This is a genomic window from Enterobacter cloacae complex sp. SHL001, assembly GCF_049236825.1.
Taxonomy (GTDB): Bacteria; Pseudomonadota; Gammaproteobacteria; order Enterobacterales; family Enterobacteriaceae; genus Enterobacter; species Enterobacter hormaechei_C.
Genome location: NZ_JBMKIP010000008.1, coordinates 57672 through 115021, shown reverse-complemented (window position 1 = coordinate 115021; position 57350 = coordinate 57672). Strand labels below are relative to the sequence as shown.

General features: G+C 55.2%; 53 protein-coding genes and 2 tRNA genes (2 of these 55 cut by a window edge). 25 read left to right on the top strand and 30 right to left on the bottom strand.

From position 1 onward, the window contains the following. From rbfA to ACOTYH_RS19055, 5 genes are all read right to left on the bottom strand, one after another. Positions 1 to 374, bottom strand: the 5' portion of a protein-coding gene (gene rbfA / locus ACOTYH_RS19075; protein ID WP_003861793.1) for a 30S ribosome-binding factor RbfA. It extends 31 nt beyond the left edge of the window; the window shows 374 of its 405 coding nt (coding positions 1-374); it begins with the start codon at positions 372 to 374; the stop codon falls past the left edge of the window. Positions 375 to 480: 106 nt separating this feature from the next. Continuing rightward, positions 481 to 3168 (bottom strand): translation initiation factor IF-2, encoded by a 2688-nt coding sequence (gene infB, locus ACOTYH_RS19070; protein ID WP_006812117.1) that lies wholly within the window; start codon positions 3166 to 3168, stop codon positions 481 to 483. A gap of 24 nt (positions 3169 to 3192) precedes the next feature. Then, positions 3193 to 4695, bottom strand: a complete 1503-nt coding sequence (nusA, locus tag ACOTYH_RS19065) for a transcription termination factor NusA (protein ID WP_003861798.1) — start codon at positions 4693 to 4695, stop codon at positions 3193 to 3195. A 28-nt stretch (positions 4696 to 4723) separates the two neighbouring features. Further along, on the bottom strand, positions 4724 to 5176 hold the full coding sequence (gene rimP, locus ACOTYH_RS19060) for a ribosome maturation factor RimP (protein WP_014833432.1): 453 nt from the start codon (positions 5174 to 5176) through the stop codon (positions 4724 to 4726). A 207-nt stretch (positions 5177 to 5383) separates the two neighbouring features. Beyond that, positions 5384 to 5460, bottom strand: a tRNA-Met gene (locus ACOTYH_RS19055). Positions 5461 to 5746: 286 nt separating this feature from the next. Between ACOTYH_RS19055 and argG the strand changes: the two genes are divergently transcribed. Then, on the top strand, positions 5747 to 7093 hold the full coding sequence (gene argG, locus ACOTYH_RS19050; RefSeq protein WP_015571974.1) for an argininosuccinate synthase: 1347 nt from the start codon (positions 5747 to 5749) through the stop codon (positions 7091 to 7093). Positions 7094 to 7280: 187 nt separating this feature from the next. Here argG and ACOTYH_RS19045 read toward each other — a convergent pair. The 6 genes from ACOTYH_RS19045 to rlmE all read right to left on the bottom strand — a co-directional run bounded on the left by ACOTYH_RS19045 (position 7281) and on the right by rlmE (position 12872). Continuing rightward, positions 7281 to 7367: transfer RNA gene (locus tag ACOTYH_RS19045), tRNA-Leu, on the bottom strand. A gap of 9 nt (positions 7368 to 7376) precedes the next feature. Continuing rightward, on the bottom strand, positions 7377 to 7709 hold the full coding sequence (secG, locus tag ACOTYH_RS19040) for a preprotein translocase subunit SecG (RefSeq protein WP_003861803.1): 333 nt from the start codon (positions 7707 to 7709) through the stop codon (positions 7377 to 7379). A gap of 222 nt (positions 7710 to 7931) precedes the next feature. Then, entirely contained in the window at positions 7932 to 9269 is a 1338-nt protein-coding gene (gene glmM / locus ACOTYH_RS19035; protein WP_017693917.1) for a phosphoglucosamine mutase, read from the bottom strand. Then, positions 9262 to 10110 carry a dihydropteroate synthase gene (gene folP / locus ACOTYH_RS19030; RefSeq protein ID WP_003861807.1) on the bottom strand — a complete coding sequence of 283 codons (849 nt, stop codon included), beginning with the start codon at positions 10108 to 10110 and terminating at the stop codon, positions 9262 to 9264. Before folP ends, glmM begins: the two co-directional genes overlap by 8 nt. A gap of 98 nt (positions 10111 to 10208) precedes the next feature. Continuing rightward, the gene (ftsH, locus tag ACOTYH_RS19025) at positions 10209 to 12143 is read right to left on the bottom strand and encodes an ATP-dependent zinc metalloprotease FtsH (RefSeq protein WP_003861810.1); all 1935 of its coding nucleotides are present in this window, start codon (positions 12141 to 12143) and stop codon (positions 10209 to 10211) included. A gap of 102 nt (positions 12144 to 12245) precedes the next feature. Continuing rightward, entirely contained in the window at positions 12246 to 12872 is a 627-nt protein-coding gene (gene rlmE, locus ACOTYH_RS19020) for a 23S rRNA (uridine(2552)-2'-O)-methyltransferase RlmE (protein WP_003861812.1), read from the bottom strand. Between the two features lie 127 nt (positions 12873 to 12999). On the opposite strand from rlmE, the gene yhbY reads away from it, so the two are divergent. Beyond that, positions 13000 to 13293: a ribosome assembly RNA-binding protein YhbY gene (yhbY, locus tag ACOTYH_RS19015; RefSeq protein WP_003861814.1), complete on the top strand. Its 294-nt coding sequence runs from the start codon at positions 13000 to 13002 to the stop codon at positions 13291 to 13293. Between the two features lie 151 nt (positions 13294 to 13444). On the opposite strand, the gene greA is transcribed toward yhbY, so the two are convergent. Further along, a complete protein-coding gene (greA, locus tag ACOTYH_RS19010) occupies positions 13445 to 13921 on the bottom strand; it encodes a transcription elongation factor GreA (RefSeq protein ID WP_006812122.1) in 477 nt (158 codons plus the stop codon). A gap of 228 nt (positions 13922 to 14149) precedes the next feature. Between greA and dacB the strand changes: the two genes are divergently transcribed. From dacB to pmrB, 3 genes are read left to right on the top strand one after another with little or no spacing between them, the layout of a single operon-like run. Then, entirely contained in the window at positions 14150 to 15583 is a 1434-nt protein-coding gene (gene dacB, locus ACOTYH_RS19005; RefSeq protein ID WP_003861817.1) for a serine-type D-Ala-D-Ala carboxypeptidase, read from the top strand. 2 nt (positions 15584 to 15585) lie between these two features. Continuing rightward, positions 15586 to 16248 (top strand): two-component system response regulator PmrA, encoded by a 663-nt coding sequence (pmrA, locus tag ACOTYH_RS19000; protein WP_015571977.1) that lies wholly within the window; start codon positions 15586 to 15588, stop codon positions 16246 to 16248. Then, entirely contained in the window at positions 16245 to 17288 is a 1044-nt protein-coding gene (gene pmrB, locus ACOTYH_RS18995) for a two-component system sensor histidine kinase PmrB (protein ID WP_045141577.1), read from the top strand. The genes pmrA and pmrB overlap by 4 nt, the downstream gene beginning before the upstream one ends. A gap of 33 nt (positions 17289 to 17321) precedes the next feature. Here pmrB and cgtA read toward each other — a convergent pair whose 3' ends face one another. The 4 genes from cgtA to rplU all read right to left on the bottom strand — a co-directional run bounded on the left by cgtA (position 17322) and on the right by rplU (position 20162). After that, a complete protein-coding gene (gene cgtA, locus ACOTYH_RS18990; RefSeq protein ID WP_006812124.1) occupies positions 17322 to 18497 on the bottom strand; it encodes an Obg family GTPase CgtA in 1176 nt (391 codons plus the stop codon). A gap of 15 nt (positions 18498 to 18512) precedes the next feature. Next, entirely contained in the window at positions 18513 to 19478 is a 966-nt protein-coding gene (locus ACOTYH_RS18985) for a DMT family transporter (protein ID WP_015571979.1), read from the bottom strand. A 95-nt stretch (positions 19479 to 19573) separates the two neighbouring features. Beyond that, positions 19574 to 19831: a 50S ribosomal protein L27 gene (gene rpmA, locus ACOTYH_RS18980; RefSeq protein WP_003861831.1), complete on the bottom strand. Its 258-nt coding sequence runs from the start codon at positions 19829 to 19831 to the stop codon at positions 19574 to 19576. Positions 19832 to 19850: 19 nt separating this feature from the next. Next, complete coding sequence (gene rplU / locus ACOTYH_RS18975) at positions 19851 to 20162, bottom strand: 50S ribosomal protein L21 (RefSeq protein ID WP_003025032.1); 312 nt, start codon at positions 20160 to 20162, stop codon at positions 19851 to 19853. Between the two features lie 257 nt (positions 20163 to 20419). Here rplU and ispB point away from each other — a divergent pair, with 257 nt between their 5' ends. Both ispB and sfsB read left to right on the top strand, forming a co-directional pair. Next, positions 20420 to 21391: an octaprenyl diphosphate synthase gene (ispB, locus tag ACOTYH_RS18970; RefSeq protein WP_006812126.1), complete on the top strand. Its 972-nt coding sequence runs from the start codon at positions 20420 to 20422 to the stop codon at positions 21389 to 21391. Between the two features lie 229 nt (positions 21392 to 21620). Beyond that, entirely contained in the window at positions 21621 to 21908 is a 288-nt protein-coding gene (sfsB, locus tag ACOTYH_RS18965) for a DNA-binding transcriptional regulator SfsB (protein ID WP_020480545.1), read from the top strand. A 63-nt stretch (positions 21909 to 21971) separates the two neighbouring features. Here sfsB and murA read toward each other — a convergent pair whose 3' ends face one another. The 7 genes from murA to mlaF all read right to left on the bottom strand — a co-directional run bounded on the left by murA (position 21972) and on the right by mlaF (position 26765). Beyond that, the gene (gene murA / locus ACOTYH_RS18960; protein WP_006812128.1) at positions 21972 to 23231 is read right to left on the bottom strand and encodes a UDP-N-acetylglucosamine 1-carboxyvinyltransferase; all 1260 of its coding nucleotides are present in this window, start codon (positions 23229 to 23231) and stop codon (positions 21972 to 21974) included. Between the two features lie 50 nt (positions 23232 to 23281). Then, the gene (gene ibaG / locus ACOTYH_RS18955) at positions 23282 to 23536 is read right to left on the bottom strand and encodes a BolA family iron metabolism protein IbaG (RefSeq protein WP_003861840.1); all 255 of its coding nucleotides are present in this window, start codon (positions 23534 to 23536) and stop codon (positions 23282 to 23284) included. Positions 23537 to 23662: 126 nt separating this feature from the next. Continuing rightward, a complete protein-coding gene (gene mlaB, locus ACOTYH_RS18950) occupies positions 23663 to 23956 on the bottom strand; it encodes a lipid asymmetry maintenance protein MlaB (protein WP_003861843.1) in 294 nt (97 codons plus the stop codon). Then, a complete protein-coding gene (gene mlaC, locus ACOTYH_RS18945) occupies positions 23956 to 24591 on the bottom strand; it encodes a phospholipid-binding protein MlaC (protein ID WP_006812130.1) in 636 nt (211 codons plus the stop codon). The genes mlaB and mlaC overlap by 1 nt, the downstream gene beginning before the upstream one ends. Before the next feature lie 18 nt (positions 24592 to 24609). Beyond that, positions 24610 to 25158 (bottom strand): outer membrane lipid asymmetry maintenance protein MlaD, encoded by a 549-nt coding sequence (gene mlaD / locus ACOTYH_RS18940; protein WP_006812131.1) that lies wholly within the window; start codon positions 25156 to 25158, stop codon positions 24610 to 24612. A 4-nt stretch (positions 25159 to 25162) separates the two neighbouring features. Continuing rightward, complete coding sequence (mlaE, locus tag ACOTYH_RS18935) at positions 25163 to 25945, bottom strand: lipid asymmetry maintenance ABC transporter permease subunit MlaE (protein ID WP_003861848.1); 783 nt, start codon at positions 25943 to 25945, stop codon at positions 25163 to 25165. A gap of 7 nt (positions 25946 to 25952) precedes the next feature. After that, a complete protein-coding gene (gene mlaF / locus ACOTYH_RS18930) occupies positions 25953 to 26765 on the bottom strand; it encodes a phospholipid ABC transporter ATP-binding protein MlaF (protein WP_017382730.1) in 813 nt (270 codons plus the stop codon). Between the two features lie 227 nt (positions 26766 to 26992). Between mlaF and ACOTYH_RS18925 the strand changes: the two genes are divergently transcribed. From ACOTYH_RS18925 to npr, 11 genes are all read left to right on the top strand, one after another. Beyond that, entirely contained in the window at positions 26993 to 27970 is a 978-nt protein-coding gene (locus tag ACOTYH_RS18925) for a calcium/sodium antiporter (protein WP_257438741.1), read from the top strand. A gap of 13 nt (positions 27971 to 27983) precedes the next feature. After that, positions 27984 to 28970 (top strand): arabinose-5-phosphate isomerase KdsD, encoded by a 987-nt coding sequence (kdsD, locus tag ACOTYH_RS18920; protein WP_003861853.1) that lies wholly within the window; start codon positions 27984 to 27986, stop codon positions 28968 to 28970. A gap of 14 nt (positions 28971 to 28984) precedes the next feature. Beyond that, complete coding sequence (kdsC, locus tag ACOTYH_RS18915; protein WP_017693909.1) at positions 28985 to 29551, top strand: 3-deoxy-manno-octulosonate-8-phosphatase KdsC; 567 nt, start codon at positions 28985 to 28987, stop codon at positions 29549 to 29551. Then, positions 29548 to 30123, top strand: a complete 576-nt coding sequence (lptC, locus tag ACOTYH_RS18910; protein WP_015571983.1) for an LPS export ABC transporter periplasmic protein LptC — start codon at positions 29548 to 29550, stop codon at positions 30121 to 30123. Before kdsC ends, lptC begins: the two co-directional genes overlap by 4 nt. Then, positions 30092 to 30646, top strand: coding sequence for a lipopolysaccharide ABC transporter substrate-binding protein LptA (lptA, locus tag ACOTYH_RS18905; RefSeq protein WP_006812136.1), 555 nt, complete (start codon positions 30092 to 30094; stop codon positions 30644 to 30646). Before lptC ends, lptA begins: the two co-directional genes overlap by 32 nt. Positions 30647 to 30652: 6 nt before the next feature. Beyond that, positions 30653 to 31378: an LPS export ABC transporter ATP-binding protein gene (gene lptB / locus ACOTYH_RS18900; RefSeq protein ID WP_003861862.1), complete on the top strand. Its 726-nt coding sequence runs from the start codon at positions 30653 to 30655 to the stop codon at positions 31376 to 31378. Positions 31379 to 31425: 47 nt separating this feature from the next. Continuing rightward, a complete protein-coding gene (rpoN, locus tag ACOTYH_RS18895) occupies positions 31426 to 32859 on the top strand; it encodes an RNA polymerase factor sigma-54 (protein WP_003861864.1) in 1434 nt (477 codons plus the stop codon). 22 nt (positions 32860 to 32881) lie between these two features. Then, positions 32882 to 33169: a ribosome hibernation promoting factor gene (gene hpf / locus ACOTYH_RS18890; RefSeq protein ID WP_003861866.1), complete on the top strand. Its 288-nt coding sequence runs from the start codon at positions 32882 to 32884 to the stop codon at positions 33167 to 33169. A gap of 82 nt (positions 33170 to 33251) precedes the next feature. After that, positions 33252 to 33731, top strand: a complete 480-nt coding sequence (ptsN, locus tag ACOTYH_RS18885) for a PTS IIA-like nitrogen regulatory protein PtsN (RefSeq protein WP_421637867.1) — start codon at positions 33252 to 33254, stop codon at positions 33729 to 33731. Positions 33732 to 33788: 57 nt separating this feature from the next. Beyond that, positions 33789 to 34643 (top strand): RNase adapter RapZ, encoded by an 855-nt coding sequence (gene rapZ, locus ACOTYH_RS18880; RefSeq protein WP_003861870.1) that lies wholly within the window; start codon positions 33789 to 33791, stop codon positions 34641 to 34643. Next, entirely contained in the window at positions 34640 to 34912 is a 273-nt protein-coding gene (gene npr / locus ACOTYH_RS18875) for a PTS phosphocarrier protein NPr (protein WP_003861872.1), read from the top strand. Before rapZ ends, npr begins: the two co-directional genes overlap by 4 nt. Positions 34913 to 34951: 39 nt before the next feature. On the opposite strand, the gene mtgA is transcribed toward npr, so the two are convergent. The 5 genes from mtgA to lptF all read right to left on the bottom strand — a co-directional run bounded on the left by mtgA (position 34952) and on the right by lptF (position 41213). Then, positions 34952 to 35677, bottom strand: coding sequence for a monofunctional biosynthetic peptidoglycan transglycosylase (mtgA, locus tag ACOTYH_RS18870; protein WP_015571986.1), 726 nt, complete (start codon positions 35675 to 35677; stop codon positions 34952 to 34954). Continuing rightward, the gene (gene elbB, locus ACOTYH_RS18865; RefSeq protein ID WP_015571987.1) at positions 35674 to 36327 is read right to left on the bottom strand and encodes an isoprenoid biosynthesis glyoxalase ElbB; all 654 of its coding nucleotides are present in this window, start codon (positions 36325 to 36327) and stop codon (positions 35674 to 35676) included. Before elbB ends, mtgA begins: the two co-directional genes overlap by 4 nt. 232 nt (positions 36328 to 36559) lie before the next feature. Next, a complete protein-coding gene (gene arcB, locus ACOTYH_RS18860; RefSeq protein WP_045897668.1) occupies positions 36560 to 38893 on the bottom strand; it encodes an aerobic respiration two-component sensor histidine kinase ArcB in 2334 nt (777 codons plus the stop codon). 137 nt (positions 38894 to 39030) lie between these two features. Continuing rightward, positions 39031 to 40113 (bottom strand): LPS export ABC transporter permease LptG, encoded by a 1083-nt coding sequence (lptG, locus tag ACOTYH_RS18855; RefSeq protein WP_001147540.1) that lies wholly within the window; start codon positions 40111 to 40113, stop codon positions 39031 to 39033. After that, complete coding sequence (lptF, locus tag ACOTYH_RS18850) at positions 40113 to 41213, bottom strand: LPS export ABC transporter permease LptF (RefSeq protein WP_003861881.1); 1101 nt, start codon at positions 41211 to 41213, stop codon at positions 40113 to 40115. Before lptF ends, lptG begins: the two co-directional genes overlap by 1 nt. Positions 41214 to 41478: 265 nt before the next feature. On the opposite strand from lptF, the gene pepA reads away from it, so the two are divergent. The 5 genes from pepA (at position 41479) to ahr (ending at position 48137) form a co-directional block, all read left to right on the top strand. After that, positions 41479 to 42990: a leucyl aminopeptidase gene (pepA, locus tag ACOTYH_RS18845; protein ID WP_003861882.1), complete on the top strand. Its 1512-nt coding sequence runs from the start codon at positions 41479 to 41481 to the stop codon at positions 42988 to 42990. 118 nt (positions 42991 to 43108) lie between these two features. Next, positions 43109 to 43552 carry a DNA polymerase III subunit chi gene (gene holC / locus ACOTYH_RS18840; RefSeq protein WP_063135410.1) on the top strand — a complete coding sequence of 148 codons (444 nt, stop codon included), beginning with the start codon at positions 43109 to 43111 and terminating at the stop codon, positions 43550 to 43552. Further along, complete coding sequence (locus ACOTYH_RS18835) at positions 43552 to 46407, top strand: valine--tRNA ligase (RefSeq protein WP_421637866.1); 2856 nt, start codon at positions 43552 to 43554, stop codon at positions 46405 to 46407. Before holC ends, ACOTYH_RS18835 begins: the two co-directional genes overlap by 1 nt. Before the next feature lie 123 nt (positions 46408 to 46530). After that, positions 46531 to 47034, top strand: a complete 504-nt coding sequence (locus tag ACOTYH_RS18830; protein WP_421637865.1) for a GNAT family N-acetyltransferase — start codon at positions 46531 to 46533, stop codon at positions 47032 to 47034. Between the two features lie 83 nt (positions 47035 to 47117). After that, positions 47118 to 48137 carry an NADPH-dependent aldehyde reductase Ahr gene (ahr, locus tag ACOTYH_RS18825; RefSeq protein WP_017382725.1) on the top strand — a complete coding sequence of 340 codons (1020 nt, stop codon included), beginning with the start codon at positions 47118 to 47120 and terminating at the stop codon, positions 48135 to 48137. Positions 48138 to 48229: 92 nt separating this feature from the next. Here ahr and ACOTYH_RS18820 read toward each other — a convergent pair whose 3' ends face one another. Continuing rightward, the gene (locus tag ACOTYH_RS18820) at positions 48230 to 49876 is read right to left on the bottom strand and encodes a dihydroxyacetone kinase subunit DhaK (protein WP_032655246.1); all 1647 of its coding nucleotides are present in this window, start codon (positions 49874 to 49876) and stop codon (positions 48230 to 48232) included. A 137-nt stretch (positions 49877 to 50013) separates the two neighbouring features. Between ACOTYH_RS18820 and ACOTYH_RS18815 the strand changes: the two genes are divergently transcribed. Then, positions 50014 to 51516: a helicase HerA-like C-terminal domain-containing protein gene (locus ACOTYH_RS18815; protein ID WP_023295502.1), complete on the top strand. Its 1503-nt coding sequence runs from the start codon at positions 50014 to 50016 to the stop codon at positions 51514 to 51516. Here the strand turns inward: ACOTYH_RS18815 and ACOTYH_RS18810 are convergent. Next, positions 51496 to 52437, bottom strand: coding sequence for a TIGR01212 family radical SAM protein (locus ACOTYH_RS18810; protein ID WP_109937898.1), 942 nt, complete (start codon positions 52435 to 52437; stop codon positions 51496 to 51498). The genes ACOTYH_RS18815 and ACOTYH_RS18810 overlap by 21 nt on opposite strands. A gap of 687 nt (positions 52438 to 53124) precedes the next feature. Between ACOTYH_RS18810 and gltB the strand changes: the two genes are divergently transcribed. Continuing rightward, a protein-coding gene (gltB, locus tag ACOTYH_RS18805) for a glutamate synthase large subunit (protein ID WP_017382722.1) crosses the window boundary here: on the top strand, positions 53125 to 57350 show its 5' portion. 235 nt of this gene lie beyond the right edge of the window; 4226 of the gene's 4461 nt are visible here — the first part of the coding sequence; the start codon lies at positions 53125 to 53127; its stop codon lies beyond the right edge, outside the window.

Here is a 57350-nt window from a genome sequence, read left to right as displayed (position 1 = left end):
ACACGACGCTCATCGTCATGTTTCACCACGCTGGTCACCAGGTTGGACATACGCATACCTTCAACCAGCGAGTTGTCGTAGAAGAAGGTCAGCTCTGGCACGATACGCAGGCGCATTGCTTTGCCAAGCAGAGAGCGGATGAAACCAGAGGCTTCCTGCAACGCTTTAATGCCGTTCTTCACGGCGTCTTCATCCTGGTCATTCAGGAAAGTAACAAACACTTTGGCGTACGCCAGGTCGCGGGACATTTCCACGCCAGACACGGTGGTCATCATACCCACGCGTGGATCTTTGATTTCACGTTGCAGAATGAGAGCGATCTCTTTCTGCATCTCCTGCGCGACGCGCTGTGGGCGACCAAATTCTTTCGCCATAATAAATTCTCCAGACAAAAAAGGGGCTTAAGCCCCTTTTTAAAATTACTGCCGGGTGGCGCTTCGCTTACCCGGCCTACGCTAATTAATCTTCAGTTGACGAAGATTACGCGATGGTACGCTGAATTTCGATGATCTCGAACACTTCGATCATATCGCCAACGCGAACGTCGTTGTAGTTCTTCACGCCGATACCACATTCCATGCCGTTACGGACTTCGTTAACGTCATCTTTGAAGCGGCGCAGGGATTCCAGCTCACCTTCGTAGATAACCACGTTGTCACGCAGTACGCGGATTGGGTTGTGACGCTTGATGGTCCCTTCGGTAACCATACAGCCCGCGATCGCACCGAATTTCGGTGATTTGAACACGTCACGTACTTCAGCCAGACCGATGATCTGCTGTTTCAGCTCAGGAGACAGCATGCCGCTCATCGCTGCTTTCACTTCGTCAATCAGGTTATAGATGACGGAGTAGTAACGCAGATCCAGGCTTTCAGCATCAATCACTTTACGCGCAGATGCGTCAGCACGAACGTTGAAGCCAACCAGGATCGCGTTGGACGCTGCTGCCAGGGTTGCGTCGGTTTCGGTGATACCACCTACGCCAGAACCGATGATCTTCACTTTCACTTCGTCGGTAGACAGTTTCAGCAAGGAGTCGGAGATCGCTTCCACAGAACCCTGAACGTCCGCTTTCAGAACGATGTTCACTTCGTGAACTTCGCCTTCGGTCATGTTGGCGAACATGTTCTCGAGTTTAGATTTCTGCTGACGAGCCAGCTTCACTTCACGGAATTTACCCTGACGATACAGAGCGACTTCACGCGCTTTCTTCTCGTCACGTACCACGGTGACTTCGTCACCGGCAGCCGGAACACCGGACAGGCCGAGAATTTCCACTGGAATGGACGGACCCGCTTCCAGCACTTCCTGACCCAGTTCGTTACGCATCGCACGAACGCGACCGTATTCGAAACCACACAGAACGATGTCGCCCTTGTGCAGAGTACCTTCGCGAACCAGAACGGTTGCAACCGGACCACGACCTTTATCCAGGAAGGATTCGATTACCGCGCCGCTCGCCATACCTTTACGAACCGCTTTCAGCTCCAGAACTTCAGCCTGAAGCAGGATAGCGTTCAGCAGGTCGTCGATACCGGTACCTGCTTTTGCTGATACAGGGATGAACTGCGCTTCACCGCCCCACTCTTCCGGCATAACGCCGTACTGGGACAGTTCGTTCTTCACGCGATCCATATCGGCTTCTGGCTTATCGATTTTGTTAACTGCGACAACCAGAGGCACCTGCGCCGCTTTCGCGTGCTGGATAGCTTCAATGGTCTGTGGCATCACGCCATCGTCGGCAGCAACAACCAGAACAACGATATCCGTTGCCTGAGCACCACGAGCACGCATTGAGGTAAACGCTGCGTGGCCTGGGGTATCCAGGAAGGTGATCATGCCGTTTTCGGTTTCTACGTGGTAAGCACCGATGTGCTGGGTAATACCACCCGCTTCGCCGGAGGCAACCTTAGTAGAACGAATGTAGTCAAGCAGAGAGGTTTTACCGTGGTCAACGTGACCCATGATGGTCACGACCGGTGCGCGCGGTTCAGCCGCTGCGCCCGTATCACGGTCGCTCATTACTGCTTCTTCCAGCTCGTTTTCACGACGCAGGATAACTTTGTGGCCCATCTCTTCGGCAACCAGCTGTGCGGTTTCCTGGTCGATGACCTGGTTGATGGTGGCCATTGCGCCCAGTTTCATCATCGCTTTGATGACCTGAGAGCCTTTCACCGCCATCTTGTTAGCCAGTTCGCCAACGGTGATGGTTTCGCCGATCACAACGTCACGGTTAACGGCCTGAGCAGGCTTCTGGAAGCCCTGCTGGAGAGCGGAACCTTTACGCTTGCCGCCTTTACCGCCGCGAACCGCTGCACGCGCTTCTTCACGGTCAGCTTTTGATTCAGCGTGTTTGTTACCTTTTTTCGCAGGACGCGCAGCTTTTGCACTGCGAGTACGGCCACGACCACCTTCAACTTCGCGGTCGTTGTCGTCTTCTGCCTGACGCGCATGCTGAGACGTGGTGACGTGATAATCGCTGGTATCTTCAGTTGGTTCAGCGGTATTCACACCGTTCTTCTCGTTTTCTTCTGCCATGCGACGCGCTTCTTCGGCGACGCGGCGAGCTTCTTCTTCAAGCTTGCGGCGGGCTTCTTCTTCCGCTTTACGCTTCAGCTCGGCAGCTTCATTTTCACGGCGGGCTTTTTCAGCCTGGGCAGTTTTGGTCATTTCGTCAGTCTGTTGATTGCTCACTTTGTCTTTTTCCGCAGCGTCACGCTTCGCTTTTTCACCGGCGTCGCGTTTCGCTTTTTCTGCGGCCTCACGTTCAGCTTTTAATTCTGCTTCACGTTTGGCAGTGGCTTCTGCCTCACGCTGAGCTTGTTCTTCCGCTTCACGCTGTGCCTGCTCTTCCGCGGCAAGGCGTTCTGCCTCTTGCGGATCACGTTTTACAAAGGTGCGCGTCTTGCGGACTTCAATTTGTACCGACTTGCTTTTGCCACCGGTACCAGGGATGTTCAACGTGCTACGCGTTTTACGCTGTAGCGTTAACTTGTCAGGCGTAGAGCCGTGTTCACGGTTCAGGTGCGCTAACAAGGTTTGTTTTTCTTGCGCGGTCACCGAGTCATCAGCGGACTTCGGGATCCCTGCATCAGCAAATTGCTGTACCAGGCGGTCCACGGAGGTCTGAATCTCAGCAGCCAGCGATTTTACAGTTACATCAGTCATGCTGTTCCTTCCTGCTACAGTTTATTACGCTTCGTCGCCGAACCAGCAAATATTACGTGCGGCCATGATGAGTTCGCCGGCTTTCTCGTCGGTTAAACCTTCGATATCGGCCAGGTCATCAACGCCTTGCTCAGCGAGATCTTCCAGCGTACAAACACCACGGGCAGCCAGCTTGAACGCAATCGCACGATCAAGACCTTCCAGATTCAGCAGGTCATCAGCCGGCTTCTTATCGCCAAGGCTTTCTTCCTGAGCCAGCGCCAGGGTGGTCAGTGCGTTTTTAGCGCGTTCACGCAGGGCTTCAACGGTTGGTTCATCCAGACCGTCAATTTCCAGCAGCTCTTTCATTGGCACGTAGGCCAGTTCTTCCAGCGTAGAGAAACCTTCTTCAACCAGCACAGTGGCGAAGTCTTCGTCAATGTCCAGGTATTTGGTGAAGGTATCGATCGCCGCGTGGGCTTCAGCCTGATGCTTGGCCTGAAGGTCATCAACGGTCATCACGTTGAGTTCCCAGCCGCTCAGCTGTGACGCCAGACGTACGTTCTGACCGTTACGGCCAATCGCCTGCGCCAGGTTGCCCGCTTCTACAGCGATATCCATGGTGTGTTTGTCTTCGTCAACAACGATAGACGCCACATCAGCCGGTGCCATTGCGTTGATCACGAACTGCGCCGGGTTATCGTCCCACAGAACGATATCAATGCGCTCGCCGCCCAGTTCGGTAGAAACCGCCTGAACACGTGCGCCACGCATACCGACGCAAGCACCGACCGGGTCGATACGCTTGTCGTTGGTTTTCACCGCGATTTTCGCACGGGAACCCGGATCGCGAGCCGCCGCTTTGATCTCGATAACTTCTTCGCCGATTTCCGGCACTTCGATACGGAACAGTTCAACCAGCATTTCTGGTTTAGAACGCGTCACAAACAGCTGTGCACCACGCGCTTCAGGACGTACGGCATACAGCACACCACGAATACGGTCGCCTGGGCGGAAGTTTTCACGCGGCAGCATGTCTTCACGCAGGATCACGGCTTCAGCGTTACCCGGCAGCCCTTCGGATTTGATCTCCAGAGAGATGTTGTCGCGGTTCACTTTCTTCACCACGCCAGTGATGATTTCGCCTTCCTGATCGCGGAACTGATCGACAACCAGCGCGCGCTCGGCTTCGCGCACTTTCTGCACGATAACCTGCTTCGCGGTCTGGGTGGTGATACGGTCGAAGGTAACAGATTCAATCTGATCTTCAACGTAGTCACCCACGTTCAGACTTTCGTCTTCAAAACGTGCCGCTTCCAGGGTGATCTCTTTGGTCGGTTGGGTCACTTCTTCAACGATTACCCAACGACGGAATGTATCGAAGTCACCGCTTTTACGATCGATTTCTACGCGAACATCGATCTCTTGTTCGTATTTTTTCTTGGTTGCTGTAGCCAGTGCACTTTCCAGCGCTTCGAAAATCTTCTCACGCGGCAGTGATTTCTCGTTGGAGACGGCTTCAACAACAGCCAAAATTTCTTTGTTCATCGCGGGCTTTTCACCTCAATCCAGACTGTTAAAAGTGGGGAACCAGGTTCGCCTTCTGGATATTACTCAGCGCGAACACTTCATCTTTGCCTTCGACTGTCACCGTGATCATTTCACCATCAACGGCTTTGATAATTCCCTGCCATTTACGGCGGTTCTGTACGGCCATACGCAGAACGAGAGCCACTTCTTCACCGGTAAAGCGCACGTAGTGCTCGGCCGTGAACATCGGACGATCGAGGCCAGGTGAGGAAACTTCCAGGTTGTACGCAACGGTAATCGGATCTTCAACATCAAGAACCGCACTCACCTGGTGGCTGACATCAGCACAATCATCAACATTGATGCCATCTTCACTATCAATATAGATGCGCAGTGTGGATGTACGGCCGCGAACGAATTCGATGCCGACCAGTTCGTAGCCCAGTGCTTCGACCGGCGCAGTAATCATCTCTGTTAATTTTTGCTCTAATGTGGACAAGCCCACCCCCAAGACATAAAAAAAGGGCGTAAAGCCCAGTTATTCTGTAGTCAGATAACAAAAAACCCCGATAAATCGGGGCTTTAGATAACTGAACCCTATAGCCACAACTGTGGCCTGGAGCACTCTCCGAAAGCATTTTTTCAAATCCAGCTACGAAGGCTCTAAGTCTTCACAGTATATTTGAAAAAGAACTTTATGGGAAAGTGGTTGCGGGGGCCGGATTTGAACCGACGACCTTCGGGTTATGAGCCCGACGAGCTACCAGGCTGCTCCACCCCGCGCCTGAAACGTGGCAAATTCTACGCGTTTTGGACAGAATTTGCAAATAATGCTGGGATTTGGTACCGAAGACGGGACGTAAAATCGGCGTTCAGTATATTGATAGTTGACCCCACCTGTCAACCCAACTTCAGCCAGGGCAATAAAAGGGAAATTTTTACAAAAAACGCACACGTCTCTTTCGGTCGTCGATAAAAGATGATTAAATGAATACTCACTTATTTTGCATAAACATGCATCGAGAGCGAAAGCGGTCTCTAATCAGTCAATCAAGCAGGGTTTTATTATATGACGACGATTCTCAAGCATCTCCCGGTAGGACAACGTATTGGCATCGCTTTTTCTGGCGGCCTGGATACCAGCGCTGCACTGCTGTGGATGCGCCAGAAGGGAGCGGTTCCTTATGCATATACTGCGAACCTGGGTCAGCCGGACGAGGAAGATTATGACGCGATCCCTCGTCGTGCCATGGAATATGGCGCAGAGAACGCACGTCTGATCGACTGCCGTAAGCAGCTGGTTGCCGAAGGGATTGCCGCAATCCAGTGCGGTGCTTTCCATAATACGACCGGCGGCCTGACCTATTTCAATACCACCCCGCTGGGTCGTGCCGTCACCGGCACTATGCTGGTTGCCGCCATGAAAGAAGATGGCGTGAACATCTGGGGGGACGGTAGCACCTATAAAGGCAACGATATTGAACGTTTCTATCGTTATGGCCTGCTGACCAACGCCGAGTTGCAGATCTACAAACCGTGGCTGGATACCGACTTCATCGACGAGCTGGGTGGCCGTCATGAAATGTCTGAGTTTATGATTGCCTGCGGCTTTGACTACAAGATGTCCGTTGAGAAAGCCTACTCAACCGACTCCAACATGCTGGGTGCGACGCACGAAGCGAAAGACCTGGAATTCCTGAACTCCAGCGTAAAAATTGTTAACCCGATCATGGGCGTGAAGTTCTGGGATGAGAACGTGAAGATCCCGGCGGAAGAAGTGACCGTGCGTTTCGAACGTGGTCATCCGGTTGCCCTGAACGGTAAAACCTTCTCCGACGATGTTGAACTGATGCTGGAAGCAAACCGCATCGGCGGTCGTCACGGTCTGGGTATGAGCGATCAGATCGAAAACCGTATCATCGAAGCGAAAAGCCGTGGCATTTACGAAGCGCCGGGGATGGCGCTGCTGCACATCGCTTACGAGCGTCTGCTGACCGGTATTCACAACGAAGACACCATCGAGCAGTATCACTCTCATGGCCGTCAGCTGGGCAAACTGCTGTATCAGGGTCGCTGGTTTGATCCACAGGCGCTGATGCTGCGTGACGCCCTGCAACGTTGGGTGGCAAGCGCAATCACCGGCGAAGTGACGCTGGAACTGCGTCGCGGCAATGATTACTCCATCCTCAATACCGTGTCTGACAACCTGACCTATAAAGCAGAGCGTCTGACCATGGAGAAAGGTGAGTCAGTGTTCTCTCCGGACGATCGTATTGGCCAGCTGACCATGCGTAACCTGGACATCACCGATACCCGTGAGAAGCTGTTCAACTATGTTGAGAATGGCCTGCTCTCCGCCAGTTCCGGTAATGGCCTCCCTCAGGTTGAGAACCTGGAACACAGCGATAAGAAATAATCGACAGCAAGTCATGCAAAAGGCGCCCATTGGGCGCCTTTTTTATGCTCTTCGTAGGCCCGGTAAGCGCAGCGCCACCGGGCAAAACGGCGGGTGGCGCTGCGCTTACCCGCCCTACAAAAGATCGGATACACAGAATGTACAGACGAAAAAAAAGACGTCTTGCGACGTCTTTCTTCTGGAATATTGGTACCGAGGATGGGACTCGAACCCACAAGCCCGTTAGGGCACTACCACCTCAAGGTAGCGTGTCTACCAATTCCACCACCTCGGTACGGAATACTTACTGCGGGATATCGCTGGTTGGCTTAGCCGGTGCAGCTGGCTGAGTTTGCTCAGTTTTTGCTGGCGCGCTCAGATTTTCCCACTCGCTTCCTTTACTGGTCTTGTTGCTGTTGATATTGCCCAGCACCAGACTGATGATGAAGAACAGCGTAGCCAGAATCGCCGTCGTACGGGTCATGAAGTTCGCAGAACCACTTGAACCGAACAGCGTACCGGAAGCGCCTGCTCCGAAGGAGGCTCCCATATCAGCGCCTTTACCTTGCTGTAGCATAATCAGCGCTACGAGAGCGATGGCTACAATAAGGAAAATAACTAAAAGAGCTTCGTACATAATCAACCTGTTCCTTGCGGATTTGCCGCATACCAATGCTTCGACCAATTAGCAGGATTTTGTTTCCCACTGAAGCGGGTGTGAATACTAACCAAAGCGAATCACCTTCGCAAGGGCATTTTCGAGGCATTGTATCAACTGCGGAAAAAAACAGCAAAAAGCCATTCATTGCTTAAAACAAAGGCGGCAAACGCCGCCTTTTTAAACACTTATTCTGAAAGATTATGCAGCTTTGACTGCATCCGCAATGCGGTGCGCAAATTCGGTTACCTGCGCTTCGTCTTCGCCTTCCACCATCACGCGGATCAGCGGCTCGGTACCCGACTTACGCAGCAGGACGCGCCCACGGCTGCCAAGAGTCGCTTCCACGTCTGCCATCACCGCTTTCACGTTATCATTTTCCAGCGGGTCGCCTTTACCCGCGGTGAAACGCACATTGACCAGAATCTGCGGGAACATTTTCATGCCGCTGCACAGATCGTGCAGGCTCATATGGTTACGCGCCATCGCGGCAACAACCTGAAGCGCCGCCACAATACCGTCACCGGTGGTGGTTTTATCAAGCAGGATCACGTGGCCGGAGTTTTCCGCGCCAATACGCCAGCCTTTCTCCTGAAGTTTTTCCAGCACGTAGCGGTCACCCACTTTCGCACGGACAAACGGGATGCCCAGCTGTTTCAGCGCCAGTTCGAGTCCCATGTTGCTCATAAGCGTACCGACCGCGCCACCGCGCAGCTGCCCCTGACGCAGGCCTTCACGCGCAATGATGTAGAGGATCTGATCGCCATCGACCTTGTTACCTTCGTGGTCAACCATGATCACACGGTCACCATCGCCATCCAGGGCAATACCCAGATCGGCCTTTTCAGCCAGGACACGCGCCTGCAAGGCACGCACGTCTGTCGCGCCAACTTCTTCGTTGATGTTCAGACCGTCCGGCTCGCAGCCGATAGTGATCACTTTCGCACCCAGCTCGCGGAACACATTCGGCGCAATGTGGTAAGTCGCACCGTTGGCACAGTCCACCACAATTTTGAGGTGTGCCAGGCTCAGCTCATTCGGGAAAGTGCCTTTGCAGAATTCAATGTAGCGGCCTGCGGCATCGACAATACGGTTTGCTTTACCCAGCTCAGCGGAGTCAACACAGGTGATCTCTTTTTCCATTTCCGCTTCAATCGCCTCTTCCACGTCATCCGGCAGTTTGGTGCCGTCGATGGAGAAGAATTTGATACCGTTGTCATAGAACGGATTATGGGAAGCTGAAATGACGATGCCCGCTTCCGCACGGAAGGTGCGGGTCAGATAGGCAACAGCAGGGGTCGGCATTGGCCCCGTAAAGGAAGCTGAAAGCCCCGCCGCCGCCAGCCCGGCTTCCAGCGCGGACTCCAGCATATAACCCGAAATACGGGTATCTTTCCCAATAATGATCTTACGGGAGCCATGACGCGCCAGCACTTTCCCCGCTGCCCAGCCCAGCTTCAGGACAAAGTCAGGGGTAATTGGCGCATCGCCTACGCGCCCACGGATGCCATCGGTACCAAAATATTTACGATTACTCATAGCGTTTGTTTTCCTTCGCTGCCAGTGTGGCTTCTACCACACGCATGGCTTCTACTGTTTCTTTTACGTCATGGACGCGAATGATGTGTGCACCTTGCATCGCGGCAATCACCGCGCAGGCCAGACTGCCGCTCAGACGTTCGCTCGGCCCGACATTCAACAACTGACCAATCATCGATTTTCTCGACATTCCCACCAGCAGTGGCAGGCCGAACTGATGAAACTCTGATAAGCGCGCAAGCAACGCGTAATTGTGTGAGAGATTTTTACCGAAACCGAAGCCCGGGTCGAGCAGCAATTTCTCTTTTGCGATACCCGCACGTTCACAGCGTTCGATATGCTCAATAAAGAAGCGGGTGACGTCGGCAAACACATCTTCATATTTTGGCGCCTCCTGCATTGTCTTAGGCTGACCCTGCATATGCATCAGACACACCGGTAGCCCGGTTTCTGCGGCGGCTTCAATCGCGCCCGGCTCGGTCAGCGAGCGGATATCATTGATAATGTGAGCGCCCACTCTCGCCACTTCACGGATCACTTCGGGTTTGGAGGTATCAACGGAGATCCACACTTCAAAGCGCCGGGCGATAGCCTCCACCACTGGCACCACGCGCGCCAGCTCTTCTTCCACCGAAACCTCCGCCGCGCCAGGCCGCGTTGACTCCCCTCCAACGTCAATGATGGTGGCACCCGCGTTAATCATTAAATTCGCGTGTTTAACCGCGTCGATAAGCGAATTATGCGTGCCGCCGTCAGAGAAGGAATCAGGCGTGACATTCAGGATCCCCATCACATGGGGATGTGAAAGGTCGAGATGCGAGTCCTGGGCGAATAGTTTCATGGTGAAGTCCCTGGGATTAATGTGGTTAAACAGATAAGAAAAACCCCGGAGCAAGCTCCAGGGTTTGAGATACAGACAAACGCTTCAACAGCAGTGACTTACTTGTCGCCCAACTGCTCTGACATGGTGTTGCCCGGGTTTGGCGTACGCGGTTCATCGACCGGACGCGGCGCACGCGGGGTGCCATTGTTGTCAGAATTGTTAGACGCGCCTGGGTCTTCCCAGCCTGCCGGCGGACGCACTTCGCGGCGCGCCATCAGGTCGTCAATCTGCGGTGCATCGATGGTCTCATATTTCATGAGCGCATCTTTCATCGAATGCAGGATGTCCATATTGTCGTTCAGGATCTGACGGGCGCGAGCGTAGTTACGTTCAATCAGCGCTTTCACTTCCTGGTCGATGATACGTGCCGTTTCATCGGACATATGTTTCGCTTTTGCCACAGAGCGGCCCAGGAATACTTCGCCCTCTTCCTCTGCATACAGCAGCGGACCGAGTTTGTCGGAGAAGCCCCACTGAGTCACCATGTTACGCGCCAGGTTTGTCGCCACTTTAATATCGTTCGACGCACCGGTGGAAACATGTTCCGCACCGTAGATAATCTCTTCAGCCAGACGACCGCCGTACAGGGTTGAAATCTGGCTTTCCAGCTTCTGACGGCTGGCGCTGATCGCGTCGCCTTCAGGCAGGAAGAAGGTCACACCCAGCGCACGACCGCGCGGAATAATCGTCACCTTGTGTACGGGATCGTGTTCCGGCACCAGACGACCGATAATCGCGTGGCCCGCTTCGTGATATGCCGTGGACTCTTTCTGCGCTTCCGTCATCACCATGGAGCGACGTTCCGCACCCATCATGATTTTGTCTTTCGCTTTCTCGAATTCCACCATGGACACCACGCGCTTGTTACCGCGAGCGGCAAACAGTGCTGCTTCGTTGACCAGGTTAGCCAGATCCGCACCGGAGAAGCCTGGAGTACCACGCGCGATGATTGCCGCGTCGATATCTGGCGCCAGCGGTACGCGTCGCATATGCACTTTCAGAATCTGTTCACGACCGCGAACATCCGGCAGACCGACCACAACCTGACGGTCAAAACGGCCTGGACGCAGCAGCGCAGGGTCGAGTACGTCCGGACGGTTAGTTGCCGCGATAACGATGATACCTTCGTTACCTTCGAAGCCGTCCATCTCAACCAGCATCTGGTTCAGCGTCTGCTCACGTTCATCGTGACCACCACCCAGGCCTGCGCCACGCTGGCGGCCTACGGCGTCGATTTCATCGATGAAGATGATGCACGGTGCTGCCTTCTTAGCCTGCTCGAACATGTCACGCACACGAGATGCACCGACACCCACGAACATTTCAACGAAGTCAGAACCTGAAATAGTAAAGAACGGCACCTTCGCTTCACCCGCGATGGCTTTTGCCAGCAGGGTTTTACCGGTACCCGGAGGGCCGACCATCAGGACGCCTTTCGGGATCTTACCGCCCAGTTTTTGGAAACGGCTCGGCTCGCGCAGGTATTCAACCAGTTCACCCACCTCTTCTTTTGCTTCGTCACAACCTGCTACGTCAGCAAACGTGGTCTTGATCTGGTCTTCCGTCAGCATACGCGCCTTGCTCTTACCGAACGACATGGCACCTTTGCCACCACCGCCCTGCATCTGGCGCATAAAGAAGATCCAGACGCCGATAAGAAGCAGCATCGGGAACCAGGAAATGAAGATAGAAGCCAGCAGGCTTGGTTCTTCCGGCGGCTCGCCTACCACTTTGACGTTTTTGGTCAGAAGGTTATCAAGCAGCTTAGGATCGTTCACCGGGATGTAAGTCGTGTAACGGTTACTATCTTTCTTGGTAACGTTGATCTCACGTCCGTTGATACGCGCTTCGCGAACCTGGTCCTGATTGACCTCTTGCAGGAAGGTAGAATAATCCACCTTGCGGCCATTCGACTCGCTGGGCCCAAAGCTCTGGAATACTGACATCAGCACAACGGCAATGACCAGCCAGAGTATTAGGTTTTTCGCCATGTCACTCAAGGGATTAACCTCATATTACAACTGTGTTAAAAACAGCGTCAGGATACTCTATATCCAGTTTCATTCAAACTTTCGCCTGAAATCTACCGGTTATCATTTTCGCCCGGTCGCTACAATATACACTTCACGGGAACGGGCCCGGGAAGAGTCCGGCTTACGAACTTTGACCTTCGCAAACAGGGAGCGAATTTCCTTAAGATACTCCTCGAAACCTTCGCCCTGAAACACCTTCACAACAAAACTACCACCAGGCGCTAGTACATCACGACACATTTCTAACGCTAGTTCCACCAGATACATGGCGCGGGGGATATCCACCGCCGGTGTTCCACACATATTTGGCGCCATATCCGACATGACAACCTGGACCTTACTGTCACCTACACGATCAAGTAGTGCTTTAAGCACTAATTCATCACGAAAGTCGCCCTGAAGGAAGTCGACACCGACGATGGGATCCATTGGTAAAAGATCGCATGCGATGATTCGGCCCGTTCCGCCGATCTGCGTAACCGCATACTGGGACCATCCGCCAGGTGCCGCACCGAGGTCGACCACCGTCATTCCCGGTTTAAAAAGTTTGTCACTTTGCTGTATTTCATCAAGTTTAAACCAGGCGCGGGAACGCAACCCCTTTTTCTGCGCCTGTTGAACATATTTATCGCTAAAGTGTTCCTGAAGCCAGCGGCTGGAGCTGGCAGAACGCTTTTTACCTGTCATTTAACATTTCCGTCCTGGTTCATCGTTGCTTGCCTGTGACGTAAATTTCTACGCAGCTATTTGGCGATATTAGGGAGATGGCGGTAGAATGAACCGTTTTCAATCCCAACGTAAGCAAAAATATACGATGAATCTGAGTACTAAACAAAAACAGCACCTTAAAGGTCTGGCACATCCGCTCAAGCCTGTAGTGATGCTTGGCAACAATGGTTTGACCGAAGGGGTGCTTGCCGAGATTGAACAAGCGCTGGAACACCACGAGCTGATCAAGGTGAAAATCGCCTCTGAAGACAGAGACACTAAAAACCTGATCGTGGAAGCCATCGTGCGCGAAACCGGCGCCTGTAATGTACAGGTCATCGGTAAAACGCTGGTGCTCTATCGCCCATCAAAAGAGCGCAAAATCTCGCTGCCACGTTAAGGATATCCTGAATCGAACACATTTTCTGTGTGAAACGAGGGATTTCTTTCAGCAGGCGAGCAAAATGCCATGCTCCTTGAGTTGATAAAAGGCCGCTATGCGGCCTTTTTCTTTTCTTTACAATGTATCAACATCTTAGTAGAGAAGCGAATTACAGGTATTCAACCTTAATAATTTCGTATTCCACTTCACCACCAGGGGTGCGGATGGTGACCACATCGTCCTGCTCTTTGCCAATCAGGCCACGAGCAATCGGCGAGTTCACCGAAATCAGGTTCTGTTTGAAGTCCGCTTCATCATCACCCACGATGCGATAGGTCTGCTCTTCGTCGTTGTCCAGATTCAGGACGCTGACGGTAGAGCCGAAGATCACACGGCCATTATTTGGCATTTTGGTGATATCGATAACCTGCGCGTTAGACAGTTTCGCCTCGATATCTTTAATGCGCCCCTCACAGAAACCCTGCTGCTCACGCGCCGCGTGGTATTCAGCATTCTCTTTCAGGTCGCCATGCTCACGCGCTTCCGCGATAGCGGCGATGATTTCAGGGCGACGCACGGATTTGAGAAAATCCAGCTCTTCGCGCAGTTTTTCGGCACCACGTAAGGTCATCGGAATAGCTTGCATTTGTTATACCTCTTAAACATTCCTGTTGGGAGCAGTGTTCCCTGCTCCAGCCCACCTGAACAGGCCAGAAGCAAAAAGAAAACCGACCCGGGAGCAACGCCCCAGGTCAGCAGCAATTTTTCAATTTGATACGCATTTTACCGCGAAGTTCACTATGGGTCATCGTTTACTTTACAGTGCCATGCACCGTAGTATGACGGTTTGTTTTCGGGTTGTTAGCGCGAGATTATGCGATTTTCCAGTTTTATCATCGGATTGACTACCAGTATAACGTTCACCGTTCAGGCCGCGAATGTTGATGAGTACATTAATCAACTGCCCGCCGGCGCGAACCTTGCCCTGATGGTGCAGAAGGTTGGCGCGCAGGCTCCCGAGATTGACTATCACAGTCAACAGATGGCGCTGCCTGCCAGTACCCAGAAGGTGATCACTGCCCTCGCCGCCCTGCTCCAGCTCGGGCCTGACTTCCGTTTTACTACCACCCTTGAAACCAGAGGTAACGTTGAGGGTGGCGAACTGAAAGGTGATCTTATCGCCCGTTTTGGTGGCGATCCCACCTTTAAGCGCCAGGATGTCCGCAATATGGTGGCGGTACTGAAAAAATCCGGCGTAACAAAAATTGATGGCAACGTGCTGATCGACACCTCCATTTTCGCCAGCCACGATAAAGCGCCTGGCTGGCCGTGGAACGACATGACGCAGTGCTTTAGCGCCCCGCCAGCCGCCGCCATCGTTGACCGTAACTGCTTCTCCGTATCGCTTTACAGCGCGCCAAAACCAAATGACTTAGCTTTTATCCGCGTGGCCTCATACTACCCGGTCACGATGTTCAGCCAGGTGCGGACGCTGGCGAAAGGCTCCCCGGAGGCGCAGTATTGCGAGCTGGACGTGGTACCGGGCGATCTCAATCGCTATACGCTCACCGGCTGCCTGACCCAGCGGGCCGATCCCCTCCCGCTGGCCTTCGCCATTCAGGATGGCGCGGGCTATGCCGGTGCCATTTTTAAAGATGAACTGAAGCAGGCGGGCATAACCTACACTGGAACGCTGCTGCGCCAGACGCAGGTAAATGAGCCAGGCACGGTGATTGCCAGCAAACAGTCCGCGCCACTGCATGATTTGCTTAAGATTATGCTGAAAAAGTCGGATAACATGATTGCCGATACGGTGTTCCGCATGATCGGGCACGCGCGCTTTGGTGTGCCGGGCACCTGGCGGGCCGGTTCTGATGCCGTACGTCAGATCCTGCGCCAGCAGGCAGGTATCGATCTGGGCAATACGATCGCCGTTGATGGTTCCGGTTTATCGCGTCATAACCTGATCTCCCCGGCCACCATGATGCAGGTGTTGCAGTATATTGCTCAGCATGACGCTGAGCTAAACTTTATTACGATGCTGCCGCTTGCCGGACATGACGGCTCTCTTCAGTACCGCGCGGGCCTTCACGCTGCGGGCGTGGATGGCAAAGTGTCAGCCAAAACGGGTTCCCTGCAAGGCGTTTACAACCTTGCCGGTTTTATCACTACCGCCAGCGGACAACGCATGGCATTTGTGCAGTATCTTTCCGGCTATGCCGTCGAACCGGCTGACCAGCGCAATCGCCGTATTCCACTGGTGCGTTTCGAAAGCAGGCTCTATAAGGACATCTACCAGAATAACTAGCGATGAAACTACTGATAGTTGAAGACGATCTGTTATTGCAGGAAGGGTTAGCGCTGGCGCTGGGGAATGAAGGCTACGCCCTGGATTGTGCCACCACGGCCGCTGAAGCAGATGCCCTGATCCAGAGCGGTGAATACAGCCTCGTGATCCTGGATTTAGGGCTGCCGGATAAAGACGGCGCGACGCTGCTCTGCCAGTGGCGTCGTCGCGGGGTTGAGAATCCCGTCTTGATTCTCACCGCCCGCGATGCCATTGAAGACAGAATTAACGGGCTGGATTCTGGCGCTGACGATTATCTGGTAAAACCCTTCGCCCTTGCCGAGCTACAGGCTCGCGTACGGGCGTTGATCCGCCGCTATCAGGGCCACAGCGACAACCTGCTGACGGACGGAGATATCACCCTCAATCTGCAAACTCAGCAGGTGTTGCGCCAGTCTCAGCCTGTGGAAGTGACGCCAAAAGAGTTCGCTCTGCTGACGCGCCTGATCATGCGCAGCGGGCAGACCGTGCACCGTGAAACGCTGCAACAGGACATCTACTCCTGGCAGGACGATCCGGGATCAAACACGCTTGAAGTTCACATTCATAATCTGCGGCGCAAGCTCGGTAAAGATCGCATCAAAACCGTACGCGGCGTGGGTTACCGTCTGGAGAGCCAGAAATGAACAGTATGCGCCGGCGATTAATGGTGTTGCTGGCGGTTATTCTGCTATTTTTTCAACTCATTAGCGTAGTCTGGCTGTGGCATGAGAGCCGCGAGCAGATCGGTTTTCTGGTGAACGAAACGTTGTCCGCCAAAGCGCGCAACAACCATGTCGAAAAAGAGATCCGCGAAGCCATTGCCTCCCTGCTGGTCCCTTCTCTGGTAATGGTCGGTTTTACCCTGCTCTTCTCATTCTGGGCAGTCACCTGGATCACCCGACCACTCAACAAACTTCGCGCCAGCCTTGCGAATCGTTCGGCGGATAATCTGACTCCCCTGCCGATGTATTCCGATATGGAAGAGATAGGCGCTGTGACCGCGTCGCTCAATCAACTCCTCGCCCGGCTGGACCACACTATTCAACAGGAACGCCTGTTTACCGCCGATGCGGCACACGAGTTACGTACGCCGCTTGCGGGGATCAGGCTCCATCTGGAACTGATGGCTCAGTCCGGTTCCCCGCAGGCCACGCCACTGATAAGCCGTATCGATCAGTTGATGCACACGGTAGAACAGCTGCTGATGCTGGCGCGTGCCGGGCAGGCGATGGCCAGCGGCCATTACGATACCGTGAACTGGACAGAGACGATCATTGCTCCGCTCAGCCTGGAGCATGAAGCCAAAGAGCATACGGTAATATGGCCGGCCCACAGCGCGCTGACGGTACAGGGGGACGCCGTCCTGTTACGTCTGATGCTAAGGAACCTTCTGGAGAATGCCGCCCGCTACAGCCCAGCAGGCACAACCATTGAAGTGGCATTAACAGCGACGGAGGGCGGTACCCGGGTGAGCGTTACCGATCAGGGGCCGGGTATTGATGAGGCGCACCGCCAGTCGATCACCGAACCTTTCCGACGTCTCGACCAGCGCTACGGCGGCAGCGGCCTTGGGCTGAGCATCGTACAGCGTATCGTACAGCTCCATCATGGCCATTTAACGCTGGAGAACGGCGCTGAGGGCGGCCTCATCGCCAGCTGTTGGTTACCGGCGAAAATAGGATAAAAAAAAGCCCCGTTAAGGGGCTTTATACAGGGGTTAGTGCTTGTAGATGAACTCGACGCCTTCTTCGTCGTCTTCATCCCAGTCATCGTCCCAGTCTTCATCATCTTCTTCCGCTTCCAGCTCTTCGAGCTGCTGGCGGTGGTAGTCATCCCACATGAATTCGACTTTTTCAGGCTGTTTCGCCTCTTCTGCCTGAACAACCGGATTCTCGATGATAAAGGTCATCACATCCCAGCAGAGATCTTTCACGCCAACCTGGCTGGCGGCAGAGATCAGATAGTACTTATCTTCCCAACCCATCGCGTCGGCAATCGCTTTAGCTTTCGCTTCAGCTTCCGCTTTATCCATCAGGTCGATCTTGTTAAATACCAGCCAGCGCGGTTTTTGCGCCAGTTTTTCACTGTATTTCTCCAGCTCGCCAATAATAATACGGGCGTTTTCAACCGGATCGGAACCGTCGATTGGATCGATGTCGATGAGGTGCAACAGTACGCGACAACGCTCAAGGTGCTTCAGGAAGCGAATACCCAGACCGGCGCCTTCTGCTGCCCCTTCAATCAGACCCGGGATGTCAGCGACCACAAAGCTCTTCTCGTTATCCATACGGACAACGCCCAGGCTCGGCACCAGCGTCGTAAACGGATAATCCGCTACTTTGGGTTTCGCCGCAGAGACCGCACGGATAAACGTCGATTTACCGGCGTTTGGCATACCCAGCATCCCCACATCCGCCAGCAGCATCAGTTCCAGTTGCAGGTCGCGCTTATCACCCGGGGTACCCATGGTTTTCTGACGCGGGGTACGGTTAACGGAAGATTTGAAACGGCTGTTACCCAGACCATGCCAGCCGCCTTTCGCCACCATCAGGCGCTGACCGTGTTTGGTCATATCACCCATGGTTTCGCCCGTGCCCTGATCGATGACACGCGTACCCACCGGCACTTTGATCGTCACGTCTTTACCGCGTTTACCGGTACAGTCGCGGCTCTGGCCGTTCTGGCCACGCTCGGCGCGGAAAGATTTTTCGAAACGGTAGTCGATCAGCGTGTTGAGGTTTTCATCCGCCTCCAGCCACACGTCGCCACCGTCCCCACCGTCACCGCCGTCAGGACCGCCACGAGGAATATATTTTTCACGGCGGAAGCTTACACAACCGTTACCGCCATCACCTGCCACGACCAGAATCGTCGCTTCATCAACAAACTTCATTTTACTCTCCGTAACTCATTCGCCTGAGCGGGGGACTATTACAACCGCTTCATTTTTGCGCCAACGCCCCCAAAGACGATGACCAATGGCGGAATACATCGCGCCCGCAACCACGACAAACGCACCGAGATAACCCAACAGGTTGAGCATCGGCTTGACGAAGACATCGGGCCAGGCCATTGATAACAAATCTGAAAATAACAGCGTAAACAGCGGGGTAAGCGTGATTAAGGCGCTCACCTGTGCTGCCTGCCAGCGCGCCATGGCTTCAGCCAGAGCGCCATAACCGACCAGCGTATTCAGCCCACAAAAAATGAGGCACGCCAGTTGCCAGTCGCTGAGCTGGGTAATTACACCCGGCTTCGCTAAAGGCAATAATGCCAGTGTACACAAAGTGTACAGCAAAAAGAGGATCTGCTGTGAGGCAAGACGGCGCAATAACACCTTTTGCGCGACGCCATAACTCACCCAGACCGTTGCTGCACCCACCCCAAAAATGACACCCCAGGTGTAATCCGTCAGGCGGGTAAAAATCTCAATCAGGCTGGTGTTAAAGAACATCACCAGCCCGCAAAGCAGCATGCTTGCCCCGATGATCTGCGTGCCGCGCATCTTCTCCTTGAGGATGAATACGCTGGCGACCATCATGCCGACCGGTGAAAGCTGACCAATCACCTGCGACGCTGTAGGGCTAAGATATTGCAGGGAAGAGCTGAACAGAATGAAGTTACCGAACAGACCGCCCGTCGCGATAGCCAGTAACACCAGCCAACGCGGTTTTCGGAAGATGCGCAGCGGTGGCAGCTTACCTTTGACGGCCAGAATGGCGCCCAGGCCTATGCTTGCCATCAGGAAGCGATAAAACACCACCGTCGGTGGCTCCATGACTTCCAGTACCTGCTTCATTGCAATTGGCAGCGCACCCCAGCACATTGCGGTAGTGAGCGCCAAAAGAATACCCATGCCGGCCTGCTGCTTCATGCCCGTTTTCCCTACAGAAAATTTTCCGGGTTTCCAATGTAAAAAGCCCCGCAACACGTTGCGGGGCTTTAATCCGTTACCGGACCGAGAAAACCTTACTCAGCAACGATGCTGATGTATTTACGGTTGTTCGGGCCTTTAACTTCAAATTTCACTTTACCGTCTGCTTTAGCAAACAGAGTGTGGTCACGACCGCAACCTACGTTGGTACCCGCGTGGAACTTGGTGCCACGCTGACGAACGATGATGCTACCCGCCAGAACGGATTCGCCACCAAAACGCTTAACGCCCAGGCGTTTAGCTTCTGAATCGCGACCGTTACGTGTGGAGCCGCCAGCCTTTTTATGTGCCATTTAAATCTCTCCTCAGGTCTTAGGCGCTGATGCCAGTAATTTTCACATCAGTGAACCACTGACGGTGGCCCTGCTGCTTACGATAGTGTTTACGACGACGAAACTTAACGATTTTAACTTTCTCGCCACGACCGTGAGCAACAACTTCAGCTTTGATAACGCCGCCATCAACGAAAGGAACGCCGATTTTGACTTCTTCACCGTTTGCGATCATCAGAACTTCAGCGAACTCAACAGATTCGCCAGTTGCGATGTCCAGCTTTTCCAGGCGAACGGTCTGACCTTCGCTTACTCGGTGTTGTTTACCACCACTTTGGAAAACCGCGTACATATAAACTCCGCTTCCGCGCACATCCTCGTATGATTCAGAGTGCGCTATAAATATTCACAATAGGGCGCGAATATTACGCAAAACGCGAGCCTTTGACAAGTGCTACCATCAATACATGAAGAAAAAAAACACAACACGTACGGTAACGTTTATCTGAGCCGTTTTTTCAGTACAATCAGCAATACTATTTATAAACCGAAACCCTTTGTGTACCCATCTCGTGTGGGATAAACAGGATAAAAAGCCCGGCTTTTGCGATGAATTTAGAAAAAATCAATGAGTTAACCGCGCAAGATATGGCGGGTGTGAATGCAGCAATCCTGGAGCAACTCAACTCTGACGTTCAGCTGATCAATCAGTTGGGCTATTACATCGTCAGCGGCGGCGGTAAACGTATTCGTCCGATGATTGCCATTCTGGCCGCACGCGCGGTTGGCTATCAGGGAAATGCCCACGTCACGATCGCGGCGCTGATCGAATTTATCCACACCGCCACCCTGCTTCACGACGATGTTGTGGATGAATCAGACATGCGTCGTGGTAAAGCCACCGCCAACGCCGCGTTTGGTAATGCGGCAAGCGTTCTGGTAGGCGATTTTATCTATACCCGAGCCTTCCAGATGATGACCAGCCTTGGCTCGCTGAAGGTGCTGGAAGTGATGTCAGAAGCCGTGAACGTTATCGCTGAAGGTGAAGTCCTACAGCTGATGAACGTCAACGACCCGGACATCACCGAAGAAAACTATATGCGGGTGATTTACAGCAAGACCGCACGTCTGTTCGAAGCCGCCGCGCAATGCTCCGGCATTCTGGCAGGCTGTAGCGAAGCTCAGGAAAAGGGCCTTCAGGACTATGGCCGTTACCTCGGCACCGCGTTCCAGCTGATTGATGATTTGCTGGACTACAGCGCGGATGGCGAAACGCTCGGTAAAAACGTCGGCGATGACCTGAACGAAGGCAAGCCAACGCTGCCGCTGCTCCACGCGATGCGCAATGGCACACCAGAGCAGGCGAAAATGATCCGGGAGGCTATCGAGCAGGGAAATGGACGCCATCTTCTGGAACCGGTACTGGAAACAATGGCTATCTGCGGCTCCCTGGAATGGACGCGTCAGCGCGCTGAAGAAGAAGCGGACAAAGCCATCGCCGCCATTCAGGTCATTCCCGACAGCCCATGGCGTGATGCGCTAATCGGCCTCGCGCACATCGCCGTCCAGCGCGACCGATAATCCCCTCCTCATCTCCCTGCTCCCACGCAGGGAGATTCCAGTACACACCAATAAATTACATTTCCGCGTAAGCCCATCGGGTTACAGGCCGCATGTATAAAGCCGTGCCTTATTCTGAATATTGCTTCTCGTAACATGAACTTTTTAGAACACATGTTCGAAGTGAGTATAGTAATGCTGTCTTTTCACACGAAACGACGTGGACGATAACGAACACAAGGACAGCATTATGGATACAAAATTCATCGACTGGCATTCTGCTGACATTATTGCGGCACTGCGTAAAAAAGGAACATCGCTGGCTGCCGAATCACGTCGTCATGGGCTAAGCTCGTCGACGCTGGCAAACGCCCTGACCCGCCCATGGCCGAAGGGGGAACTGATTATCGCGACGGCGCTGGATACGCATCCGTGGGTGATATGGCCGTCACGCTACCACGATCCTATTACCCATGAATTTATCGACAGAACGCGCATGATGCGCCAGGGCAAAACGAAGAAAGCACATCAGGACTGATGCACCAGGATTGACAGGAACAGCAATCCCCCGGCCTGTTATGGCAGGGGGGTGCCGGAACGATTACTCGCCCTTCACACGCTCGATATTTGCACCCAGCGCGCGCAGTTTGTCCTCAATACGCTCGTATCCACGATCGATGTGGTAGATACGATCGACAACGGTAGTCCCTTCCGCAATACAACCTGCCAATACGAGGCTCGCAGACGCGCGCAGATCGGTCGCCATCACCTGCGCACCGGACAGTTTTTCAACGCCGTGGCAAATTACCGTGTTGCTTTCAATCTCAGCATGCGCACCCATACGGATCAGTTCCGGTACGTGCATGAAACGGTTTTCGAAGATAGTTTCCGTGATGAAGCCCGTGCCTTCGGCCACCAGGTTCAACAGCGTGAACTGTGCCTGCATATCCGTCGGGAATGCCGGATGTGGCGCAGTACGCACGTTAACGGCTTTAGGACGCTGCCCGTGCATATCGAGGCTGATCCAGTCTTCACCGATTTCGATATCCGCACCCGCATCGCGCAGTTTCGCCAGCACCGCATCCAGGGTATCCGGCTGGGCGTTACGGCAGACAATCTTACCGCCAGAAATGGCCGCGGCCACCAGGAAAGTACCGGTTTCGATACGGTCTGGCAGTACGCGATACACACCACCACCCAGACGTTCAACGCCTTCGATGGTGATACGGTCTGTGCCCTGCCCGCTGATCTTCGCCCCCAGCGCGACCAGGAAGTTCGCGGTATCCACGATCTCCGGCTCACGGGCGGCGTTTTCGATGATGGTAGTGCCTTCTGCCAGCGTAGCAGCCGACATGATGGTGACCGTTGCGCCCACGCTCACTTTGTCCATGACAATGTGCGCGCCTTTCAGACGACCATTGACGGACGCTTTAACGTAACCCTCTTCCAGCTTGATCTCCGCGCCGAGTTTTTCCAGGCCGAAGATATGCAGGTCAACGGGACGCGCGCCGATAGCGCATCCGCCCGGCAGTGAAACCTGTCCCTGACCGAAACGCGCCACCAGCGGACCAAGCGCCCAGATGGAAGCACGCATGGTTTTCACCAGCTCATACGGCGCTGAGAAGTTGTTCACGTTGCTGGCATCGATCCAGACGGAACCGTTACGCTCCACTTTGGTGCCCAACTGGCCGAGCAACTTCATGGTCGTGTCGATATCTTTCAGCTTCGGTACGTTCTGGATCTCTACCGGCTCTTCTGCGAGCAGCGCAGCGAAAAGAATGGGCAGCGCGGCGTTTTTAGCGCCAGAAATTGTGACTTCGCCCTGGAGACGCGTGGGTCCCTGTACACGAAATTTATCCATCGTTTGCTCTCTTATAAATTCAACCGTGCTGCGGGCGTTTCGCCCTCAGCTCAAAAACCGTTTAGTTTGCGATCGCGTGCCCACTCCTGTGGGGTGAACGCTTTAATCGACAGGGCGTGGATGCGGTTATCCGCAATGTATTCCATCAGCGGCGCGTACACAGCCTGCTGTTTCTTCACGCGACTCATTCCGTCAAACATCTCACCCACAGCAATAACCTGGAAGTGACTGCCATCGCCAGAGACGTGGGCTTCCTGAAGGGAGAGTGCATTCATCAGCACAGTCTGGATTTCATTATTTTCCATGGGGTCTACATCATCTGATAGTGAAAACAAGCTCAACATCTTAGAGCAAAGTGGCGCGGTCTTAAACAAGCAAAAAGCCCCGACGCGTAAACTGTCGGGGCTTTAAGAAGTAACGTACTGAAAAAATTAGCGAGGTAATACGTCTTCGGGCAAATTGTAAAGCTGTGCAAGGGTAATCACGTTATCGCTTACCCCCGTCAGGGTAACGCTGCTCCCCTGCTTTTTGCCCGTGGCCACCAGGTGCGCCAGCAGGGCGATACCGGCGGTATCTACCCGCGTAACGCCATGGAGATCAATCAGCGTCACGCCCTGCATCGCGTTATGGCGAGCGTCCCACAGCGGGTTAAGCAGATCCTGATCCAGCTCTCCCGTCAGCGTCAACGTCTCGCCGTCACGCGCCCAGCTAAGCTGCTGTGACATTACTTCTTCTCGTCCAGGGTAATTTTCTGACGAGAGATGGACTGAAGCTGAGCCGTCAGGCCATCGATGCCTTTAGTGCGCAGCAGATCGCTCCACTCGTTCTGTTTAGTGGTGATCATGCTGACGCCTTCAGCGATCATGTCGTACGCCTGCCAGTTTCCGGTCTGGCTGTTTTTACGCCACTGGAAGTCCAGACGAACCGGTGGACGACCGTTTGGATCGATAATCGTCACGCGAATAGGAATGATAGTGGCATCGCCCAGCGGCTGTTCAGGGGCAATCTGATAGGTCTGCCCGTGGTACATCGCCAGCGCCTGGCCGTAAGCCTGTTTCAGGTATTCACGGAACGCCGCAAAGTAAGCCTCGCGCTGTGCAGGGGTCGCGTCTTTGTAGTAACGGCCCAGCACCAGTGCGCCCGCATACTTGATCTGCACATACGGCAGCAGTTCCTGATCCACCACATCACGCAGATAATCAGGGTTAGAACGGATTTTTGGCTGTTCGTTTTTAAGACGGTCGAAGGTTTTCTTCGCGGCCTCATCCATCAGTTTGTACGGGTTACTCTGATCCGCAGCGTGCGCCGCGGTAAGAGGGGCAATGACCAGCATGGCAACCATTAACAGTCGTTTAAACATGAATGACTTCTCCTGAAATTAATTCGTCGCGCCTGGCGTCGGTTCGACGTTGGTGTGGTCTTCACTCTGCGCAGGGGCATCGTCAGACTTTTTATCATCCCCTTTACTGTTGTAAAGGAACTGACCAATCATATCTTCCAGCACCATCGCTGACTTGGTATCCTGGATTACGCTACCGTCTTTAAGGATAGTCGTTCCCAGCTCAGGATCTTCAAAACCAACGTTAAGGGCCAGATATTGCTCCCCCAGCAGGCCAGAGGTGCGGATAGAAAGCGAGCTGGTGTCCGGAATGTGGTTATAGCGCTCTTCGATATCCATCGCGACGCGCGGCAGATAGGTTTTCTCATCAAGCGTAATGTCAGCGACACGTCCGATAACGACGCCACCAATACGCACCGGTGAGCGCGCTTTCAGGCCGCCGATGTTATCGAAAGTCGCGTAGACACGATACGTCGGCTCGGCGCGAACAGAGGTGATGTCCGCCGCTCGCAGGCAGATGAACAGCGCGGCCAGCAGCGCCAGAAGCAGAAACACGCCAACCCAAATTTCATTTTTTCTCGTTTGCATGAACTCAATTCCCAAACATCAGTGCGGTGAGCACAAAATCCAGACCTAAAACGGCCAGCGACGAATGTACGACAGTACGCGTCGTTGCACGGCTAATGCCCGCCGACGTCGGAATGGCATCGTAACCATTAAACAACGCAATCCAGGTAACCGTCACAGCGAAAACCACGCTCTTGATCAGACAGTTCACCAGATCCATCCGCAGATCGATGGCGTCCTGCATGGCAGACCAGAAGAATCCGGCATCAATGCCTTTCCAGTTAACGCCAACCAGCGCGCCTCCCCAGATACCTACCGCCACAAAGAGGATAGTCAGTAACGGCAAGGAGATAACCCCGGCCCAGAAGCGCGGCGAGATTACCCGGCGCAGCGGATCGACTGCCATCATCTCCATACTGGAGAGCTGCTCGGTGGCGCGCATCAGGCCAATTTCCGCCGTCAACGCTGACCCGGCACGCCCGGCGAACAGCAGCGCGGCAACCACCGGCCCGAGTTCACGCAGCAGCGAGAGCGCCACCAGCATGCCAAGGCTGGTTTCCGCGCTGTAGGTTGTCAGCACCAGATACCCCTGCAACCCCAGCACCATGCCAATAAACAGACCCGACACGATGATGATAAGCATCGACAGCACGCCGACGTTATAAAGCTGCCGTACCAGTAACGGCGCATGCTTGCGGAACTCCGGTTTGCCGACCAGCGCGTTGAACAACATTAATCCGGCACGCCCGAACGTACTGATGGTTTTTAGGCCACGGTGTCCAAGACCCGCCAACGCATTTAACAGCATGAGTGGCTTAACTCCCTATTCCGAGTAAATCGTCATGATAGTCGCCCGCCGGATAGCGGAAAGGCACCGGCCCATCTGCGATACCGTCCAGGAACTGCCGCACGCGCGGATCGCCATTCTCCTGCAACGCCTGCGCGCTGCCGTGGGCGACGATCTTTTTGTCAGCCACAATATAGGCGTAATCAGCGATACTCAGCACTTCCGGCACGTCGTGGGAAACCACCACGCAGGTGACGCCAAGGGCGCTGTTCAGCTCCGAAATTAACTTCACCAGCACGCCCATGGTGATGGGGTCCTGCCCGACGAACGGTTCATCGAACATGATTAAATCGGGTTCCAGGGCAATAGCACGCGCCAGCGCGGCGCGGCGCGCCATCCCACCCGAGAGTTCGGACGGCATGAGTTTCGCAGCCCCCCGCAGCCCCACGGCTTCAAGCTTCATCATCACCGTACTGTGCAACAGCTCAGGAGGAAGATGGGTGTGCTCACGCAACGGATAGGCCACGTTGTCAAAAACGTTCATATCCGTGAACAGCGCGCCCGACTGAAAGAGCATGCTCATCCGTTTGCGAACCGTGTAGAGGCGCGAGCGAGACATCGCCGGGACATTTTCGCCGTCGAAGAGAATTTCGCCGCTGTCAGGGGGGATTTGCCCGCCGATAAGACGCAGCAACGTGGTTTTACCGATCCCTGACGGCCCCATGATGGCGGTGATTTTACCGCGCGGCACGGTCAGCGAAATATCATCAAATATTAACCGGTTGCCGCGCGAAAAACTGACGCCCCGGACATCGACTATATTCGCCATCGTTTGGCTCATTTATGGTTCCTTACTTACCTTGCTTCACGGCTGGCATGAAGCGTAAATCAGCCCTAAACCCCGCATTTTTACAGAATATTCACTATTGGGGTTAGCGAAAGCTGGCATTTGTTTTACTTTTCCGGCGCATAAAGTCAAAATTAGGAATTCGTTACGTCTCAGACTTCATCTGGCGCCAACATTCGTGCGCAGTGGACCAGCGAGTATACCTGAAGAAAGGACTTTTGATGCTTTTAGCAACAGCACTGTTAATAATTGGTTTACTGTTGGTGGTCTACAGTGCTGACCGTTTGGTCTTTGCCGCATCCATTCTCTGTCGACTCATTGGCATGCCGCCCATCATTATCGGCATGACGGTGGTCAGTGTAGGCACATCGCTTCCTGAAATCATCGTTTCTGTTTCAGCCTCGCTGCATGGGCAGGTCGACCTCGCTATCGGCACCGCGATTGGCTCTAACATCGTCAATATCTTACTGATTTTAGGCTTAGCCGCATTACTGCATCCATTTCGCGTGCATTCTGATGTTTTGCGCCGGGAATTGCCGTTAATGTTAGTCGTCAGTCTGCTGGCAGGCTACGTACTTTATGACGGGGTGCTGAGCGTCGGTGACGGTATATTCCTGCTCGCCCTGGCCGTGATCTGGTTGCTTTACAGCGTGAAGATCGCACGTCTGGCGGAAAAACAGGGTAACGATAGCCTCACGCGTGAGCATCTCGCCGAGCTGCCCCGGGAAGGGACCTTACCCGTCGCCCTGCTGTGGTTGGGCGTCGCGCTAATCATCATGCCAATGGCCACGCGGATGGTGGTCGATAACGCGACGGTGCTGGCGAACGCGTTTGCGATGAGCGAACTGACAATCGGTCTGACGGTAATCGCCATCGGCACCAGCCTGCCAGAGCTGGCCACCGCCATCGCCGGAGCGCGTAAAGGGGAAGATGATATCGCCATCGGCAATATCATCGGCTCGAATATTTTCAATATCGCAATCGTGACAGGGCTGCCGGCGCTAATCTCGCCGGGGCCGTTTAACCCTATGGCTTTCACGCGCGATTACGGTGTGATGCTGCTGGTCAGCGTGATTTTCGCCCTGCTCTGCTGGCGGCGAAAAGAGCAGATCGGCAAAGGCGCAGGCGCGCTGCTGACGGGTGGATTTATCGTATGGCTGGCGATGCTGTACTGGCTTTCGCCTCTTCTCTCTGGGTAAACGGAAACGCATTATGTCGCAAATAGAATTGCAGCCGGGTTTTGACTTTCAGAAAGCAGGCAAAGACGTTCTGGAGATTGAACGTGAAGGTCTGGCGCAGTTAGATCAGTACATTAATCAGGATTTTAGTCTGGCCTGTGAGAAGATGTTCTACTGTGCCGGCAAAGTCGTGGTGATGGGGATGGGCAAATCCGGCCATATCGGACGCAAAATGGCGGCGACCTTTGCCAGTACCGGCACGTCGTCATTCTTCGTTCATCCCGGTGAAGCCGCGCACGGTGACCTCGGCATGGTTACGCCGCAGGACGTGGTTATTGCGCTGTCCAACTCCGGGGAATCGAATGAAATCCTGGCGTTGATCCCGGTGCTGAAGCGTCTGCACGTACCGCTGATTTGCATGACCAGCCGACCGGAAAGCAGCATGGCGCGTGCGGCGGATATTCACCTGTGCGTGAAAGTGCCTAAAGAAGCCTGTCCGCTGGGGCTGGCGCCGACCTCCAGCACAACCGCCGCGCTGGTCATGGGCGATGCCCTTGCCGTTGCGCTGCTGGAAGCCCGCGGTTTTACGCCTGAAGATTTTGCCCTGTCTCATCCCGGCGGCGCGCTCGGGCGCAAACTGCTGCTGCGGGTTAACGATATTATGCACACTGGAGATGAGATCCCGCACGTGAGCAAAGAGGCCTCTTTGCGCGACGCGTTACTGGAGATCACCCGTAAAAACCTGGGCATGACGGTTATCTGCGACGATCTGATGAAGATTCAGGGCATTTTCACCGACGGCGACCTGCGCCGGGTATTCGATATGGGTGTGGATGTCCGAACGCTGGGCATTGCTGATGTGATGACGCCAGGCGGGATCCGCGTCCGTCCGGGCACGCTGGCGGTAGATGTGCTGAACCTGATGCAGTCCCGTCATATTACCTCAGTGATGGTTGCCGATGGCGACCAACTGCTGGGTGTGGTACATATGCATGATCTGCTGCGCGCTGGCGTAGTGTAATGAAGGATAAGACAATGAGTAATGCGGGTGCATCCCTTGCAACCTGTTATGGCCCGGTGAGCGCCCACATGATGGCAAAGGCGGAAAATATCCGCCTGTTGATCCTCGATGTGGATGGTGTGCTCTCCGACGGTCTGATTTATATGGGCAATAACGGCGAAGAGCTGAAAGCCTTTAACGTTCGCGACGGTTACGGTATCCGCTGTGCGCTCACGTCCGGAATTGAAGTTGCAATCATCACCGGGCGGAAAGCTAAACTGGTAGAAGATCGGTGTGAAACGCTGGGCATTACCCATCTCTATCAGGGGCAGTCTGATAAGATGGTAGCTTTCCGGGATCTGCTGGGAAAACTGGCCATTGCACCAGAGAATGTGGCATACGTCGGGGATGATTTGATCGACTGGCCAGTGATGGCGGAGGTGGGTCTGAGCATCGCCGTGGCTGACGCGCACCCGCTGCTGATCCCGCGTGCTGATTACGTTACCCATATTCACGGTGGCCGCGGCGCCGTCCGTGAAGTCTGCGATCTGCTTCTGCTGTCGCAGGGCAAGCTTGATGAGGCGAAAGGGCAATCGATATGAGTAAAACCAGACGTTGGGTTATCATTCTGCTTGCGCTTGTCGCCCTGGTACTGATTGGCGTCAACCTCGCTGACCGCGATGATACGCAAGCGGAAGTGGTTAACACGAGCGACCCGACCTATAAAAGCGATCACAGCGACACCGTGGTCTATAGCCCGGAAGGCGCACTGAACTATCGCCTCGTTGCTCAGCATGTAGAATATTTTTCAGATGACGGTACCTCGTGGTTTACCCAACCGGTCATGACCACCTTTGATACGGACAAAGTGCCGACGTGGTCTATCAAGTCTGACCGGGCAAAACTGACAAATGACCGTATGCTTTACCTGTATGGTCACGTTGAAGTCAACGCCCTGACCGCTGACGCGCAACTGCGAAAAATTACGACGGATAACGCCCAGATCAACCTGGTCACCCAGGATGTCACGTCGCAGGATCTAGTCACCCTGTATGGCACAACATTTAATTCCAGCGGTTTAAGAATGCGCGGGAACTTACGCAGCAAAAACGCCGAGCTGATTGAAAAGGTTAGAACCTCCTATGAAATTCAAAACAAACAAACTCAGCCTTAAAGTTGTTATCGCCAGCGCGCTGCTGGCGGCCAGTCTTCCCGCGCTTGCTGTGACTGGCGATACCGAACAGCCGATTCATATTGAATCCGATACCCAGTCTCTGGATATGCAGGGTAACGTCGTCACCTTTACCGGCAACGTCGTCATGACCCAGGGCACAATTAAAATCAACGCCGACAAAGTGGTCGTTACCCGTCCGGGCGGCGAGCAGGGCAAAGAGATTATCGATGGTTATGGCAACCCGGCCACCTTCTACCAGATGCAGGACAACGGCAAGCCGGTGAAAGGCCATGCCTCGCATATGCATTATGAACTGGCGAAGGATCTGGTCATCCTGACCGGTAATGCTTACCTGGAACAGCTGGACAGCAATATCAAAGGCGACAAGATCACCTATCTGGTGAAAGAGCAGAAAATGCAGGCCTCCAGTGAAAAAGGCAAACGCGTCACGACCGTGCTTGTGCCTTCGCAGTTGCAGGACAAGAACAACGGTCAGGCTCCGGCACAGAAAAAGAGTAACTAATTCGTTATGGCAACTTTAACTGCAAAAAACCTCGCGAAAGCGTATAAGGGCCGCCGCGTCGTCGAAGATGTCAGTCTGACCGTCAACTCCGGCGAAATCGTGGGTTTGCTTGGCCCTAACGGGGCGGGTAAAACCACGACCTTCTACATGGTGGTGGGCATCGTCCCGCGTGACGCCGGCAACATCATCATCGATGATGAAGATATCAGCCTGCTGCCGCTTCATGCCCGCGCGCGTCGTGGCATCGGCTATCTGCCGCAGGAAGCGTCTATCTTCCGCCGCTTAAGCGTGTTCGACAACCTGATGGCCGTGCTCCAGATCCGTGACGATCTGACCAGCGAGCAGCGCACTGACCGTGCGAACGAGCTGATGGAAGAGTTTCATATCGAACATCTGCGTGACAGCCTCGGCCAGGCGCTGTCCGGTGGTGAACGCCGCCGCGTTGAGATTGCGCGCGCGCTGGCAGCAAACCCAAAATTCATCCTGCTGGATGAACCGTTTGCGGGCGTTGACCCCATCTCCGTTATCGATATCAAACGTATCATTGAGCACCTGCGCGACAGCGGGCTTGGCGTACTGATCACGGACCACAACGTTCGTGAAACGCTGGCCGTGTGTGAGCGCGCCTACATAGTGAGCCAGGGCCATCTGATTGCCCACGGTACGCCGCAGCAAATCCTCGAAGATGAGCATGTTAAGCGCGTGTACCTTGGGGAAGACTTCAGACTCTGATAGGGTAGAGGTTAAGTCACGCCGAACCGGAGAAAAACGCTCTGAACATGAAGCAAGGTTTGCAATTACGGCTCAGCCAGCAACTGGCCATGACGCCGCAGCTACAGCAGGCAATCCGTCTGTTGCAGCTGTCCACGTTAGAACTCCAGCAGGAGCTCCAGCAGGCGCTGGACAGCAATCCGCTGCTGGAGCAAACCGATCTTCATGACGAGGTAGACGCCCAGCAGACGCAGGACACAGAAACGCTCGACTCCGTAGATGCGCTTGAACAGAAAGAGATGCCGGACGAACTGCCGCTGGATGCCAGCTGGGATGAAATCTACACCGCGGGTACCCCTTCCGGGACGCGCGCAGACTACCAGGACGATGAACTCCCGGTCTACCAGGGCGAAACCACCCAGTCGCTTCAGGACTACCTGATGTGGCAGGTAGAGCTGACCCCTTTCTCCGATACCGATCGCGCCATTGCCACCTCGATTGTCGATGCCGTTGACGACACGGGCTATTTGACCGTGACGCTGGACGAGATTCTGGAAAGCATCGGCGATGACGAGATTGAACTGGAAGAGATCGAAGCCGTTCTGAAACGCGTTCAGCGTTTCGACCCGATAGGTGTCGCCGCGAAAGATCTGCGCGACTGCCTTCTGATCCAGCTTTCGCAGTTTGCCAAAGAGACACCGTGGATTGACGAAGCCCGGCTCATCATCAGCGATCATCTGGATCTGCTGGCGAATCACGACTTCCGCACCCTGATGCGCGTCACACGCCTGAAAGAAGAGGTGCTGAAGGAAGCGGTGAATCTGATCCAGTCGCTCGATCCGCGTCCGGGGCAGTCGATCCAGACCAGCGAACCGGAATATGTCATTCCTGATGTGCTGGTGAGAAAACACAATGGCCGGTGGGTCGTTGAACTGAACGCCGACAGCATTCCTCGCCTGCAAATCAACCAGCAATACGCCTCCATGTGCACCAGCGCCCGTAACGACGCTGATAATCAATACATTCGCAGCAACCTTCAGGAAGCACGCTGGTTGATCAAGAGCCTGGAGAGCCGTAATGACACGCTGCTGCGCGTCAGCCGCTGTATTGTCGAACAGCAGCAGGCGTTCTTTGAGCAGGGCGAAGAGTTTATGAAACCGATGGTGCTGGCAGACATCGCCCAGGCCGTCGAGATGCATGAATCAACCATTTCCCGCGTGACCACGCAGAAATATCTGCACAGCCCACGCGGTATTTTTGAGCTTAAGTATTTCTTCTCCAGCCACGTGAACACCGAAGGCGGCGGCGAAGCCTCGTCAACGGCTATTCGCGCACTGGTGAAGAAGTTGATCGCCGCGGAGAACCCCGCGAAGCCACTCAGTGACAGTAAGTTAACCACCATGCTGTCCGATCAGGGTATTATGGTGGCACGTCGTACTGTCGCGAAGTATCGAGAGTCTTTATCCATTCCGCCGTCTAACCAGCGTAAACAACTGGTTTGACACAACCGATAAGGAAGACACTATGCAGCTCAATATCACCGGACATAACGTCGAGATTACTGAGGCTTTACGCGATTTTGTAAACACTAAGTTTGCGAAACTCGAGCAGTATTTCGAGAGGATCAACCAGGTCTATGTTGTGTTGAAAGTGGAGAAAGTGACGCATATCTCGGATGCGACCCTACACGTCAACGGAGGGGAACTCCATGCCAGTGCGGAAGGGCAAGACATGTACGCGGCTATCGACGGCTTGATTGATAAGCTTGCGAGACAGCTCAATAAACATAAAGATAAACTGAAACAACACTAATTGTCCGGGCAGTTAACGGGTGCAGGACGGCCTGTTGTGAAACACAACAGGCCATTTGTACAGTTAGCGCTTAGGTGAAATTATGATAAACAACGATTCCGCTCTTCAACTGAGCAATGTCCTTAACCAGGATTGTACCCGCAGTGGCGTTCACTGCCAGAGCAAAAAACGTGCGCTGGAAATCATCAGTGAGCTGGCCGCAAAACAGCTGGGTCTGCCGCCGCAGATCGTGTTTGAAGCCATTCTGACCCGTGAAAAAATGGGCAGTACTGGCATCGGCAATGGCATTGCGATCCCGCATGGCAAGCTGGAAGAAGATACGCTGCGTGCCGTGGGGGTGTTTGTGCAACTGGAAACGCCTATCGCTTTTGACGCCATCGATAACCAGCCTGTGGATCTGCTTTTCGCGCTTCTGGTTCCTGCCGATCAGACCAAAACCCACCTGCACACGCTGTCGCTGGTTGCCAAACGTCTGGCGGATAAAACCATTTGTCGTCGACTGCGCTCAGCCCAAAGTGATGAAGAGCTTTATCAAATTATCACTGAAGCAGAAGGCAATTAGGATGAGGCATAATCGGGAAAGGGCCTTCAGAACGGCTGCCCTGAGGAGAAACGGAACATGGTGCTGATGATCGTCAGCGGTCGTTCGGGGTCCGGGAAGTCCGTGGCCCTGCGCGCGCTGGAAGACATGGGATTTTACTGTGTAGATAACCTGCCGGTAGTGTTGTTACCCGATCTGGCGCGGACGCTGGCGGACAGGCAAATCTCTGCCGCCGTCAGTATTGACGTGCGTAACATGCCGGAATCGCCGGAAATCTTCGAGCAGGCAATGAACAGCCTGCCGGAATGCTTCTCGCCTCAGCTCTTGTTCCTGGACGCTGACCGCAACACGCTGATCCGTCGCTACAGCGATACACGTCGTTTGCATCCGCTCTCCAGTAAAAATCTTTCGCTGGAAAGCGCCATCGATAAAGAGAGCGATCTGCTTGAGCCACTGCGTTCCCGGGCCGACCTGATTGTCGACACTTCCGAAATGTCCGTCCACGAGCTGGCGGAAATGCTGCGTACGCGCTTACTCGGCAAGCGCGAGCGCGAACTGACGATGGTGTTTGAATCCTTCGGCTTTAAGCACGGCATACCTATCGATGCGGATTACGTTTTTGATGTGCGTTTCCTGCCGAACCCACACTGGGATCCGAAACTGCGTCCGATGACCGGTCTGGATAAGCCGGTGGCGGCGTTCCTCGACCGACACACAGAAGTACACAATTTTATCTACCAGACGCGAAGCTACCTTGAGCTATGGTTACCTATGCTGGAAACAAACAATCGCAGCTACCTGACGGTGGCGATTGGCTGTACCGGCGGTAAACATCGTTCGGTCTACATTGCCGAACAGCTGGCCGATTACTTCCGCTCACGCGGGAAGAACGTTCAGTCCCGTCATCGCACGCTGGAAAAACGTAAAACATGACCGTAAAACAAACCGTTGAGATCACCAACAAGCTGGGCATGCATGCACGCCCGGCAATGAAATTGTTTGAACTGATGCAAGGTTTTGATGCGGAGGTGCTGCTGCGCAACGACGAGGGAACCGAGGCAGAAGCCAACAGCGTGATTGCGCTACTGATGCTGGATTCTGCCAAAGGCCGTCAGATTGAAGTTGAAGCCACCGGCCCGCAGGAAGAAGAAGCGCTGGCGGCAGTGATTGCCCTGTTCAACGCCGGGTTTGACGAAGACTAACGTTCGCCATGTCGGCGGGTAGCGCTGCGCTTACCCGCCCTACCTAAGATTATTTCGCTCCATAAACCCTTCCCCACCCAGCTGACGCATCTGGCGCATAATCCACGCCTGGCGGCTTCGCACATAGCCTGACGGGGCGCTGGCCTTAAAACGCAGCGGGTTCGGCAGCACGGCGGCAAGCAGTGCCGCTTCGGACATAGTCAGCCTGCTGGCGGGCTTGCCAAAATAGCGCTGCGATGCCGCTTCGACACCAAATACGCCGTCACCAAATTCCGCGATATTCAGGTAGACGGTTAAAATGCGTTTTTTGCTCCACACCGTCTCGACGCCCAGCGTCAGCCCGGCCTCCAGCCCTTTTCTCACCCAGCTGCGACCGTCCCATAAGAACAGGTTTTTTACCGTCTGCTGAGAAAGCGTCGATGCGCCGCGGACGCGGTTTTCATGACGTTCATTATGATCCAGCGCCTTCTCGATAGCCGCCACGTCAAAACCCCAGTGCTCCGGGAATTTCTGATCTTCTGCCGCAATGACCGCCAGCCCCATCCACGGCGAGATTGCATCCATGCTGACCCAGTCAGAATGGGCAACATAGCCAAAATCACCTGAGAGCCAGGCGCTAATCTGCCGCTCTGCCATCACGGCCGAGAACGGGACGGGCAGGATGCTGAACAGCGCAATACCGCCGCCCCAGAACACGGCCAGGACCAGCACAATACGCAGCAGGATCCGTTTTAACCACCCGCCGGGGGAGAATTTACGACTCATTCGGTCAGGACCAGCACTCTGTCCACCAGCTTTTCAATGCCTGCGGCAGCCTCGGCGATGTTCTGCGCCAGCATATACGCTGGCGTGGTGATGATCTTGTTGTCCTCGTCCACCACAATGTCGTCTACCGGACATGGCACGTGTTCGCCGCCCATATCCTCGACAATCTCAGCGGTATCAATGTCGGTTCCGATCGTGAGCCGCAGCGGGAAATCAAAAATTTTCGGCAGCATGGCCGGCGCAATGCAGATAAAGCCCTGCGGCTTACCTGCCGCATGCATCGCCAGCGATAGCGCTTTCAAATCGGGATCGACATGACACGCCGTGCCTTCCGTTGCAAACGTGCTCAGGTTTTTCGCCGCGCCAAAACCGCCCGGCACGATGAGCGCATCAAGCTCAGCGGCATCGGCCTGTGCCAGCGGGTGAATATCGCCGCGCACAATACGCGCCGCTTCAATCAGCACGTTACGGCTTTCCGCCATTGGCTCGCCGGTGAGATGATTAATCACGTCTGCCTGGGTTTTATCCGGGGCGAAGCAGATAACGTCTGCCCCCTGGCGCGATAATGCCAGCAGCGTTAATACGGTTTCATGTATCTCTGAACCATCGTAAACACCACATCCGCTCAGCACGACACCAATCTTTTTCATTCTGACGATCCTTCTATGCAACTCGCTGAAGCACATTAAAAATTCTGATTAAAACGCTATGCTTCACACATTTCACTGATTCATGTAACAAACTGTTTAAGATTTGCTATCTTATCTGCGTGCGGCCTCAATTTTCAGGCGGCGTCCATGCGAAAACAACCCATAAAAATCAGGCGCAGCCACGATTTCCCTGGTGTTGGCGCAGTATTCGCGCACCCCGGTATAGCCGGGGTCATTTTTTTCTGGCATCCACCCAGGCTTTCAGCACTGCCACATCGTTTTGCCACTCTTGTTTCATCTCTTCGACCCAATCACCTACGTTATCTTCCCAGGCAGGTAAATCAGGAGACTGAATCTGTTGGCCCAGCTGCTGGAGATGGCGTAACCCGACAGATCCTGCCGCGCCTTTGATTTTATGTCCCTCTTCGACGATGCCCTTCTGGTCACGCGCCGTCAGGTTGGATTCGAGCACGTTCAGATAGCCCGGCATCATTTTTTCGAACACGGCGAGGCCATCGGTGATCAGTTTTGGTCCCACCAGATCGATATACTGCTCCAGCATGGCGGTATCCAGTATCGTTTGGGCTTTAGCGCTATCAACAGACGTCATGGTGCTCTCCTCTTCATCACAGGTATCCCAGAACTTCTTGATCATCGCCGTCAGGGCGGGTACCGCCAGCGGCTTGCTGAGCACATCGTCCATACCGGCCTCGAGATACTCTTTTTTATCTTTCAACACGTTTGCGGTCAACGCCACCAGCGGCGGCAGCTCGTCAGGAGCATATTTGCGCGTCAGCTCGCGGGAGATATCCAGCCCGGTCATGTCCGGTAGCTGAATATCGAGCAGCACCAGGTCATACTCGCCCGGCGTGAACATCTCCAGCGCGGCTTTGCCGGTCATCGCCACATCCACGCTGTTACCGAGTTTTTCCAGTACCGACCGGGCGACAATGACGTTCAGCTCAATATCTTCCACCAGCAGGACGTGCAGGGCTGGCAGCGGCATATCGTCGTTCTCAAACGTATCTTCCACCTCTTCCGCCACGGCAGGCGCGTGGACGGTAAGCGTAAAGGTGGAGCCTTTACCCGGCTGGCTGGCAACGGTGATATCCCCGCCCATACTTTTCGCCAGACGTTTCGACACCGCCAGTCCAATGCCCGTACCGGTCGCCGGTTTACCGCCGTGGCTGTCTTTAACCTGATAATACATGGCGAAGATCTTATCCTGCTCCTCCTGAGGAATGCCGATACCCGAGTCCTCAACTTCAAAGTGCAGCATGTCGCCTTCGTCATAGCGAATGCTCACCGCAACCTGCCCCTTCTGGGTAAACTTCACGGCGTTGCTGATGAGGTTCCACAGGATCTGCCGCAGACGTGTGCCGTCCGTCACCACTTTATGCGGCAACGGCAGCGTTGGCTCCATCACAAAGCTCAACCCTTTTTGCTGAGCCTGTAAACCTGACAGGTTTTCCAGGTCCGCGAGGAAGCCGGTAAAATCAACCGGCTGGTTGTCGAGCTGAACTTTACGGCGTTCCATCTTATCCATGTCGATAATATCATTGAAGATATTGCCCAGCGTGACCGCCGAGACGTGGATCGTTTTCAGGTATTTTTCCTGCTCGCTGGTCAGCTCGGTATCCAGCAGAATGCGGCTCAGCCCCACAATGCCATTCAGCGGGGTGCGCAGTTCATGGCTGATGGTGGAGATGAAGGTGGTTTTATCCCGGCTGGCGCGTTCCAGCGCATCCTGATAGCGCTTACGCTCGGTGATATCACGGCCAAAGCCCATCAGACCATGACGTTTCCCCACCCGGTCGTAATAAGGCACTTTGCGGATCTCAAAGCAGGCTTTGCGCCCATCAGGATAGTCCAGCCACTGCTCATAGGTCAGCGAAACGTTATGGCGGAAGACCTTTTCATCCGTCTCCATCACTTTTGCTGCCGCCTCTTCGGAATAGACATCCTGAGGTTTCAGGTGGATCAGCTGCTTTTCGCTTTTCCCGGTCAACAGTTCCATGGCCCGGTTACAGCCGGAGAACTCTTTATCTTCATTACGGTAGAACACCAGATCCGGCGACGCATCGAGGAACGAGCGCAGGAAAGAGGATTGCTGTTCAAGCTGGATCTGCGTCACTTCACGCTCTTTCATCTCAACTTTTAGCTGCTCAAGCGTGGTCTGACGCTCGGCTTCCGCCTTCTCACGGTCTGAAATTTCCTGATTCAGCTGGGCAATGTTGTCCTTGAGCTGGACGTTGAGTTTGAGATCGCGCTCGCGCATCTCTTCCAGCTTATCCACCAGTTTCGATAAACGCTGTCGGGACTCTTCCAGTTGCTCAACCACCACGGAGAGAAAATAGACCGCCCATGGGGTAATCAGCAGGCCAAAGAAAATAGAGCGGATCACGTCGATGCTCTCGACCTGACCATGCAGAACCATGGTCACGGCCATTTGCACGACGATGGCCAGAACGACCAGCGCCAGCGCCAGCAGCATGGAAAAACGCACCAGCCCGAGCTTCATCATCAGGTCGACGTAGTACTGGGCCAGCATTCGAATTTGCTTCATAGAGGATCCCTTCACGACTTTATCGCTCAATAATACTCAAATTCACGGCGAGGCGTTGAAGGTTGTGAGAAAAAGTGCGGGGTGAAACAGGAGATTAGCCTCGCCCCCGGGCAACCGGGAGCGAGGAAGAAGGTTTATCAGGAGCGTTTTAGCAGCATCCAGAGGCTGATCAGGAAGAAACTGGCGCTCGGCAACAGTGCGCCGATAATTGGCGGAATGCCATACACCAGCGTCAGCGGACCGAAAATCTGATCGAGGACGTAGAACACAAAACCAAAGCTGATACCGGTTACCACGCGAACCCCCATCGGCACGCTACGCAGCGGTCCAAAGATGAACGATAGCGCCATCAGCATCATCACGGCCACGGACAGCGGCTGGAAGATTTTGCTCCACATGTTGAGCTGGTAACGCCCCGCATCCTGTCCGCTCGATTTCAGATACTTCACGTAATTATGCAGACCGCTGATGGAGAGCGCATCGGGATCGAGCGCTACCACCCCAAGCTTGTCCGGCGTCAGGTTGGTTTTCCAGGTACCGCTAACGGTCTGCGAACCGGTGATCTGTTTCGGGTTCGTCAGGTCAGATTCATCAACCTGGGATAACCGCCACAGCTTGTTGTTCGCATCAAATTTAGCGGAGGCGGCATAACGCACCGACTGTAAACGACGATCGTTATTGAAGGCATAGATACTCACGCCGCCCAGTTCATCGTCCCCTTTCACGCGTTCGATATAGACAAAGTTCTGACCATCTTTCGCCCATAATCCCTGCTGCGTGGAGAGCAGTGAACCGCCGTACATAGCCTGAGCACGGTAGTTACGCGCCATCTGTTCGCCCTGCGGCGCGACCCATTCGCCAATCGCCATGGTCAACAGCACCAGCGGGATCGCGGTTTTCATCACCGACAGCGCAACCTGCATACGGGTAAAACCCGATGCCTGCATCACCACCAGCTCGCTACGCTGAGCCAGCATCCCCAGGCCCAGCAGCGCCCCCAACAGGGCCGCCATCGGGAAGAAGATCTGCACATCTTTTGGTACGCTGAGCAGGGTATACATCCCGGCGCCCAACGCGTCGTAACTCCCCTGTCCGGCTTTTTTCAGCTGGTCGACAAATTTGATAATGCCCGAGAGCGACACCAGCATGAACAGGGTCATCATGATGGTGGTGAAAATCGTTTTACCGATATAGCGGTCAAGTACGCCAAACGCCTGCATTAGATGGCTCCTTTACGCGTAAACCGGGCACGAAGACGACGCACAGGCACCGTGTCCCACAAGTTGAGTCCGACTGCCAGCAGCAGATACAAACCATTCACGACCCAGGTCCAGATCATCGGGTCAATTTTTCCTTTCCCGCCGTTAGACTTGATTGAGGTTTGCAGCAGGAAGAACACCAGATACAGCAGCATCGCTGGCAGCATCGACAGCACGCGGCCCTGGCGCGGGTTTACCACGCTCAGCGGAACCACCATCAGCGCCATCATAAATACGGTGAAGACCAGCGTGATACGCCAGTGCAGTTCAGCACGCGCACGATCGGTATCGGTATTCATTAAGGTGCGCATATCCATCTGCTCAGTATCCGTGGGATCGAGCGCGACGGCCTGATGGCCAATGATGGCCTGGTAGTTCTGAAAATCGGTAATACGGAAGTCGCGCAGCATAGCCGTGCCTTCGAAACGCGTTCCTTTGTTCAGCGTGACAACCTGAGAGCCGTCTTTACGCTGAGACAGCTGACCGGAGTCCGCCACCACCACAGAAGGCCGGGCGTTACCTTTCGGGCGCAGTTGAGCAAGAAACACGTCATTGAAGCGGTTGCCATCGACGCTTTCGATAAACAGCACGGAGTTACCGTCGGTCGCCTGCTGGAACTGCCCCTGCGCCAGCGCCGCCAGCCCCGGGTTAGCTTTTGCTTCCGCCAGCACCTCATCCTGATGACGAGAGGAGGTCGGCCCCGCCCACATGACGTTAACCGCGGCAACAATGCCCGTAAACAGCGCCAGCACCATGGCTGCTTTTACCAGTACGGCTTTACTGAGGCCGCAGGCATGCATCACGGTGATTTCACTTTCGGTATAGAGCTTACCCAGGGTCATCAGCAGACCAAGGAACAGGCTTAACGGCAGGATAAGCTGCGCCATTTCCGGCACGCCAAGCCCGAGCAGGGAAAGCACCAGATTCGTTGGGATTTCGCCATCAACCGCCGCGCCGAGGATCCTGACCAGCTTCTGACAGAAAAAGATCAGAAGGAGGATAAAGAGGATCGCCAGTTGGCTTTTCAGCGTCTCCCGAACCAGATATCTTATGATTATCACTTTAAATACGCCCGTTAAAACTCGTCTTATGCAGGAATTTAGCTTGTTTCATGGCTTAAACGTCATTTATTCTCTTGAGTCGTCGAAATCATCGCTAAGATTAAAAAACCCGGCGGATTCGCGCTTCATGACATTTATTGACGTGTCGAAACCGTAGTAACGTAAGATTAACACGAAGTCACCACAACGGCGGACATGAGTTACGAAAGGTTTCAATTCTATCCGTAGCCGCCGCCGTTGTCTTTAAGATTCAGGAGCGTAGTGCATGGAGTTCAGTGTAAAAAGCGGTAGCCCGGAGAAACAGCGGAGTGCCTGCATCGTTGTGGGCGTCTTTGAACCACGCCGACTCTCCCCGATCGCCGAGCAACTCGATAAAATCAGCGACGGTTATATCAGCGCCCTGCTGCGCCGTGGCGAACTGGAAGGCAAACCAGGGCAGACCTTGTTGCTGCACCATGTTCCGAACGTCCTGTCCGAGCGTATTCTGCTGATTGGCTGTGGTAAAGAACGTGAGCTTGATGAGCGCCAGTACAAGCAGGTTATTCAGAAAACCATTAATACACTGAATGATACTGGTTCGATGGAAGCCGTCTGCTTCCTGACGGAGCTGCACGTTAAGGGCCGCAACACGTACTGGAAAGTGCGCCAGGCCGTCGAAACCGCAAAAGAGAGCCTCTACAGCTTTGATCAGCTGAAAACCACCAAAAGCGAGCCGCGTCGCCCGCTGCGTAAAATGGTCTTTAACGTGCCAACCCGTCGCGAGCTGACCAGCGGCGAGCGCGCCATTCAGCACGGTCTGGCCATTGCCGCCGGTATTAAAGCGGCAAAAGATCTTGGCAATATGCCGCCAAACATCTGTAACGCCGCGTACCTGGCATCTCAGGCGCGCCAGCTGGCTGACGCGTACAGCAAGAACGTCATCACCCGCGTTATCGGCGAACAGCAGATGAAAGAGCTGGGGATGCACTCTTATCTGGCGGTCGGTAACGGCTCCCAGAACGAATCCCTGATGTCGGTCATTGAGTACAAGGGCAATCCGTCAGAAGATGCGCGACCCATCGTGCTCGTCGGTAAAGGGCTGACCTTCGACTCCGGCGGTATCTCCATCAAGCCTTCAGAAGGCATGGATGAGATGAAGTACGACATGTGCGGCGCGGCGGCGGTTTACGGCGTCATGCGCATGGTCGCGGAACTTCAGTTGCCCATCAACGTGATCGGCGTGCTGGCGGGCTGCGAAAACATGCCTGGCGGCCGCGCTTATCGTCCGGGTGATGTGCTGACCACCATGTCCGGCCAGACCGTTGAGGTGCTGAACACCGACGCCGAAGGCCGTCTGGTGCTGTGTGACGTGCTGACCTACGTTGAGCGTTTCGAACCTGAAGCGGTTATCGACGTGGCTACCCTGACCGGCGCCTGCGTGATCGCGCTGGGCCATCACATCACCGGCCTGATGTCGAACCACAACCCGCTGGCGCATGAGCTGATCGGCGCGTCCGAGCAGGCCGGCGACCGCGCGTGGCGTCTGCCGCTGGGGGACGAGTTCCAGGAACAGCTGGAGTCTAACTTCGCAGACATGGCGAACATCGGCGGTCGTCCTGGCGGAGCTATTACCGCGGGCTGCTTCCTGGCGCGCTTTACCCGCAAGTACAACTGGGCGCACCTGGACATCGCGGGGACCGCATGGCGCTCCGGTAAAGCCAAAGGCGCGACCGGACGTCCGGTGGCGCTGCTGTCGCAGTTCCTGCTCAATCGTGCGGGTTTTAACGGCGACGAGTGATGAAAAACGCCGGGTGGCGGCTTCGCCTTACCCGGCCTACAGCATCACTCAACCGTAGGCCGGGTAAGCGAAGCGCCACCCGGCTTTGCATTTAAATCCACGACAAGAAGCCCCATATATGAAGAATGCAACGTTCTACCTTCTGGACAATGACACCCATCGGGATGGCCTCAGCGCCGTTGAACAGCTGGTGTGTGAAATTGCCGCAGAACGTTGGCGCGCAGGTAAACGCGTCCTGATTGCCTGTGAAGATGAGCAGCAGGCGATTCGCCTGGATGAAGCGCTATGGGCGCGCCCGCCGGAGAGTTTTGTTCCGCATAACCTGTCGGGCGAAGGTCCACGCGGCGGGGCACCGGTGGAGATTGCCTGGCCGCAAAAACGCAACAGCAGCGCGCGCGACATTCTCATTAGCCTGCGGACAGACTTTGCAGATTTTGCCACCGCTTTCACAGAAGTGGTAGACTTTGTCCCTTACGAAGAATCCTTGAAACAACTGGCGCGCGAACGCTACAAAGCGTACCGCCTGGCCGGTTTTAACCTGAATACGGCAACCTGGAAATAATGGAAAAGACATATAACCCACGCGATATCGAACAGCCGCTTTACGAGCACTGGGAACAGCAGGGCTATTTCAAGCCTAACGGCGACGAAAGCAAAGAGTCCTTCTGCATCATGATCCCACCGCCGAACGTCACCGGCAGTTTGCATATGGGGCATGCTTTCCAGCAGACCATCATGGATACCATGATCCGCTACCAGCGCATGCAGGGCAAAAATACCCTGTGGCAGGCGGGGACTGACCACGCGGGTATCGCGACCCAGATGGTGGTTGAGCGTAAAATTGCCGCTGAAGAGGGTAAAACCCGCCACGACTACGGTCGCGACGCGTTCATCGACAAAATCTGGCAGTGGAAGGCAGAATCCGGCGGCACCATTACCCGTCAGATGCGCCGTCTCGGCAACTCCGTAGACTGGGAGCGCGAGCGCTTCACCATGGACGAAGGCCTGTCCAACGCCGTGAAAGAAGTCTTTGTGCGCCTGTACAAAGAAGACCTGATTTATCGTGGCAAGCGCCTGGTCAACTGGGACCCGAAACTGCGCACCGCCATCTCTGACCTGGAAGTGGAAAACCGCGAGTCTAAAGGCTCCATGTGGCACATCCGCTATCCGCTGGCCGACGGCGCAAAAACCGCCGACGGTAAAGATTACCTGGTGGTGGCGACCACCCGTCCGGAAACCCTGCTGGGCGATACCGGCGTGGCCGTTAACCCGGAAGATCCGCGTTATAAAGATCTGATCGGCAAATTCGTGGTGCTGCCGCTGGTGAACCGCCGTATTCCGATTGTGGGCGACGAACACGCCGACATGGAAAAAGGCACCGGCTGCGTGAAAATCACCCCGGCGCATGACTTCAACGACTATGAAGTCGGTCGTCGTCATCAACTTCCGATGATCAACATTCTGACCTTCGACGGCGATATCCGCGAAAGCGCAGAAGTGTATGACACTAAAGGCAACGAATCCGACGTTTATTCCAGCGACATCCCGGCTGAGTTCCAGAAGCTGGAGCGCTTTGCCGCGCGTAAAGCCATCGTAGCCGCCGTTGACGCACTCGGCCTGCTGGAAGAGATTAAACCTCACGATCTGACCGTGCCGTACGGCGACCGTGGCGGCGTGGTTATCGAGCCAATGCTGACCGACCAGTGGTACGTGCGTGCCGACGTGCTGGCGAAACCGGCTGTGGAAGCGGTTGAGAACGGCAGCATTCAGTTCGTGCCGAAGCAGTACGAAAACATGTACTTCTCCTGGATGCGCGATATTCAGGACTGGTGTATTTCCCGTCAGCTGTGGTGGGGTCACCGTATCCCGGCGTGGTACGACAACGAAGGCAATGTCTACGTTGGCCGCACCGAAGAGGAAGTGCGTCAGGAAAACAACCTGGGCGCTGACGTTGCCCTGCGCCAGGACGAAGACGTGCTGGATACCTGGTTCTCCTCCGCACTGTGGACCTTCTCTACCCTCGGCTGGCCGGAAAACACCGACGCGCTGCGTCAGTTCCATCCAACCAGCGTGATGGTATCCGGCTTCGACATCATCTTCTTCTGGATCGCCCGCATGATCATGATGACCATGCACTTCATCAAAGACGAAGACGGCAAGCCGCAGGTTCCGTTCCATACCGTCTACATGACCGGCCTGATCCGCGACGACGAAGGCCAGAAGATGTCCAAATCCAAGGGTAACGTTATCGACCCGCTGGATATGGTGGACGGTATCTCTCTGGAAGAGCTGCTGGAAAAACGTACCGGCAACATGATGCAGCCGCAGCTGGCGGAGAAAATCCGCAAGCGTACCGAGAAGCAGTTCCCGAACGGGATCGAATCTCACGGTACCGACGCCCTGCGCTTCACCCTGGCGGCGCTGGCCTCCACCGGTCGTGACATCAACTGGGATATGAAGCGTCTGGAAGGTTACCGTAACTTCTGTAACAAGCTGTGGAACGCCAGCCGCTTCGTGCTGATGAACACCGAAGATCAGGATTGCGGCTTTAACGGCGGCGAAATGACCCTGTCTCTGGCAGACCGCTGGATCCTGGCGGAATTTAACCAGACGGTGAAAGCATTCCGCGACGCGCTGGACAGCTACCGCTTCGACATCGCGGCAGGCATCCTGTACGAATTCACCTGGAACCAGTTCTGCGACTGGTACCTGGAGCTGGCGAAGCCGGTCATGAACGGCCGTTCTGAAGCGGAACTGCGCGGCACGCGTAATACGCTGATTACCGTTCTGGAAGGTCTGCTGCGCCTTGCGCACCCGATCATTCCATTCATCACCGAAACCATCTGGCAGCGCGTGAAGGTGATTGCCGGTATTAATGCCGATACCATCATGCTCCAGCCGTTCCCGGCATTCGACGCCGCGAAAGTGGATGAAGCCGCATCTGCGGATACCGAGTGGCTGAAGCAGGCGATCGTTGCGGTACGTAACATCCGCGCGGAAATGAACATCGCTCCGGGTAAACCACTGGAGCTGCTGCTGCGCGGTTGCAGCGAAGCTGCCGTTCGTCGCGTCACCGAGAACAACACCTTCCTGAAAACCATGGCGCGTCTGGAAAGCATCACCGTGCTGCCTGCCGATGACAAAGGTCCGGTTTCCGTGACCAAAATCATCGACGGCGCGGAGCTGCTGATCCCGATGGCGGGCCTGATCGACAAAGATGCGGAGCTGGCGCGTCTGGCGAAAGAAGTGGCGAAAGTCGACGTGGAAATTGGCAAAATCGAAAGCAAACTGGCGAACGAGGGCTTTGTGGCCCGCGCGCCGGAAGCGGTCATCGCCAAAGAGCGTGAGCGTCTGGTTGCCTTCGCCGATGCGAAGACCAAACTGATCGAGCAGCAGGCGGTTATCGCGGCGCTGTAATGCTTTTACCCCTTACGCTTCAGGGCGTAAGGGGTATCCTTCCTGAAAACTCCTCGCTTGCACTCCCCTTTCTGCGGTGCTATTAACAGCAGTTGTGTGTCAATTTTTGTCATGAGTAATGCTATGAGCGTGATTACCCCCGTCGCGACGACAATGCGTCGGATCACTGAGCAGGACAACCCGGCTATCGCCGCCGTTATCCGCACGGTTTCTGCCGAACATGGCCTGACCGCCGACAAAGGCTACACCGTGGCCGACCCAAATCTGGACGAACTTTTTCAGCTGTACAGCCAGCCGGGCCATGCCTACTGGGTCATCGAGCAGGACGGCCAGGTCGTGGGCGGCGGCGGCATTGCCCCACTGCTTTGCAGCGAGCCGGATATCTGTGAACTCCAGAAAATGTATTTCCTGCCAACGATACGCGGACAAGGCCTGGCGAAAAAGCTGGCGCTGGTCGCCCTGGAACATGCACGCTCACAGGGCTTTAAACGTTGCTACCTTGAAACCACCGCTTTCCTTAAAGAGGCCATTGGCCTGTATGAACATCTCGGCTTTGAGCATATTGATGCGCCACTGGGCTGCACGGGCCACGTGGACTGCGAAGTCAGGATGCTGAAAAATCTGTAAGTTTTGTTCCTGCCGTCTTCTGTTAAGCGTCTGTAAACTGAATGCTCTACACTCACAGTTCACACCAAAACAGGGGAAATGCGATGTCGAAGATAAAAAGCTACGCCGCACCGCAGGCGGGTGCAGAACTTGAGCTGTACGAGTACGATGCGGGCGAACTAAAAGCGGAAGACGTCGAAGTACAGGTTGATTACTGCGGGATCTGCCACTCAGATCTCTCGATGATCGACAATGAATGGGGCTTCTCCAGCTATCCGCTGGTGGCCGGGCACGAAGTCATTGGCCGCGTCGTGGCGCTCGGCAGCGCCGCGCAGGACAAAGGGCTGAAAGTGGGCCAGCGCGTGGGTATCGGCTGGACGGCACGCAGCTGCGGCCACTGCGACGCCTGTATCAGCGGCAATCAGATCAACTGCCTTGAGGGCGCAACGCCGACCATCCTGAACAAGGGCGGTTTCGCCGATAAGCTGCGCGCCGACTGGCAATGGGTTATCCCGCTGCCGGACAGCATTGATATCGAATCCGCAGGTCCGCTGCTGTGTGGCGGTATCACCGTCTTTAAACCGCTGCTGATGCATCACGTCACCGCCACCAGCCGCGTGGGCGTGATCGGGATTGGCGGTCTGGGCCATATCGCCATCAAGCTGCTGCACGCGATGGGCTGTGAAGTGACGGCGTTCAGCTCTAACCCGGCGAAAGAGCAGGAAGTGCTGGCGATGGGTGCGGATAAAGTGGTGAACAGTCGCGATCCCCAGGCGCTCACCGCTCTGGCAGGCCAGTTTGACCTGATCATTAACACCGTGAACGTCGATCTCGACTGGCAGCCGTACTTTGAAGCCCTGGCCTACGGCGGTAACTTCCACACCGTGGGTGCGGTGATGAAGCCGCTGCCGGTTCCGGCGTTTACCCTGATCGGCGGGGATCGCAGCGTGTCAGGCTCCGCGACCGGTACACCGTACGAGCTGCGCAAGCTGATGAAGTTTGCCGGACGCACAAAAGTGGCACCGACCACCGAACTGTATCCGATGTCAAAAATCAACGAAGCGATCCAGCACGTGCGCGACGGCAAAGCCCGCTACCGCGTGGTGTTGAAAGCGGATTTCTGATGTGAGATTGCCGGGGAATGTGCGGCCTGATGCCCTCACCCCAACCCTCTCCCACAGGGAGAGGGCGCAAACACTAAAAACGGTAACGGTTGTTACCGTTTTGCATCTACCATAGTCTTAAACACTTCCGCCACCGCGACCGCTCCCGGATCCATCACCCCGTCCAGATTCTCTTTATTCACGTACGACGAGCGTCCCGCGCCGGCTTTCGCCATTTTCGCCGTTGCTTCAGCCCCTTGCTGCGCGGCCTGCGCTGCCGCCTGAATATTGCCTTTCTGTAACGCCTCCAGCGCCGGTTGCAGGGCATCGATCAGCGTACGATCGCCGAGATCTGCACCGCCATACTGCTTCATCTGCGCCAGTCCGCTCAGCAATGCTTCAGGTAGCGGCTGTCCATCGTGAAGCTTTTGTCCTGCCGCAGTGAAGAAGATCGACATCAACACCCCACTCGATCCGCCCATCACCGTTGCCAGCCGCTCGCCAACCAGCAGGAGGAATGTCGGCACGTCGTTAAGGGGCAGGTTGTTCTCCTCAAGTCGCTGCGCAATATCCCGCGCCCCTTGCGCAAAGGTGGAGCCCGTATCGCCATCGCCTACTTTGGCATCCAGCGCGTTAAGGCGATTTTCCAGCTGGATCAATGTTTTCGTTACCGAGGCGACGGCCTCGCTCACCTGCGGATTGTCCGACGGGGTATATTCCACGCGATCATGAAGGGCGCTATGGGGGACGGTACGCAGGGGCGCGAACGCGACGGGCTTCTGCCAGCCCAGCGTCTCGACCTCGGCGTGAATCGCCTTCTCGAAGAAATCGTTGAGCTTTAACAGCGTTAGCGAAAAGCCTTTCATATCCAGCGCACTCACCAGCGGCGCCGGGCCAATCAGATACGCAATGTTCTCTTTCAACGCCGAATGCGCCAGCTCTTTGGTGAGCAGAGCCATCTCCAGCGCTGACACGCCGCCGAGGTTGTTGATCAGCACCGCAAAGCGCCCGTCACCCGCCTGGGCTTTTAGCGGCGTCACCAGCGTATCGATAATCGCTCTGCTGTTTTGCGTATCCACCACCGATGCCCCCGGCTCGCCGTGAATCCCCAGCCCCAGCTCCACGTGGCCTTGCCTGATGCGCCCTTCTTCATCATCGCTACCCGGCAGGTTACAGGTTTGCATCGCAACCCCCAGGCTCCAGAGGTTATCGCAGGCCTGTTGTGCAATATCCCGCACGTCGTTTAGCGATTTCCCCTGTTCTGCCGCATATCCCGCAATCTTATGCACCAGCGCCGTTCCCGCGATACCACGCGGCTGCTTGTTATCCGGTAGGGCGATATCATCCGCCACGATAACCATCTCGACCTTCAGGCCGTAGCGTTTGGCTTTTTCCGCCGCCAGGCCAAAGTTAAGCCGGTCACCGGTGTAGTTTTTCACAATCAGCAGGCAGCCACGATCGCCCGTCACCGCCACAATGGCATTGAGGACCGCATCCACGCTTGGGGAAGCGAACAGATCGCCACATACCGCTGCGGTAAGCATGCCTTTACCGACGAACCCGGCATGTGCCGGTTCATGGCCGGAGCCGCCACCGGAGATCACCGCCACGCGGCTTTTATCCCAGTCGCCGCGAGCCACCACGCGGATGGCCGGATCGATATCAAGTTTGACGAGATTACCGTGCGGCGCAGAAAGCAGTATGCCTTCAATGGCGTCGTTGACCAGCTGTTTACGATCGTTAAAGAAGAATCTGGACATTGTTTCCCACTATTTTATGAACCGTATGCAAAAGCATAGTCCGCACTGGATAATGCGCCGCAAAGTGAGGAATTTACGCAGACATTTTGCCGTCAGGTTGCCTATACTCCACCCAGGACTACGAGAGGACGTGCATCATGAGTACACCATTGTTAATCGCCAGGACGCTGGAAAAAGAGCTGTTTTTACTGCCCGCGATGGCGAACCGTCATGGCCTGATCACCGGCGCGACCGGGACGGGAAAAACCGTTACCCTGCAAAAGCTGGCTGAGTCGTTGTCAGAGACTGGCGTGCCGGTTTTTATGGCTGACGTGAAGGGCGATTTAACCGGGGTGGCTCAGGAAGGTGCAGCGTCAGAAAAACTGCTTGAGCGCCTGAAAAGTATCGGCATCACGGACTGGACGCCGCACGGTAATCCGGTGGTGGCCTGGGATATCTTCGGCGAAAAAGGCCATCCGGTGCGCGCCACCGTCTCCGACCTCGGCCCGCTGCTGCTGGCCCGTCTGCTTAACCTCAACGACGTGCAGTCCGGGGTACTGAACATTATCTTCCGTATCGCCGACGATCAGGGGCTACTGCTGCTCGACTTCAAAGATCTGCGCGCCATCACCCAGTACATTGGCGATAACGCCAAATCCTTCCAGAACCAGTACGGCAATATCAGCAGCGCCTCGGTGGGCGCCATTCAGCGCGGGCTCCTGACGCTGGAGCAACAGGGGGCCGAACACTTCTTCGGCGAGCCAATGCTGGATATCAAAGACTGGATGCGTACCGACAGCAGCGGCAAAGGCATCATCAACATTTTGAGCGCAGAGAAGCTCTACCAGATGCCGAAGCTTTACGCCGCCAGCCTGCTGTGGATGCTCTCTGAACTGTACGAACAACTGCCGGAAGCAGGCGATCTGGAAAAACCCAAACTGGTGTTCTTCTTTGACGAAGCGCACCTGTTGTTTAACGACGCGCCGCAGGTGCTGCTGGATAAAATTGAACAGGTTATCCGCCTGATCCGCTCCAAAGGCGTCGGGGTCTGGTTTGTGTCGCAAAACCCGTCGGATATTCCGGACAACGTACTGGGGCAGTTGGGTAACCGCGTGCAGCACGCCCTGCGCGCCTTTACGCCGAAAGATCAGAAAGCGGTGAAAGCCGCGGCGCAAACCATGCGCGCCAATCCGGCCTTTGATACCGAAACCGCCATTCAGGCGCTGGGTACCGGTGAAGCGCTGATTTCGTTCCTCGATGCAAAAGGCAGCCCGACAGTTGTCGAGCGTGCGATGGTGATTGCGCCCTGCTCGCGCATGGGGCCGGTAACGGACGATGAACGCAACGGCCTGATTAATCACTCCCCGGTGTACGGAAAGTACGAAGACGAAGTAGATCGCGAATCTGCATTCGAAATGCTGCAAAAAGGGGTGCAGGCGACTGCCGAATCGCAGGATGCCCCTGCCGCAAAAGGGCAATCTGTTGCCGTGGACGACGGCATTCTCGGCGGGCTAAAAGATATTCTGTTCGGCAGCACCGGGCCACGCGGCGGCAAACGCGATGGCGTGGTTCAGACCATGGCAAAAAGCGCGACGCGTCAGATTACCAACCAGATAGTACGCGGCATGCTGGGAAGTCTGCTAGGCGGCCGTCGCCGGTAGCGGGGGAACCCACGGGCAGCCAAGCGCCGACCCCTGTACGCCGTTCTCCTGTAGATAGCGGTCGATTTCCAGCATCCCCGTCCAGCGGTTCTCACACCAGAGCGGTGCCAGAAGCGTTGGGCGGCGGGCACTGGCCGAGATGCGGTGGTAAACAATCTCCGGAGGCGTGTGGCGAATCATCTCCCCCGCCGTCACCGTATAGTCGTCGAGTTCGATACCACTTAACCGCCCCGCTTCCCAGGCTTTCGCCATTATGCTGCCCTTCACGATATGCAGCGGATGCAGCTTAATGCCATCCACGCCGGTCTCGACGACTTTTTCCAGCGTTTCCAGCCCGTGCTGCTGCCCTTCTCCTGGCAAGCCGACAATCAGATGCGAGCAGACTTTTAATCCACGCTCACGGGCGAGACGCGTGGTGCGCTGGTAGCAGGCGAAATCATGCCCGCGATTGATACGGTGCAGGGTTTTGTCATGCGCGGTCTGCAAGCCCAGCTCCAGCCAGATCTCGTAGCCCTTCTCTTTGTACTCACTAAGTAAATCCAGCACGGCCTCCGGCACGCAGTCCGGACGCGTCCCCACGCACAGCCCGACAATGTTCGCTTGAGCAACCGCCTGCTGATACATCGAGCGCAGCACCTGCACCTCAGCCCACGTGCTGGTGTAGGCCTGGAAATAGGCCAGATACTGCTTCGCGCGATTCACCAGACTCGCCTGATGGGCGAGCTGTTCAGCGATAGATTTATGCTGCTGGGCCTCGTCAGCAAACGAGGCCACGTTACAGAAAGTGCAGCCACCACGCCCGATGGTGCCATCGCGATTCGGGCAGCTAAAGCCGCCGTGCAGCGTCAGTTTGTGAACCTTTTGCCCATAGCGCTGCAAAAGATCCCCACCAAACATATTGACTAATTTTTGTAACTGCATAATCTGATAGACCGTCCCGAAGAAAGGGGACAAGCCTGCCATTTTTAGCCTCTGTCGGCGATGACCTGGATCAATCGCCCTGGACGGCCTTTATCTGTTTGAATAAATAATCACGATTACCGAGATTTCATTCACCCTGTACGTAATTACTTTTCCTTATGTTCTGATGGTTTTTTTCATTTATAGCGCCAGGACTGAAAAACAGTGATTTTATGCGGGTTTGAATGCAACACCAGATTAATATTCTGCTATAAATCTGCATTTCAGCACGCTGCATCGATAATACCGCTTTCATATAGTGAGTCAGATCACACTCCCCTGCACCTCCCCGGTGCTTTAAGTGGTTGTGAAAATAGTTAAATACATATTAAAAACAAAAAGATAACTACGCTTTAGCACATTTTTGTATAAATAAGATTGCCATTTGACCTGTGTACCAATTCCCGATAAGTTGGAAATCCGCTGGAAGCTTTCTGGATGAGCGGCCTGCTCATCATATTTATGCAGTAATTGAGATTCCCTCTGAAGCAAGTCCTCAAACTTGTTTACCTGCGCGAAAGGATGAAAAAGAGGGCGAATGCGAGGTCCGCGTATGAAACGCTAACCCCGTCGCCATGCTCTTTCTGCGCCTGTGCGCCACGGTAAAGTTCAGTGGGAAGCCCGACGAGCCTGGGGAGGTTCACTGATATGTTGTACGATAAATCCCTTGAGAAGGATAACTGTGGTTTCGGCCTGATCGCCCACATAGAAGGCGAACCTAGCCACAAGGTAGTGCGTACTGCTATTCACGCACTGGCCCGTATGCAGCACCGTGGCGCCATCCTTGCCGATGGTAAAACCGGCGACGGTTGCGGCCTGCTGCTGCAAAAACCGGATCGTTTCTTCCGTATCGTAGCGGAAGAGCGCGGCTGGCGTTTAGCCAAAAACTACGCTGTCGGTATGCTGTTCCTGAATCAGGATCCTGAAAAAGCTGCCGCCTCACGCCGCATCGTTGAAGAAGAACTTCAGCGTGAAACCCTGTCGATCGTCGGCTGGCGCGATGTGCCAACCAACGAAGGGGTGCTCGGTGAAATCGCCCTCTCCTCGCTGCCTCGTATTGAACAGATTTTTGTCAACGCGCCTGCGGGCTGGCGTCCGCGTGATATGGAACGCCGTCTGTTTATCGCCCGCCGCCGCATTGAAAAACGTCTTCAGGATGATAAAGAGTTCTACGTCTGTAGCCTCTCTAACCTTGTGAACATCTATAAAGGTCTGTGTATGCCGGCTGACCTGCCGCGCTTCTACCTGGACCTGGCGGACCTGCGTCTGGAATCGGCCATTTGCCTGTTCCACCAGCGCTTCTCCACCAACACCGTTCCACGCTGGCCGCTGGCGCAGCCGTTCCGCTACCTGGCGCATAACGGCGAGATCAACACCATCACCGGCAACCGCCAGTGGGCCCGCGCCCGTACCTATAAATTCCAGACGCCGCTGATCCCGGACCTGCACGATGCCGCGCCGTTCGTGAACGAAACCGGCTCGGACTCCAGCTCCATGGATAACATGCTGGAACTGCTGCTGGCGGGCGGGATGGACATCGTGCGCGCCATGCGTCTGCTCGTGCCACCGGCCTGGCAGAACAACCCGGATATGGACCCTGAGCTGCGCGCGTTCTTCGACTTTAACTCCATGCACATGGAGCCGTGGGACGGCCCGGCGGGCATCGTTATGTCCGACGGTCGTTTTGCCGCCTGTAACCTGGACCGTAATGGTCTGCGTCCGGCGCGCTACGTTATTACCAAAGACAAGCTCATCACCTGTGCCTCTGAAGTCGGGATCTGGGATTACCAGCCAGACGAAGTGGTCGAGAAAGGCCGCGTCGGACCGGGCGAGCTGATGGTGATCGACACCCGCGGTGGGCGTATTCTGCATTCCGCCGAAACAGACAACGATCTGAAGAGCCGCCATCCGTACAAAGAGTGGATGGAGAAAAACGTGCGTCGTCTGGTGCCGTTTGAAGATCTGTCGGACGAAGAAGTGGGCAGCCGCGAGCTGGACGATGACACCCTCGCGAGCTTCCAGAAGCAGTTTAACTACAGCGCGGAAGAGCTGGACTCGGTTATCCGCGTGCTCGGTGAAAACGGCCAGGAAGCGGTCGGCTCAATGGGTGACGATACCCCGTTTGCCGTGCTCTCCAGCCAGCCACGCATTATTTATGACTACTTCCGTCAGCAGTTTGCGCAGGTCACTAACCCGCCAATCGATCCGCTGCGCGAAGCCCACGTCATGTCGCTGGCCACCAGCATCGGCCGTGAGATGAACGTCTTCTGTGAAGCTGAAGGCCAGGCGCACCGTCTGACCTTTAAATCACCGATCCTGCTGTACTCCGATTTCAAACAGCTCACCACCATGACCGAGGAGCACTATCGCGCCGACACGCTCGATATCACCTTCGACGTGACCGAAACGAGCCTCGAAGAGACGGTGAACGCGCTGTGCGATAAAGCCGAGCAGATGGTACGTAACGGCACCGTTCTGCTGGTGCTGTCTGACCGCAACATCGCGAAAAACCGTCTGCCGGTGCCTGCACCCATGGCGGTGGGGGCTATCCAGACGCGTCTGGTGGACAAGAGCCTGCGCTGCGATGCCAACATCATCGTTGAAACCGCGAGCGCGCGCGACCCGCACCACTTTGCGGTGCTGTTAGGCTTTGGCGCCACGGCAATCTACCCGTATCTGGCCTACGAAACGCTGGCCCGCCTGGTAGATACCCGCGCGATCGACAAAGACTATCGCGCCGTGATGCTGAACTACCGTAACGGCATCAACAAAGGTCTGTACAAAATCATGTCCAAAATGGGCATTTCGACCATCGCCTCTTACCGCTGCTCGAAGCTGTTTGAAGCGGTCGGCCTGCATGACGACGTCGCCAACCTCTGCTTCCAGGGCGTGATCAGCCGTATCGGCGGCGCCGGTTTTGCTGACTTCCAGCAGGATCTGGTGAACCTGTCGAAACGCGCCTGGCTGGCACGTAAGCCTCTGGAACAGGGCGGCCTGCTGAAATATGTCCACGGGGGTGAGTATCACGCTTATAACCCGGACGTGGTGCGCACGCTGCAACAGGCGGTGCAGAGCGGCGAGTACAGCGATTATCAGCAGTATGCAGAGCTGGTGAATAACCGTCCGGCAGCGACGCTGCGCGATCTCATTGCCCTCAATCCGGGTGATGAAGCGGTCAGCATTGACGAGGTTGAACCCGCGTCTGAGCTGTTCAAACGTTTCGACACCGCGGCGATGTCTATCGGCGCGCTGAGCCCGGAAGCGCACGAAGCGCTGGCGGAAGCCATGAACAGCATCGGCGGCAACTCCAACTCCGGGGAAGGCGGTGAAGATCCGGCCCGCTACGGCACCAATAAAGTGTCCCGTATTAAGCAGGTGGCGTCTGGTCGCTTTGGCGTAACGCCTGCGTACCTGGTTAACGCCGACGTGATTCAGATTAAAGTCGCGCAGGGTGCGAAACCGGGTGAAGGCGGTCAGCTGCCGGGTGATAAAGTCACCCCATACATCGCTAAGCTTCGCTATTCAGTGCCGGGCGTGACGCTGATCTCCCCGCCGCCGCACCACGATATCTACTCTATCGAGGATCTGGCGCAGCTGATTTTCGACCTGAAACAGGTCAACCCGAAAGCGATGATCTCCGTGAAGCTGGTTTCCGAACCGGGCGTTGGCACCATTGCCACCGGTGTGGCGAAAGCTTATGCGGATCTGATCACCATCGCCGGTTACGACGGCGGCACCGGCGCAAGCCCGCTCTCCTCCGTGAAATACGCGGGTTGTCCGTGGGAGCTCGGCCTGGTGGAAACCCAGCAGGCGCTGGTCGCTAACGGCCTGCGTCACAAGATCCGTTTGCAGGTGGACGGCGGACTGAAAACCGGCCTCGACATCATCAAAGCGGCGATTCTGGGAGCGGAAAGCTTCGGCTTTGGTACCGGCCCAATGGTTGCGCTCGGCTGTAAATACCTGCGTATTTGCCACCTGAACAACTGTGCAACGGGCGTTGCTACCCAGGACGAAAAGCTGCGTAAAAATCACTACCACGGCCTGCCGTTCAAAGTGACCAACTACTTTGACTTCATCGCCCGTGAAACCCGCGAGCTGATGGCGCAGCTGGGCGTGAAGCGTCTGGTAGACCTGATTGGCCGTACCGACCTGCTGAAAGAGCTTGAGGGCTTCACGGCCAAGCAGCAGAAGCTGGAGCTGTCTAAGCTGCTGGAAACCGCTCAGCCGCATCCTGGCAAAGCGGTTTACTGTACCGAGAACAACCCGCCGTTCGACAACGGCGTGCTGAACGCACAGCTGCTGCAACAGGCGAAGCCGTATGTGGATGAGAAGCAGAGCAAAACGTTCTGGTTTGATATCCGCAACACCGACCGTTCCGTGGGTGCGTCCCTCTCCGGTTACATCGCGCAAACGCACGGTGACCAGGGTCTGGCGTCGGATCCGATTACCGCGCACTTCAGCGGTACCGCGGGTCAGAGCTTCGGCGTGTGGAACGCAGGCGGGGTTGAGTTATACCTGACCGGCGATGCCAACGACTACGTCGGAAAAGGTATGGCGGGCGGTCTGCTGGCGGTGCGCCCTCCGGTTGGTTCAGCCTTCCGCAGCCATGAAGCGAGCATCATCGGCAATACCTGTCTGTACGGCGCAACTGGCGGTCGTCTGTTTGCCGCGGGCCGTGCGGGCGAACGTTTTGCGGTGCGTAACTCCGGCGCCATCACCGTGGTGGAAGGCATCGGCGATAACGGCTGTGAATACATGACGGGCGGAATTGTGTGCGTCCTGGGTAAAACCGGCGTGAACTTTGGCGCGGGCATGACGGGCGGTTTTGCCTACGTCCTGGATGAAGACGGTGAGTTCCGCAAACGTGTGAACCC

Bases quoted from the DNA above. Each gene is read 5' to 3' on its own strand.
- ACOTYH_RS18835 (WP_421637866.1), top strand. From the start codon at position 43,552: ATGGAAAAGACATATAACCCACGCGATATCGAACAGCCGCTTTACGAG.
- ftsH (WP_003861810.1), bottom strand. From the start codon at position 12,143: ATGGCGAAAAACCTAATACTCTGGCTGGTCATTGCCGTTGTGCTGATG.
- kdsD (WP_003861853.1), top strand. From the start codon at position 27,984: ATGTCGCAAATAGAATTGCAGCCGGGTTTTGACTTTCAGAAAGCAGGC.
- glmM (WP_017693917.1), bottom strand. From the start codon at position 9,269: ATGAGTAATCGTAAATATTTTGGTACCGATGGCATCCGTGGGCGCGTA.
- elbB (WP_015571987.1), bottom strand. From the start codon at position 36,327: ATGAAAAAGATTGGTGTCGTGCTGAGCGGATGTGGTGTTTACGATGGT.
- lptA (WP_006812136.1), top strand. From the start codon at position 30,092: ATGAAATTCAAAACAAACAAACTCAGCCTTAAAGTTGTTATCGCCAGC.
- cgtA (WP_006812124.1), bottom strand. From the start codon at position 18,497: ATGAAGTTTGTTGATGAAGCGACGATTCTGGTCGTGGCAGGTGATGGC.
- pmrA (WP_015571977.1), top strand. From the start codon at position 15,586: ATGAAACTACTGATAGTTGAAGACGATCTGTTATTGCAGGAAGGGTTA.
- nusA (WP_003861798.1), bottom strand. From the start codon at position 4,695: ATGAACAAAGAAATTTTGGCTGTTGTTGAAGCCGTCTCCAACGAGAAA.
- ACOTYH_RS18830 (WP_421637865.1), top strand. From the start codon at position 46,531: ATGAGCGTGATTACCCCCGTCGCGACGACAATGCGTCGGATCACTGAG.
- lptC (WP_015571983.1), top strand. From the start codon at position 29,548: ATGAGTAAAACCAGACGTTGGGTTATCATTCTGCTTGCGCTTGTCGCC.
- murA (WP_006812128.1), bottom strand. From the start codon at position 23,231: ATGGATAAATTTCGTGTACAGGGACCCACGCGTCTCCAGGGCGAAGTC.
- mtgA (WP_015571986.1), bottom strand. From the start codon at position 35,677: ATGAGTCGTAAATTCTCCCCCGGCGGGTGGTTAAAACGGATCCTGCTG.
- mlaC (WP_006812130.1), bottom strand. From the start codon at position 24,591: ATGTTTAAACGACTGTTAATGGTTGCCATGCTGGTCATTGCCCCTCTT.
- dacB (WP_003861817.1), top strand. From the start codon at position 14,150: ATGCGATTTTCCAGTTTTATCATCGGATTGACTACCAGTATAACGTTC.
- ptsN (WP_421637867.1), top strand. From the start codon at position 33,252: ATGATAAACAACGATTCCGCTCTTCAACTGAGCAATGTCCTTAACCAG.
- yhbY (WP_003861814.1), top strand. From the start codon at position 13,000: ATGAATCTGAGTACTAAACAAAAACAGCACCTTAAAGGTCTGGCACAT.
- ibaG (WP_003861840.1), bottom strand. From the start codon at position 23,536: ATGGAAAATAATGAAATCCAGACTGTGCTGATGAATGCACTCTCCCTT.
- holC (WP_063135410.1), top strand. From the start codon at position 43,109: ATGAAGAATGCAACGTTCTACCTTCTGGACAATGACACCCATCGGGAT.
- mlaF (WP_017382730.1), bottom strand. From the start codon at position 26,765: ATGAGCCAAACGATGGCGAATATAGTCGATGTCCGGGGCGTCAGTTTT.
- greA (WP_006812122.1), bottom strand. From the start codon at position 13,921: ATGCAAGCTATTCCGATGACCTTACGTGGTGCCGAAAAACTGCGCGAA.
- ACOTYH_RS18810 (WP_109937898.1), bottom strand. From the start codon at position 52,437: ATGCAGTTACAAAAATTAGTCAATATGTTTGGTGGGGATCTTTTGCAG.
- rpmA (WP_003861831.1), bottom strand. From the start codon at position 19,831: ATGGCACATAAAAAGGCTGGCGGCTCCACACGTAACGGTCGCGATTCA.
- pepA (WP_003861882.1), top strand. From the start codon at position 41,479: ATGGAGTTCAGTGTAAAAAGCGGTAGCCCGGAGAAACAGCGGAGTGCC.
- hpf (WP_003861866.1), top strand. From the start codon at position 32,882: ATGCAGCTCAATATCACCGGACATAACGTCGAGATTACTGAGGCTTTA.
- ACOTYH_RS18815 (WP_023295502.1), top strand. From the start codon at position 50,014: ATGAGTACACCATTGTTAATCGCCAGGACGCTGGAAAAAGAGCTGTTT.
- mlaB (WP_003861843.1), bottom strand. From the start codon at position 23,956: ATGTCACAGCAGCTTAGCTGGGCGCGTGACGGCGAGACGTTGACGCTG.
- mlaD (WP_006812131.1), bottom strand. From the start codon at position 25,158: ATGCAAACGAGAAAAAATGAAATTTGGGTTGGCGTGTTTCTGCTTCTG.
- rapZ (WP_003861870.1), top strand. From the start codon at position 33,789: ATGGTGCTGATGATCGTCAGCGGTCGTTCGGGGTCCGGGAAGTCCGTG.
- pmrB (WP_045141577.1), top strand. From the start codon at position 16,245: ATGAACAGTATGCGCCGGCGATTAATGGTGTTGCTGGCGGTTATTCTG.
- kdsC (WP_017693909.1), top strand. From the start codon at position 28,985: ATGAGTAATGCGGGTGCATCCCTTGCAACCTGTTATGGCCCGGTGAGC.
- lptG (WP_001147540.1), bottom strand. From the start codon at position 40,113: ATGCAGGCGTTTGGCGTACTTGACCGCTATATCGGTAAAACGATTTTC.
- ispB (WP_006812126.1), top strand. From the start codon at position 20,420: ATGAATTTAGAAAAAATCAATGAGTTAACCGCGCAAGATATGGCGGGT.
- infB (WP_006812117.1), bottom strand. From the start codon at position 3,168: ATGACTGATGTAACTGTAAAATCGCTGGCTGCTGAGATTCAGACCTCC.
- rpoN (WP_003861864.1), top strand. From the start codon at position 31,426: ATGAAGCAAGGTTTGCAATTACGGCTCAGCCAGCAACTGGCCATGACG.
- rplU (WP_003025032.1), bottom strand. From the start codon at position 20,162: ATGTACGCGGTTTTCCAAAGTGGTGGTAAACAACACCGAGTAAGCGAA.
- argG (WP_015571974.1), top strand. From the start codon at position 5,747: ATGACGACGATTCTCAAGCATCTCCCGGTAGGACAACGTATTGGCATC.
- ACOTYH_RS18820 (WP_032655246.1), bottom strand. From the start codon at position 49,876: ATGTCCAGATTCTTCTTTAACGATCGTAAACAGCTGGTCAACGACGCC.
- mlaE (WP_003861848.1), bottom strand. From the start codon at position 25,945: ATGCTGTTAAATGCGTTGGCGGGTCTTGGACACCGTGGCCTAAAAACC.
- rlmE (WP_003861812.1), bottom strand. From the start codon at position 12,872: ATGACAGGTAAAAAGCGTTCTGCCAGCTCCAGCCGCTGGCTTCAGGAA.
- sfsB (WP_020480545.1), top strand. From the start codon at position 21,621: ATGGATACAAAATTCATCGACTGGCATTCTGCTGACATTATTGCGGCA.
- folP (WP_003861807.1), bottom strand. From the start codon at position 10,110: ATGAAACTATTCGCCCAGGACTCGCATCTCGACCTTTCACATCCCCAT.
- arcB (WP_045897668.1), bottom strand. From the start codon at position 38,893: ATGAAGCAAATTCGAATGCTGGCCCAGTACTACGTCGACCTGATGATG.
- ahr (WP_017382725.1), top strand. From the start codon at position 47,118: ATGTCGAAGATAAAAAGCTACGCCGCACCGCAGGCGGGTGCAGAACTT.
- ACOTYH_RS18925 (WP_257438741.1), top strand. From the start codon at position 26,993: ATGCTTTTAGCAACAGCACTGTTAATAATTGGTTTACTGTTGGTGGTC.
- secG (WP_003861803.1), bottom strand. From the start codon at position 7,709: ATGTACGAAGCTCTTTTAGTTATTTTCCTTATTGTAGCCATCGCTCTC.
- lptB (WP_003861862.1), top strand. From the start codon at position 30,653: ATGGCAACTTTAACTGCAAAAAACCTCGCGAAAGCGTATAAGGGCCGC.
- ACOTYH_RS18985 (WP_015571979.1), bottom strand. From the start codon at position 19,478: ATGAAGCAGCAGGCCGGCATGGGTATTCTTTTGGCGCTCACTACCGCA.
- npr (WP_003861872.1), top strand. From the start codon at position 34,640: ATGACCGTAAAACAAACCGTTGAGATCACCAACAAGCTGGGCATGCAT.